This is a genomic window from Corynebacterium genitalium ATCC 33030 (assembly GCF_000143825.1).
Lineage (GTDB): Bacteria > Actinomycetota > Actinomycetes > Mycobacteriales > Mycobacteriaceae > Corynebacterium > Corynebacterium genitalium.
In genome coordinates this window covers 340,114-397,172 of record NZ_CM000961.1, presented here as the reverse complement: position 1 = coordinate 397,172, position 57,059 = coordinate 340,114, and the positions used below count along the sequence as shown (strand labels likewise).

53 protein-coding genes (2 of these 53 only partly in view) are annotated in these 57,059 nt (G+C 63.1%); 34 read left to right on the top strand and 19 right to left on the bottom strand.

Annotated features, from left to right (window positions below):
• A protein-coding gene (locus HMPREF0291_RS01890; protein WP_005287094.1) for a sugar nucleotide-binding protein crosses the window boundary here: on the bottom strand, positions 1-1,320 show its 5' portion. 30 nt of this gene lie to the left of the window's left edge; only the first 1,320 of its 1,350 coding nucleotides appear in the window; the start codon lies at positions 1,318-1,320; its stop codon lies beyond the left edge, outside the window.
• Between the two features lie 25 nt (positions 1,321-1,345).
• A complete protein-coding gene (locus tag HMPREF0291_RS11710; RefSeq protein ID WP_005287091.1) occupies positions 1,346-1,513 on the bottom strand; it encodes a hypothetical protein in 168 nt (55 codons plus the stop codon).
• A gap of 475 nt (positions 1,514-1,988) precedes the next feature.
• Between HMPREF0291_RS11710 and HMPREF0291_RS01885 the strand changes: the two genes are divergently transcribed.
• Both HMPREF0291_RS01885 and HMPREF0291_RS11460 read left to right on the top strand, forming a co-directional pair.
• Positions 1,989-3,275, top strand: a complete 1,287-nt coding sequence (locus HMPREF0291_RS01885) for an MFS transporter (RefSeq protein WP_040423988.1) — start codon at positions 1,989-1,991, stop codon at positions 3,273-3,275.
• A 576-nt stretch (positions 3,276-3,851) separates the two neighbouring features.
• On the top strand, positions 3,852-4,181 hold the full coding sequence (locus HMPREF0291_RS11460) for an ArsR/SmtB family transcription factor (RefSeq protein WP_083770227.1): 330 nt from the start codon (positions 3,852-3,854) through the stop codon (positions 4,179-4,181).
• 397 nt (positions 4,182-4,578) lie between these two features.
• Here HMPREF0291_RS11460 and rfbB read toward each other — a convergent pair whose 3' ends face one another.
• From rfbB to HMPREF0291_RS01850, 7 genes are all read right to left on the bottom strand, one after another.
• Positions 4,579-5,583, bottom strand: coding sequence for a dTDP-glucose 4,6-dehydratase (rfbB, locus tag HMPREF0291_RS01880; RefSeq protein ID WP_005287085.1), 1,005 nt, complete (start codon positions 5,581-5,583; stop codon positions 4,579-4,581).
• Complete coding sequence (locus tag HMPREF0291_RS01875) at positions 5,580-6,812, bottom strand: hypothetical protein (RefSeq protein WP_005287082.1); 1,233 nt, start codon at positions 6,810-6,812, stop codon at positions 5,580-5,582. Before HMPREF0291_RS01875 ends, rfbB begins: the two co-directional genes overlap by 4 nt.
• Positions 6,813-6,824: 12 nt before the next feature.
• Positions 6,825-8,099, bottom strand: coding sequence for a Dyp-type peroxidase (locus HMPREF0291_RS01870; protein ID WP_005287079.1), 1,275 nt, complete (start codon positions 8,097-8,099; stop codon positions 6,825-6,827).
• Positions 8,100-8,105: 6 nt separating this feature from the next.
• Entirely contained in the window at positions 8,106-8,732 is a 627-nt protein-coding gene (locus tag HMPREF0291_RS01865; RefSeq protein WP_040423985.1) for a copper chaperone PCu(A)C, read from the bottom strand.
• 23 nt (positions 8,733-8,755) lie between these two features.
• Positions 8,756-10,717 (bottom strand): prolyl oligopeptidase family serine peptidase, encoded by a 1,962-nt coding sequence (locus HMPREF0291_RS01860; RefSeq protein WP_005287072.1) that lies wholly within the window; start codon positions 10,715-10,717, stop codon positions 8,756-8,758.
• Between the two features lie 44 nt (positions 10,718-10,761).
• Positions 10,762-11,904: an alpha/beta hydrolase gene (locus tag HMPREF0291_RS01855; RefSeq protein ID WP_005287069.1), complete on the bottom strand. Its 1,143-nt coding sequence runs from the start codon at positions 11,902-11,904 to the stop codon at positions 10,762-10,764.
• Positions 11,905-12,505: 601 nt separating this feature from the next.
• Positions 12,506-13,975, bottom strand: a complete 1,470-nt coding sequence (locus HMPREF0291_RS01850; protein ID WP_005287061.1) for an alpha/beta hydrolase — start codon at positions 13,973-13,975, stop codon at positions 12,506-12,508.
• Positions 13,976-14,082: 107 nt separating this feature from the next.
• Here HMPREF0291_RS01850 and lpdA point away from each other — a divergent pair, with 107 nt between their 5' ends.
• Together lpdA and HMPREF0291_RS11190 are read left to right on the top strand one after the other, a co-directional pair.
• On the top strand, positions 14,083-15,495 hold the full coding sequence (lpdA, locus tag HMPREF0291_RS01845; protein ID WP_005287058.1) for a dihydrolipoyl dehydrogenase: 1,413 nt from the start codon (positions 14,083-14,085) through the stop codon (positions 15,493-15,495).
• Positions 15,496-15,730: 235 nt separating this feature from the next.
• A complete protein-coding gene (locus HMPREF0291_RS11190; protein WP_005287055.1) occupies positions 15,731-16,951 on the top strand; it encodes a DUF4352 domain-containing protein in 1,221 nt (406 codons plus the stop codon).
• A gap of 84 nt (positions 16,952-17,035) precedes the next feature.
• Here the strand turns inward: HMPREF0291_RS11190 and HMPREF0291_RS01835 are convergent, their stop codons facing one another.
• Positions 17,036-17,518 (bottom strand): SRPBCC family protein, encoded by a 483-nt coding sequence (locus tag HMPREF0291_RS01835; protein ID WP_005287052.1) that lies wholly within the window; start codon positions 17,516-17,518, stop codon positions 17,036-17,038.
• Between the two features lie 460 nt (positions 17,519-17,978).
• Here HMPREF0291_RS01835 and HMPREF0291_RS01830 point away from each other — a divergent pair, with 460 nt between their 5' ends.
• The 8 genes from HMPREF0291_RS01830 to HMPREF0291_RS11185 all read left to right on the top strand — a co-directional run bounded on the left by HMPREF0291_RS01830 (position 17,979) and on the right by HMPREF0291_RS11185 (position 25,154).
• The gene (locus HMPREF0291_RS01830) at positions 17,979-18,737 is read left to right on the top strand and encodes a succinate dehydrogenase cytochrome b subunit (RefSeq protein ID WP_005287047.1); all 759 of its coding nucleotides are present in this window, start codon (positions 17,979-17,981) and stop codon (positions 18,735-18,737) included.
• Positions 18,738-18,758: 21 nt separating this feature from the next.
• Entirely contained in the window at positions 18,759-20,933 is a 2,175-nt protein-coding gene (locus tag HMPREF0291_RS01825) for a fumarate reductase/succinate dehydrogenase flavoprotein subunit (protein ID WP_005287045.1), read from the top strand.
• The gene (locus tag HMPREF0291_RS01820; RefSeq protein ID WP_005287042.1) at positions 20,933-21,682 is read left to right on the top strand and encodes a succinate dehydrogenase/fumarate reductase iron-sulfur subunit; all 750 of its coding nucleotides are present in this window, start codon (positions 20,933-20,935) and stop codon (positions 21,680-21,682) included. Before HMPREF0291_RS01825 ends, HMPREF0291_RS01820 begins: the two co-directional genes overlap by 1 nt.
• 35 nt (positions 21,683-21,717) lie before the next feature.
• Complete coding sequence (locus tag HMPREF0291_RS01815) at positions 21,718-22,095, top strand: hypothetical protein (protein ID WP_005287039.1); 378 nt, start codon at positions 21,718-21,720, stop codon at positions 22,093-22,095.
• A 67-nt stretch (positions 22,096-22,162) separates the two neighbouring features.
• The gene (locus HMPREF0291_RS01810; RefSeq protein WP_005287036.1) at positions 22,163-23,476 is read left to right on the top strand and encodes a DUF445 domain-containing protein; all 1,314 of its coding nucleotides are present in this window, start codon (positions 22,163-22,165) and stop codon (positions 23,474-23,476) included.
• A gap of 84 nt (positions 23,477-23,560) precedes the next feature.
• A complete protein-coding gene (locus HMPREF0291_RS01805; RefSeq protein WP_005287033.1) occupies positions 23,561-24,205 on the top strand; it encodes a CGLAU_01105 family protein in 645 nt (214 codons plus the stop codon).
• 20 nt (positions 24,206-24,225) lie between these two features.
• Positions 24,226-24,549 carry a DUF2516 family protein gene (locus tag HMPREF0291_RS01800; protein ID WP_005287032.1) on the top strand — a complete coding sequence of 108 codons (324 nt, stop codon included), beginning with the start codon at positions 24,226-24,228 and terminating at the stop codon, positions 24,547-24,549.
• Complete coding sequence (locus HMPREF0291_RS11185; RefSeq protein WP_005287029.1) at positions 24,546-25,154, top strand: beta/alpha barrel domain-containing protein; 609 nt, start codon at positions 24,546-24,548, stop codon at positions 25,152-25,154. The genes HMPREF0291_RS01800 and HMPREF0291_RS11185 overlap by 4 nt, the downstream gene beginning before the upstream one ends.
• Before the next feature lie 16 nt (positions 25,155-25,170).
• On the opposite strand, the gene HMPREF0291_RS01790 is transcribed toward HMPREF0291_RS11185, so the two are convergent.
• The 3 genes from HMPREF0291_RS01790 to HMPREF0291_RS01780 all read right to left on the bottom strand — a co-directional run bounded on the left by HMPREF0291_RS01790 (position 25,171) and on the right by HMPREF0291_RS01780 (position 27,402).
• Positions 25,171-25,977, bottom strand: a complete 807-nt coding sequence (locus HMPREF0291_RS01790) for an LmeA family phospholipid-binding protein (protein ID WP_005287026.1) — start codon at positions 25,975-25,977, stop codon at positions 25,171-25,173.
• An 84-nt stretch (positions 25,978-26,061) separates the two neighbouring features.
• On the bottom strand, positions 26,062-26,877 hold the full coding sequence (locus HMPREF0291_RS01785) for a class I SAM-dependent methyltransferase (protein ID WP_005287023.1): 816 nt from the start codon (positions 26,875-26,877) through the stop codon (positions 26,062-26,064).
• A gap of 33 nt (positions 26,878-26,910) precedes the next feature.
• On the bottom strand, positions 26,911-27,402 hold the full coding sequence (locus HMPREF0291_RS01780; RefSeq protein WP_005287020.1) for a DUF2505 domain-containing protein: 492 nt from the start codon (positions 27,400-27,402) through the stop codon (positions 26,911-26,913).
• On the opposite strand from HMPREF0291_RS01780, the gene HMPREF0291_RS01775 reads away from it, so the two are divergent.
• Positions 27,391-28,503, top strand: a complete 1,113-nt coding sequence (locus HMPREF0291_RS01775) for a UDP-N-acetylmuramate dehydrogenase (RefSeq protein ID WP_005287018.1) — start codon at positions 27,391-27,393, stop codon at positions 28,501-28,503. The two genes, HMPREF0291_RS01780 and HMPREF0291_RS01775, sit on opposite strands and share 12 nt — an antisense overlap.
• Positions 28,504-28,737: 234 nt before the next feature.
• Here the strand turns inward: HMPREF0291_RS01775 and HMPREF0291_RS01770 are convergent, their stop codons facing one another.
• Entirely contained in the window at positions 28,738-30,696 is a 1,959-nt protein-coding gene (locus HMPREF0291_RS01770; RefSeq protein ID WP_005287015.1) for a long-chain-fatty-acid--CoA ligase, read from the bottom strand.
• Positions 30,697-30,953: 257 nt separating this feature from the next.
• Here HMPREF0291_RS01770 and HMPREF0291_RS01765 point away from each other — a divergent pair, with 257 nt between their 5' ends.
• Together HMPREF0291_RS01765 and mshA are read left to right on the top strand one after the other, a co-directional pair.
• The gene (locus tag HMPREF0291_RS01765) at positions 30,954-32,015 is read left to right on the top strand and encodes a MinD/ParA family ATP-binding protein (protein WP_005287012.1); all 1,062 of its coding nucleotides are present in this window, start codon (positions 30,954-30,956) and stop codon (positions 32,013-32,015) included.
• Between the two features lie 10 nt (positions 32,016-32,025).
• Positions 32,026-33,297 carry a D-inositol-3-phosphate glycosyltransferase gene (gene mshA, locus HMPREF0291_RS01760; protein ID WP_005287010.1) on the top strand — a complete coding sequence of 424 codons (1,272 nt, stop codon included), beginning with the start codon at positions 32,026-32,028 and terminating at the stop codon, positions 33,295-33,297.
• Between the two features lie 5 nt (positions 33,298-33,302).
• On the opposite strand, the gene HMPREF0291_RS01755 is transcribed toward mshA, so the two are convergent.
• Entirely contained in the window at positions 33,303-34,562 is a 1,260-nt protein-coding gene (locus HMPREF0291_RS01755; RefSeq protein ID WP_050748768.1) for a chymotrypsin family serine protease, read from the bottom strand.
• 96 nt (positions 34,563-34,658) lie between these two features.
• Between HMPREF0291_RS01755 and HMPREF0291_RS01750 the strand changes: the two genes are divergently transcribed.
• The 3 genes from HMPREF0291_RS01750 to HMPREF0291_RS01740 are packed head-to-tail and all read left to right on the top strand — an operon-like array spanning position 34,659 to position 37,337.
• The gene (locus HMPREF0291_RS01750; protein ID WP_040423965.1) at positions 34,659-35,405 is read left to right on the top strand and encodes a phosphoglyceromutase; all 747 of its coding nucleotides are present in this window, start codon (positions 34,659-34,661) and stop codon (positions 35,403-35,405) included.
• A 31-nt stretch (positions 35,406-35,436) separates the two neighbouring features.
• Positions 35,437-36,639, top strand: a complete 1,203-nt coding sequence (locus HMPREF0291_RS01745; RefSeq protein ID WP_005287002.1) for a sensor histidine kinase — start codon at positions 35,437-35,439, stop codon at positions 36,637-36,639.
• The gene (locus HMPREF0291_RS01740) at positions 36,636-37,337 is read left to right on the top strand and encodes a response regulator (RefSeq protein WP_005286999.1); all 702 of its coding nucleotides are present in this window, start codon (positions 36,636-36,638) and stop codon (positions 37,335-37,337) included. Before HMPREF0291_RS01745 ends, HMPREF0291_RS01740 begins: the two co-directional genes overlap by 4 nt.
• Positions 37,338-37,356: 19 nt before the next feature.
• Here HMPREF0291_RS01740 and HMPREF0291_RS01735 read toward each other — a convergent pair whose 3' ends face one another.
• Positions 37,357-38,229 (bottom strand): hypothetical protein, encoded by an 873-nt coding sequence (locus HMPREF0291_RS01735; RefSeq protein WP_040423430.1) that lies wholly within the window; start codon positions 38,227-38,229, stop codon positions 37,357-37,359.
• A 34-nt stretch (positions 38,230-38,263) separates the two neighbouring features.
• Between HMPREF0291_RS01735 and HMPREF0291_RS01730 the strand changes: the two genes are divergently transcribed.
• From HMPREF0291_RS01730 to HMPREF0291_RS11455, 5 genes are all read left to right on the top strand, one after another.
• Positions 38,264-39,205, top strand: coding sequence for a Ppx/GppA family phosphatase (locus HMPREF0291_RS01730; protein ID WP_083770225.1), 942 nt, complete (start codon positions 38,264-38,266; stop codon positions 39,203-39,205).
• Positions 39,206-40,432, top strand: a complete 1,227-nt coding sequence (locus tag HMPREF0291_RS11180; protein ID WP_005286992.1) for a hypothetical protein — start codon at positions 39,206-39,208, stop codon at positions 40,430-40,432.
• A 119-nt stretch (positions 40,433-40,551) separates the two neighbouring features.
• The gene (gene proC / locus HMPREF0291_RS01720; protein WP_005286988.1) at positions 40,552-41,364 is read left to right on the top strand and encodes a pyrroline-5-carboxylate reductase; all 813 of its coding nucleotides are present in this window, start codon (positions 40,552-40,554) and stop codon (positions 41,362-41,364) included.
• A gap of 178 nt (positions 41,365-41,542) precedes the next feature.
• A complete protein-coding gene (locus tag HMPREF0291_RS01715) occupies positions 41,543-41,746 on the top strand; it encodes a helix-turn-helix domain-containing protein (RefSeq protein ID WP_005286986.1) in 204 nt (67 codons plus the stop codon).
• Between the two features lie 162 nt (positions 41,747-41,908).
• The gene (locus HMPREF0291_RS11455; RefSeq protein WP_003855542.1) at positions 41,909-42,010 is read left to right on the top strand and encodes a 30S ribosomal protein bS22; all 102 of its coding nucleotides are present in this window, start codon (positions 41,909-41,911) and stop codon (positions 42,008-42,010) included.
• A gap of 83 nt (positions 42,011-42,093) precedes the next feature.
• On the opposite strand, the gene HMPREF0291_RS01710 is transcribed toward HMPREF0291_RS11455, so the two are convergent.
• Positions 42,094-43,014: an HAD family hydrolase gene (locus HMPREF0291_RS01710; RefSeq protein WP_232210313.1), complete on the bottom strand. Its 921-nt coding sequence runs from the start codon at positions 43,012-43,014 to the stop codon at positions 42,094-42,096.
• A gap of 53 nt (positions 43,015-43,067) precedes the next feature.
• On the opposite strand from HMPREF0291_RS01710, the gene HMPREF0291_RS01705 reads away from it, so the two are divergent.
• The 11 genes from HMPREF0291_RS01705 (at position 43,068) to HMPREF0291_RS01655 (ending at position 55,514) form a co-directional block, all read left to right on the top strand.
• On the top strand, positions 43,068-43,334 hold the full coding sequence (locus HMPREF0291_RS01705) for a glutaredoxin family protein (protein ID WP_005286979.1): 267 nt from the start codon (positions 43,068-43,070) through the stop codon (positions 43,332-43,334).
• Positions 43,335-43,422: 88 nt separating this feature from the next.
• Positions 43,423-44,796, top strand: a complete 1,374-nt coding sequence (locus HMPREF0291_RS01700) for a glutamyl-tRNA reductase (protein WP_005286977.1) — start codon at positions 43,423-43,425, stop codon at positions 44,794-44,796.
• Positions 44,793-45,680 carry a hydroxymethylbilane synthase gene (gene hemC / locus HMPREF0291_RS01695; protein ID WP_005286975.1) on the top strand — a complete coding sequence of 296 codons (888 nt, stop codon included), beginning with the start codon at positions 44,793-44,795 and terminating at the stop codon, positions 45,678-45,680. The genes HMPREF0291_RS01700 and hemC overlap by 4 nt, the downstream gene beginning before the upstream one ends.
• A 172-nt stretch (positions 45,681-45,852) precedes the next feature.
• Complete coding sequence (locus HMPREF0291_RS01690) at positions 45,853-47,553, top strand: bifunctional uroporphyrinogen-III C-methyltransferase/uroporphyrinogen-III synthase (RefSeq protein WP_005286973.1); 1,701 nt, start codon at positions 45,853-45,855, stop codon at positions 47,551-47,553.
• An 89-nt stretch (positions 47,554-47,642) separates the two neighbouring features.
• Complete coding sequence (gene hemB, locus HMPREF0291_RS01685) at positions 47,643-48,662, top strand: porphobilinogen synthase (protein WP_040423959.1); 1,020 nt, start codon at positions 47,643-47,645, stop codon at positions 48,660-48,662.
• Positions 48,659-49,255: a hypothetical protein gene (locus tag HMPREF0291_RS01680; protein WP_005286968.1), complete on the top strand. Its 597-nt coding sequence runs from the start codon at positions 48,659-48,661 to the stop codon at positions 49,253-49,255. The genes hemB and HMPREF0291_RS01680 overlap by 4 nt, the downstream gene beginning before the upstream one ends.
• A gap of 32 nt (positions 49,256-49,287) precedes the next feature.
• Positions 49,288-49,770, top strand: a complete 483-nt coding sequence (locus HMPREF0291_RS01675; RefSeq protein WP_005286965.1) for a hypothetical protein — start codon at positions 49,288-49,290, stop codon at positions 49,768-49,770.
• A gap of 13 nt (positions 49,771-49,783) precedes the next feature.
• Positions 49,784-52,267 (top strand): heavy metal translocating P-type ATPase, encoded by a 2,484-nt coding sequence (locus tag HMPREF0291_RS01670; protein ID WP_005286962.1) that lies wholly within the window; start codon positions 49,784-49,786, stop codon positions 52,265-52,267.
• Positions 52,268-52,277: 10 nt separating this feature from the next.
• Complete coding sequence (gene hemE, locus HMPREF0291_RS01665; RefSeq protein WP_005286959.1) at positions 52,278-53,327, top strand: uroporphyrinogen decarboxylase; 1,050 nt, start codon at positions 52,278-52,280, stop codon at positions 53,325-53,327.
• The gene (locus tag HMPREF0291_RS01660; RefSeq protein WP_005286950.1) at positions 53,328-54,776 is read left to right on the top strand and encodes a protoporphyrinogen oxidase; all 1,449 of its coding nucleotides are present in this window, start codon (positions 53,328-53,330) and stop codon (positions 54,774-54,776) included.
• A gap of 6 nt (positions 54,777-54,782) precedes the next feature.
• A complete protein-coding gene (locus HMPREF0291_RS01655) occupies positions 54,783-55,514 on the top strand; it encodes a DedA family protein (RefSeq protein ID WP_005286948.1) in 732 nt (243 codons plus the stop codon).
• Here the strand turns inward: HMPREF0291_RS01655 and HMPREF0291_RS11175 are convergent.
• Both HMPREF0291_RS11175 and galK read right to left on the bottom strand, forming a co-directional pair.
• Positions 55,511-56,323: a trimeric intracellular cation channel family protein gene (locus HMPREF0291_RS11175; protein ID WP_198002208.1), complete on the bottom strand. Its 813-nt coding sequence runs from the start codon at positions 56,321-56,323 to the stop codon at positions 55,511-55,513. The two genes, HMPREF0291_RS01655 and HMPREF0291_RS11175, sit on opposite strands and share 4 nt — an antisense overlap.
• 25 nt (positions 56,324-56,348) lie before the next feature.
• Positions 56,349-57,059: the 3' portion of a galactokinase gene (galK, locus tag HMPREF0291_RS01645; RefSeq protein WP_005286942.1), read on the bottom strand. The gene runs 492 nt beyond the window's last position; only the last 711 of its 1,203 coding nucleotides appear in the window; its start codon lies beyond the right edge, outside the window; it ends in the stop codon at positions 56,349-56,351.

The following is a 57,059-nucleotide window of genomic DNA, read 5'->3' as shown; positions in this document are numbered from 1 at the left end:
CCAGTTCGTCGGCTTGAATCCGGTCGCCTCAATCTTGTCCAGTGCCAGCGTGGACTCGGCCGGCCGGGGCGCCTCGGGCCCGAAGGCCTCTTGGTATTGCGCGGTCGTGACCGGCTGGACGGAGGAGGGGTCGCCGCCGCAGGCGATGAAGACGGCCATGGCGATCTCGTCACGGGAGGCGGTGTCGCCGCCGGAGGTGATGTTGTACACGCCGTACTCGGCGCCTGAATCAAGCAGGTGCACGATGCCTCGTGCCAAGTCTTCGGCCCACGTCGGTCGCCCGCGCTGATCACTGACCACCTGCGGGCTGGCGTCTTCGCGTGCGAGCCGCGCCATGGTCGTCATGAAGTTACCCCCGTCGCCGAACACCCAGGACGTCCGCACTAGGTAGTGCCGGGGGCAGGCGGCGGTAGCGGCCTCACCCGCGGCTTTGGAGGCGCCGTACACGGACAGCGGGCTGGGTGCCTCGTCCTCGGTATGCACCCCCACAGTCCCGTCGAAGACGTAGTCCGTGGACACGTTCACCAGTGTCAGGTCGTAGCGCCCCGCAATCTGCGCGAGCTTCGCTGGACCCAGCGCGTTGACGGCCCAGGCCCCGTTTCGGCCGTCACCTTCTGCGCCGTTGACGTCGTTGAACGCCGCTGCGTTGATGATCGCGGAGTATTGTGTCCAATCCCGAGCGGACATCAACGTCGAGACATCAGAAGTCAGATCGAACTCGTCGTGGCCCACGAAATCCCCGTGGGGCAGCAACGGGCGCAACGCGCGGCCCAACTGCCCGTTCGCTCCGGTCACTAACACTCGGCGAGGGGGGACGGGGGAGGCGTCGGCAAGCATCGGATGCTCGAGATCCTTCGCTGAAACTTCAGTGGGCTCGAGCGGCCACTCGCTCTCGCGGTAGGAGCAGAACGCGTATTGCGCGTGTGGGCTCCAGCGCGCGTTGCACAGGTAAATGTACGTTGTAGCGTCCTCGAGCGCCTGGAAGCCGTTGGCGATGCCGCGCGGCACGAACACCGCAGTGTCCGGACCGATTTCGCACCCGTACTTCGCGCCGAATGTCGGTGAACCTTCGCGCAGGTCAACCCACGCGCCGTAGACGCGTCCCGTTGCAACAGAGACGTATTTGTCCCACGGTTCCGCGTGCATGCCGCGTGTCGCCCCACGCTGCGCGTTGAAACTGACGTTGTTCTGCTCCACGCGCATCGCGGGGTCGCCGGCCCAATTTTCCTTGAACCATCCCCGGTTGTCGCCGTGAACAGTTAAGGTGCGGACTTCAAGTCCCTCGATGGGCACGCTTGTCAGCGTCTCAAGCTCAGCCATACGCTCATCCTACGGCCGCAGGAAGCTATTGCCCGCGCGACGCGTAGGCATCTTCGACGGCGTCTTTCGCCTCCCGCCACCACGCTTCGTTGCTGCGGTACCACTCGATCGTATTGGCAAGACCTTCGCGCATGTCGGTGTAGTGGGGCCGCCAGGAGAGCTCGTCGTCGGCTGCGTCATCGGCGCCTCCCACGTCGGCGTAGAGGCACTCTTGGTCGGTTGTTCCTCAGGCTTCGGTAGAGGCTTCGGATTTGCCGGGTTGCGACGGGTGTCGCCTCCGCGGGGCACCGGCGGGGGGGGGGCTGGAGACCGGCAACGTTCTTAAGTTCGGAACGTTTTCCAAGTAGGTGGGGGTCAGTTAATGGAATGTATCCACGGCGGATTGGGCGCGAGAGTGAACGTACATGAGTCATGTCAACTCTTGGACGGCGGTCTGCGCTCGGCCGAGGTTCGAAGAGCAGAATCTCTAACCCCTGTAATGACAGTTAAAGTGCCATGAGCATGCCTGAAGAGCCACCGTCGACAATCGCAACGTCGGATGAATCCTGCTCAAGTTCCACAAAAACTTTCCCTCCGCTTGCATATGTACTAAATACTTGGTAGCTACTATAGAAATAGTATATACCGAAGGGAACAGGATGACAAGAGTTACGCCAGAAGAGAAAGTCGTGGCGGACACCACCCCAAGTCGATGGACTTTGCCTATAGTCCTTGTGGCGCAATTCATTACGCCGATGTCAATTTCCGGAACGGGCATCGCTCTTCCGCAGATCTCCACTGACCTTGGGGCAAACACGACAGCACTTCAATGGGTCGTTAACGGTTTCAACGTTGCGTTTGCACTGGGAGTTCTTGGCTGGGGAGCTGTAAGTGACCGTATTGGCTTTCGTGTGACTTTTGTCGTCGGATCTGCCCTATTCTCGGTGTCCAGCCTGATAAGCGCTGCTAGCCCGTCGCTTCTTTTGCTTGATTTCATGCGACTTATTGCAGGTTGTGGGGCGGCAGCCGTCCTCACTGGAGCTAGCTCTATGCTCTCTAACGCCTATGAAGGCAGTGCGCGAGGCCGAGCATTCGCCCTGTTTGGAACTATCAATGGATTGGGCTTGACCTTAGGCCCAACTATCTCAGGAATTTTGGTTTCGAGCTTTGGGTGGCGAGGAGTTTTTGCTGTTCATGGTGTAATTCTTGCGTTGGTTACATTGAATGCAAGAATCCTTCCTACAGCCACCGACGCTGCGCAGGATATTAATGAGACAAAGACACCGCTGTTAGATCTTTCCATTCTTAAGAACAGAGAGTTCCTCGCCATGTGTCTGGTGCCGATTGCGGGTTCTATTGGATTCGTTACAGTGCTGACTTATCTACCCTCTGCCTTCAGTGGCATTAAAGGTATCGGTGCGGGACAAGCTGGCCTGATCATGCTTGCGATGACAATCCCAGTCGTTGTTGCGCCAATCCTAGTGGCCAAACTGATTGAGAAAGTCACGTGGATAACGGTTGGCGTTGTGGTGTACCTCAGTCTGATCTGTCTTATTGTCGGAGACCTTGGCCTGATGCTGCTCACGCCCGAGGGGTCAATCGGGCTCGTAATTATTCCGATGATCTTGCTTGGCTTGGGCTTCGGCCTACCCATTGGCCTTGTAGATGGACACGCACTGGGGGTTGTTCCTCCTGAAAGGACCGGCACAGCGGCTGGCGTGCTCAACTTTTTCCGTGTGGGTAGCGAGGCTTTGTTCGTTGCCGGGTATGCGTTCATGCTTTCCCTGCAAATTCAACAACAGCTTTCCGGCGAAGCTGCGACAAGTACTGCGGCTGGGCAACCGGGCCACCCAGATGTCTATGCTGACGCTTTCAGTACAAGCGCGCTCACGCTGACGGCCCTTGTTTCGTTGGTAACTGTGTCTGTCTTGCTCGTACGGCGCGGTTCCAGCGCTAAGTTAAATGAAAAGGAGTAAGAAACAATGAGCACAACTATTCGTTCCTCTGAAACTCGAGACGTTTCCAGTCTCTCGCCTGTTTCGATGACTACCCTCCACGACTGAAGAACTTCTCCGCCGTCTTTCTCCGGGAGGAACTCCTACCTTTCCGTGCATTGCATCGAGGCGGATTAAAATGGAAGAAGGGGAAACCTATCCAGGTGAAGTTGTGTACGTAGATGCTCATGCGGCAAACAGAGACCAAACGGTCTTCGCTTCGCTGTGGACGGTGAGTGTTCAGCGTAACTAGAAGAAACATCTACCGTTTGGATACGGTATGCATCTTGGATACGGCATGCATCATTGTATGTGGGCAGCAATAGCACGGGTGGTCATTCGCGAGTCGGTGGGAGCACTGACTGAATAGCTGCCGAGGTTATTCATGGCAGTGCCTCCTGAGAACATCAAGTGGATACGGGAGTTTTAGTGCATCGTCCCTTGTCGACTCCTGTGAGTAAATAGTTTCCTCGCGTGGTGTAGTTAACTGGAATGATATCGCACGATCTTGAACAGCTACGATTTTATTAGTTCCTTCATTCCTTGAAAGGAGATCGTATGCCTGATCAGGATGGCCACCCGAGTATCGACGAGTTTGACCTCTCTAAAATTTTGCACGCATTGTCAGACGCTAACCGACGTAAAGTGATTGTAAAACTGGCTGCACAGCCAGATGGGACTGAACAACTATGTTCAGAATTTGGTACCCCGTGGGCGCCTTCAACGCGAACACATCACTTCAAAGTTCTGCGTAATGCCGGTTTGGTCTGGCAGCGTGACGTGGGAAACGGACGCATGACGCGTCTGCGTCGAACTGATCTTGAGGAAGTGTTTCCGGGCTTGCTGGACCAGATAATTATCTCGAGTGGAAACGGCCAGCTGAAGTGACAGAAACTTCAAGATTGAATTTTAGACTGAGTATGACTTTGCTACTTCCTTCTTACTGGGAGATGTCATCTGACATTCGCCCGACTCACGGGATTCCTTATGTCTTCGCGCCCTCGGGGTAGAAAGCTGGGCCTCGGATTTGTGCCACCCATCAAAAAATGGCCTCTGCGATGTCGAACAGCACTTCTGGTTAGTCGGATTCCGGGCTCTGACTAGCGGGGTTCCCCGGGGTGGGTGAACGCGGAGTTTTTACCTGACCCCCCGTTTATTGGGGTCAGAGTGCGCGAGTGTTTGGTCGTCGCCATCCTCTTCGCCCACGTGCTAGGCCGCTGGTTGGAAGATGACATGTGTGCGCAGCGGGGCGAGACCGTGCGTTTCGAAGGTAGCTCAAGGTGGGCTACTGCCCGCGCTGTGCATACCCCTCTTCGACCGCGTCCTTCGCCTCCTGCCACCACGCTTCGTGGGTGCGGTACCACTCGATCGTGTTGGCTAGGCCTTCGCGCATGTCGGTGTAGTGGGGCTGCCAGGCGAGCTCGTCGTGAAGCTTGGTGGCGTCCATGGCGTAGCGCATGTCGTGGCCGGGCCGGTCGGCGACGTGCTCGAACTCGCCGCCCATCAGTTCGCAGATCATGGTGATGACCTCGAGGTTCGAGCGCTCGCCGCTTGCACCGATGTTGTACGTTTCACCGGCTTTGCCGCGCTCGAGAATGGCCAGGACGGCGTCATTGTGGTCGTCGACGTGGATCCAGTCGCGAACCTGCTCGCCCGTGCCGTACAGCTTCGCGGGCCGCCCGGAGAGCAGATTGGTGATCTGCCGCGGAATGAACTTCTCAATGTGCTGGTAGGGGCCGTAGTTGTTGGAGCAGTTCGAAATCGTCGCGTCGATGCCGAAGGACCGCACCCACGCGCGCACGAGGTGGTCCGAGCCGGCCTTGGTCGCGGAGTACGGCGAGGACGGGTTGTACGGTGTCGACTCAGTGAACTTCGCGGGATCGTCCAACGCGAGATCGCCGAACACTTCGTCGGTGGACACGTGGTGGAACCGCGTTCCGTACTTCCGCACGGCCTCGACCAGCGTGTATGTGCCCATAATGTTGGTCGCCACAAATGGCGACGGGTCCCGCAGCGAATTGTCGTTGTGCGACTCCGCAGCGAAATGCACCACGACATCCGCGTCGCGCGCGAGCGTATCGACGACCCCAGCATCCTCCACCCTGCCCTCAACCAGAGTCACAGCCGCCTCGTCCAACCCGGCGAGATTCTCTGCGTTGCCCGCGTAGGTCAGAGCGTCGAGCACGACGATCTTCGTCTCCGGTTGGCGCTGGGCCACCATGCGCACGAAGTTGGCGCCGATGAAGCCGGCGCCGCCAGTGACGAGCATCGTGTTCGCAGAAGATGTCATGCGTTCACTTTATCCCGGTTCCCTGACAAGCCGATGACGTGCACTAACGCGCCAGTCAGTGGGCCGAGTATCAATGCCGCGATCACCGTCGTGGCCACACCGGTGCCGCCTACGGCAGGAAGTGCGAAAAGCAGAGCGAAGGTAGCTACCGAGCCGGCCACCCAGCCGGCGACGTACCAGGTGTGCAGCTCTAGCGCGAGAACAGCCGTGCCGGTGATGATGAGCGCGCCCATGACTGCTGACGCGAACGTGAGTAGGCCCAGCGGCAAGCCTGGCACGAAGAGTTCTGGTGGGAAGAACGCCCGCAGGATCCACGGCCCGATCAGCCACGCGGCGGCAAACCCGACCACGCCTATCCCAAGGACGGCCGCGATCGGGCGGAGCAGCGAAGAGTAGATCCGTGCCCGGTTGGTGACAAAGCGCACCACAAGGGCCGACTGGAAGCGCTGTAGGGGAACCAACACCGGTGCGCGGGTGAGCAGCACTGCCTGGTTGATAGCGGCGACGGCGGCACCTGCGGCAGGGTCGAGGGAGGGGAAGGCGAATTTGACCAGCATCGGAAAGCCGGTGATCAGGGTTGCAGAGGCGCCAGTCGCCACGATCGCGGCGCCAACGCGGCGGGTGAACTCAGACCGGTCCACATCTAGGGTGACACGAATCTGGCTGCGGGCGTGCGACGACGCTGCGAGGATCAGCACCCACGTCAGAGCACCGATCACGGTGATGATCAGGAATGCCGGCAAGCCGAACCCTGCCGCCCAAGCAACACCTGCGAGCACGAGGCGGATCCCAGAATCGAAGGCGACGAGTGCCGCGTACTGGCTCCACAACTGAGTGCCGCTCAATATGCCGGACAGCACGGCCTGGAAAACGTAGCTGGACAGGCCGAATACCAACAAGCCAGTCGCCACAGACCTGTCCAAGGGCACGAGCTGACCCATCAACACAACCCCGAAGACAAGGGCGAGCACGGCGACAACAGCCGCAATGACGGCTCCTAGACGCCATGGGTTCGCTGTGCCCGCCATACCGCTGGTTCGAGCGGAGGACACGGCGCGGGTGGTTTCTTGGGTGATGCCGTCGATAAAGCCCGCCGAGGCGAAGAACAAGCTCCAATACGCCTGGAAATACAGCATCTGTGTGCCGGCGTCGAGCGACCAGGACGCGACCCAGAGGACCACGAACCCGGAGAGCGCCGCGAACACCGTCGCGAATGACAGAGCCTTCATCGTGGGCTGATTCTAGCCCTCGAGCAGATGTTGGCCCCAGTACTCGCCGTCGCGCGTCCCGCGTGGGATGGCGAACACGGCGGAGCCGATGTGGGTGATCCACTCGTTGAGGCGGTCGGCGTCGTCGAGACGCTTCTGGATCGGGTCGAACTGCTGCAAGGGGTTCTTCTGGAAGCAGATGAACATTTGCCCCGCGTTGGAGGAGCCGCGGGAGTCTGGCCCTGGCGGCATGTCGTAGTTGTAGGGGCGGCGGAAAATGCGCTCGGCGGGATCGTCGGAAAAAGCCCTGGCCATGTGGGAATTCGGGTCGATGACGGGCAAGCCGTATTCGTCGCGGGCGTCAAAGTCGGGTTCGTCGAATTCATCTTGCCCGGTCAACGGGGCACCGGTGTCTAACGTCCGTCCCACTGCGACTTCGCGGGAGGGGCGGTCGAGGATATCCCATTCGTCGAGAAGCATGGCAACGCGCCGCACCACCATCGCGGTGCCGCCGTTCAGCCACGCGGGGCCGTCGGAGATCCAGACGATGTCGTCGAAGTCATCGGTAGGCGGGTTGCCGGACCCGTCGAGCTGCCCGAAGAGGTTGCGCGGCGTTTCGCCCTGCTCGATCGAGCCGCGGGCGTGCAGGAACCCGTCCTGGATCCACGCGGTGTCGACGTAGTTGCGCGCCGTCTTCGTCATGAACCGCGCCGCGTGCGAGACGGTGAAGCGGTCGTCCGCGCAGATCTGCAGGCAAAGGTCGCCGCCGGACCATTCCTCACGGAGCTCGTCACGAGAATACGCGGGAAGATCCCCGAGCCACTCCGGCGCATCCAGCCCGAGCTTGTCCAGGAAGCTGCGGCCGAACCCGACCGTGATGGTCAGGTTCGCGGTGGAGACCATGTTCTCCGGCTCGAGGTCCGCAAGCCCGGCCAGGCCAGAGCACATGCGCCGGGCGTCATCAGTCCACAGCCGCATGAGGCGCCGCGCGTCCTCCACGGAGTCCTTGCCGTCCTGGAGATTGAACGCGATGAGCTTGTTGAAGGCCTGCTCGGGCGTGGCAACACCAGCCTGGTGCTCCCCGTCGAAATCAACGCGCGAGTCAGCGAGATACGCGTCCGCTTCTTCGCCCATGCCTTGCCCGGGCCACGCGTCCTTTGGCTTATCGACGCCTCCTTCCCCGCCCCCTTCATTCGCGCACGCCGAAGCCCCAGCAGCTACCATTCCAGCAGCCCCGGCAACTCCTGCGCCGTGCAGGAACTGGCGGCGGGTCGGTTGGTGCGCTCTGGGGCGGGGGTTGTCGGTCATGGTTCCTTACTCGTGATCGTCGTGGCCCTCGTGGCCACCGTAGTTCTCCTCGCCGGAGGGCTGTTCGCGCACCGGGATCTCGATGGAAAGGGTGGTGTCGGCGTCGGTGGTGATCTCGACCTCCAGCGTCTCACCGGCGGGGATGGCCTCGTCGTAGTTCATGATCATCAGGTGGTCGCCGCCGGGGACCAGCTCGTAGGTCTCACCCGGGGCGACGGTGAAGCCGCCTGGCTTTTCCTGCATGACGCCGTCCACGACTTCGTGGAGCTCGGTCGATGCGCCTTCGAGCGACGGGACAGCGAACGACTTGACGGAGATGTCCTGATCGGAGGTGTTTTTCAGAGTGCCGAAGCAGGCCGTCATGTCGGAGTGCTTCTTGTCCAAGTCAGTCGCGCTCTCCATGGCGGCGTCGTCGTCGGCGGCAGGCTTGGCGCGGCAGTAGCCGTCGACAAGCTCGATGGTTGCCTCAGAGGAAGCTTCGGACGCAACATCCGACGGAGCGCCCGACGCGGCATCCGGGGTGGCTTCCGATGTTGTTTCTGATGTGCCTGCAGTCTCCGTGTTGTCGCCGCACCCGGCCAGCCCGAGGGCGCCAGCGCACAGGACGGCGGCGAGAGTCAGTGGTTTCTTCATGATGCTGTCCTTTCCATTGAACATCAGTCGGAAGTTTGATCTGAAGAGTTCCCGATCTGATTCTCCAGCCAGGTATAGATGAGCGATTCAACCCGTGCGACCTGCTCGTTGTCGGCGGCACCGGCGTGACCGCCGGCGGTGTTCTCGAAGTAATCCACGGGCTGACCGGCCTTTGCCAAGGCGAGCGCGAAGGTTCGGGCGTGCGCGGGGTGCACACGGTCATCACGGGTGGAGGTGGTCACCAGCGCTGGGGGATAGGTAGGGGAGTCGGTCACGTTGTGCAGGGGCGACCAGCTCTCTAGCGCGGCGCGTTCCTCCGGTACGTCCGGGTCGCCGTACTCGGCCATCCAGGACGCTCCTGCTGACAGAGTGTGGTAGCGCAGCATGTCGGTCAGTGGCACCTGGATCACGGCCGCGCCGAACAGGCCCGGGTACTGCACCAGCGCGCCGGATGTGAGCAGTCCGCCGTTGGAGCCGCCACGGATGGCCAGCTGCTCCGGCGTGGAATAACCGCGGGCGACTACGTCTTCGAGCACTGCCCGGTGGTCCTCCCACACCTTGTGCCGGTTGGTCTTGACCACCTGCGAGTGCCATTCGGGGCCGAACTCGCCGCCGCCACGCAAATTGGGTTGGACGAAGTAGTAGCCCTTCTCCATCCAGGAGATTCCGCGCACAGCGGAGTACCCCGGGGTGAGTGACACCTCGAAGCCGCCGTATCCGCCGACCAAGCACGGCCGCTGACCCTGCGAAAAGTCGCCGGTGATGAAGTATGGCACCTTCGTCCCGTCCGCTGAGGTGGCCCAGTGTTGGCGGGTTTCCAGGCCGGACGCGTCGAAAAGCGCGGGTGCTTGGCGCACCACCTCGCCGTCACGCAGCAGCGTGGAGGGAGTGGTGAAAGACGACACGTTGATCCAGGTTTCATCGCCGTCGAGCGGGCTCGTTCCCACCACCGACGCTGTCGCCGCTTCCGGGAGTTCGACTTCGGAGCGGTCCCAGGTGCCCAGCTCGAAGCGGAAGATGCGCGTGACCACGTTGTCCAGCACCGTCACCAGCAGGGTGGTGGCGGTGACGGAGAGGTCTTCGATGGGGAAGTCGTCGATAAGCACGCGCTTCTCGGTGAGATCCAACGATGCCACTGCGAGAGCACCCGCCGGGATGCCGTCGAACGCCGTGCGCGGCAGCAGGAACAGCCACTGTTTGTGCGGCACGACGATGCAGTCCTCGGGGACATCCACGAGCTCGCCGTCGATGTACGTGCGCGAGGTGTAGAAGTCCAGCGCGCGCTCGAAAATCACGCGCTCAAAGCCGGGGGTGTGGTCGACGTGCGCGCCTACTGCGACGTCGCTGCGCTCACCGCGGAAGACCACCGGCGCGTCCTCGATCGCGGTTCCGCGCTCCCACTTCCGCACCTCGACCGGGTATCCGGACTCCGTGACCGAGTCTTTGCCTATGTCAGTGCCCACGAGTAGCGTGTCGCGGTCGATCCAGCTGACGTCGGTCTTGGCTTCAGGGAGCTCGGAGCCGTCAATGAATGCTCGGTCGTCGACGTGGTATTCACGCACCGTCACCGCGTCCGCGCCGCCGCGCGAGAGCTTGATCAGTGCGCGGTCGTTCGCGATGGGCCTGACCACGGCACCTTTCCAGACCCAGTCTTCTCCTTCATCGCGCGCGAGCTTATCGACGTCTACCACCACTTCCCACTCACCAGTTCCCCGCAGGTAAGCGTCAGTGGTTGTGCGGCGCCAGATCCCGCGCGGGTGCTCACGGTCGCGCCAGAAGTTGTAGAGGTAATCTCCGCGCCGCGTGACGTACGGGATCTTCTCGTCAGTGTCCAAGGCGTCCCGGATGCGGCCCGCCAGCTCCTCGTCCTGGTTCTGCTGCTCCGTGTGGGCGGACCAAGCGGAGGCCCATGCGAGGGCTTTGTCGCCCGTGATCTCGTCGAGTTCAGCTGGGGCAATAGACAGATCGGGGGCGTTAGAGGTCATACAGACAACCCTAACGCCCCCGTGGGCACGCGCCGAATGGCGGGCTACATGCCGAATGCCGGCTTAATGGTCTTGTACCAGGAGTTCTCCAGGTCCTTGCGCCAGTCCGGCCAGGAGTGGGTGCCCACGTTGCGGAACTCGTAGTGGGCCGGAATGTTCAGGCTGTTCAGCTTCGCCTTCAGGTCGTGGTTGCAGGTGTTGATGGCAGCCTCGATCACGCCACCTTCAACCTGGAGCACCATCGCGTTCGCAGATGCCGCCGGAACCTGAGCACCCTTGCCGACAAGGGTAGACACCATATCGTTCTCGGATGCCAGGCCCGTAGCGGTGGAGACGTACAGGTTGGTGCCGCGCAGCTTGTCGGCGTTCACCAGTGCGTCGTTGGCGCGGTTGTACGGGCCGCCCATCGGGCCCCACATCTGCTCCGGGGTGACCGTCTGGTAGTTCGCAGCCGAGCCAGCACCGCGGTTGACGGTCAGGCGGGCGAAGTTGTACCCAGCCGGGCTGGAGGTGGCAGCACAACCGGAGAAGGATGCAGCGGCGTCGTAGAAACCGGGCACCTTCGTCGGCAGGACCAGCGCGGAGGTGCCAGACATGGAGAAGCCGACGACCGCGCGGCGGCTGTCAGCGCCCAGACGATTCTCGATCGGTCCCGGCAGCTCCTTCGTCAGGAACGTCTCCCACTTCTGCGGGCCACGGAAGTACTTGGCGTTCGGGGTGTTCAGCCAGTCGGTGTAGTAGGAGAACGCGCCCTCCATCGGGATGACCACGTTGACGCCCTTGTCGGCGTAGAACTTCTGGGTTTCGGCGTAGGTCAACCAGTCGTTGTTCTGCTCCGCACCGCCAGCACCGTTGAGCAGGTAGACCGTCGGGGCGTTCTTGACCGGCTGGCCCTGCGCGTTGCGCGCCGGGATGACAGCAACTGGGATGTCACGGCCCATGGACGGGGAGTGAACCCAGAAAGCCCAAACCTTGTTGTGGTCGACCTCGTGGACCCACTTTGCGGTCTCGCCGGTGTTGATCGCCTTCGGGGCCGGGTTGGCGTCCCAGTTCTTCACCACGCCTACCGGAGCTTGGCCGGCCGCTTGAGCTGCCGAAACCGGAGCTGCTTGGGCAATGGCCGGGGCGGCACCGAGCGCAATCGAGGTTGCGGCCGCAACTGCGAGGGCTGAGCGGAGGAACTTCATGGGTGTTTCCTTACTAATGGTCCGTTAGCTTCAACCTTGTTATTCGCTTGAAGCGTCATGGTTGTTACCGGGGGATACAATCAAACTGCACTTGACTCTAACCGTGGATAGGCAGTACCACAAGTGGGAAGATGTTACTATTGTGCCTCAAGTTAAGCATGTTAAAGTGCTTTTCGACGTAACAACCCCACCCCAACCCCCGACTATCTTCCTAGAGTCACCCGCAATAGCCCTAACTGAAAGGACGCGAACCATGAACGCACTCAACCCGATCGAACAGGCACAGCTGGCAATCAACCAGTTCCTCGGCGGCCTGATCCACGAGGCATCCTCCACCTCTTCCCAGATCGCTCTGAGCCTGGGCATGTTCTAACGGGGGTACCAGCCCAGCCCAGCTCGCGAATCGGCGAACGGCAACAATGCCCTGGTAACAATGCTCAAAAAGCGCGTGAAAACAGCGCCAAAACGAGCTAAGTTACCGGGGCATTGTCACCGTTCGGGCAAGAAGCGTCGTTAAGCAGATGCAAAAAGGGGAGATACCGACGTGGTATCTCCCCTTGTGTCGTGTGTGGCTCCGGTAGGAGCCGGCGGCGGGGCCGTTCTAGCTAGACCCGTTCGCGTTCCAGGAGTTCGATTCCTGCAGAGACTCGTCCGGCTTGAATCCTTCTCCGATCAGTGTCGGGCCGATGACGGTGTTCCAGGAGCGACGCATGTCATCCTCCCACACAGGCCAAGAGTGGGTGCCAGCATTCTTGAATTCGTAGTGGGCTTCGATTCCCAGTCCGTTCAGCTTCGCCCGAAGGTCGTGGGTGCACGCGTTGGTGGCTCCTTCGATCACGCCACCCTCAACGACTGTGGTTGCGGAACCGGAAAGCGCGTCAGCAGACTTCTGGCCGCGGACCTCGGTGCGGTAGCCGAACATGTCTTCGTTCGCTCCAAGACCGGACGCGTTGGAGATGTATAGCTTGGAGCCTTCGAGCTTGTCGGCATTGACAAGCGCGTCGTTGTAGCGGTTGTAGGGGCTGCCCATCGGACCCCACGCGTGCGCCGGGGTAATGCGGCCCCCGTTCGACGCCGCACGGTTCACAGTCAAGCCAGCGAACGCCCAAGGAATTGGAGTTGAGGTCGCCGCACAACCGGAGAAGGATCCCACAGCGTCGAACTCGCCTGGGTAGTGCTCCGCGAGCAAGAGGGAAGAGGTGGCTGACATGGACATGCCCACCACAGCGCGCTTGCCGTTAGCCTCCAAGTGGTCCTCCACGGCAGGGCGCAATTCGCGGCCCAGGAACGTCGTCCACTTCTGCGGGCCCTTGAAGTACGGGGAGTTCTGCTTCAGGTATTCATCGTCTTCAAGCCAGTCGACGTAGTAGGAGAAGGCGCCCTCCATCGGGATGACCACGTTCACCCCCTTGTTCTCAAAGAAGATGTCAGCGTCGCCAGAGGTAATCCAGTCGGCATTCTGCTCCGCGCCGCCGGCTCCGTTCAGCATGTAGAGCGTCGGGGCACCCGTGATGGGGTTACCGTTCTCGTCTCGGGCCGGGATGATGGCCACAGGGATATCGCGCCCCATCGAATCGGAGTAAACGTTCCAGGCCTCGACGATCGGTTTCGCGCCCTTGACCCATTCCTTCTCGTTGCGCTTTTGCTTGGTGGTCTTGAACCACCACTGATCATCCTTGCCTCCGCCGGACACCTTCTTCGGGGCCTCCGTCAGCTCAGTCATCTTTGCCAAGACGGGTGTCTGGTCGGCGTGGTTAGGGGTCGTCTCGGACTCCCGTTTCACGTCATCGTCAACCTGGTCAGCACCGGCTCCGGGCTTGGGAAGCTCAGCTGCCGGGTCCAGCTCTGTCCCGTCCTCAGCGGCGTCTTCCTTTGCTGCAGGTTTCTCGGCTTCTGCACCGGAGTCGGCCGCTGCCTGCGGGTCGGGTTCGGGGGCGGGGTGCTCGGTGCCGTCGTCAAGCGGCGTGACAGCGAGCGGCTCGTCGGCGGGTGTCGAGTGGACCAAAGACAGCGAGCTAGCGGCGATAACGAGCGCGGCAGCCGAAGCGAGGGCGGGGCGGGAAAGCTTCATGAATGTTAATCATGCCAAACTGGCAGGGAACTTTGAAGTGGGAAGCGAAATAGGCCCGTCAAAGCACGTGCAAGCAGGATCTGGAGAACGAACGTATCCTAGGAGACGTGGCTAAAGAACAATATGACGTTGTAGTAATCGGCGCGGGCCCTGGCGGCTACGTCGCCGCTATCCGTGCGGCTCAGCTTGGACAGAAAGTTGCAGTCGTAGAGAAGCAGTACTGGGGCGGTGTCTGCCTGAACGTGGGCTGCATCCCGTCGAAGTCTCTGATCAAGAACGCTGAAGTGGCGCACATCTTCAACCACGAGGCGAAGACCTTCGGCATCAAGGGTGACGTTTCCTTCGAGTACGGCGATGCACACCAGCGCTCCCGCAAGGTCTCCGAGAAGATCGTCGGCGGTGTCCACTACCTGATGAAGAAGAACAAGATCACCGAGATCAACGGTGTCGGTTCTTTCAAGGACGCCAAAACCATTGAGATCACCGAGGGCGATGACCAGGGCAAGGAAATCTCCTTCGATAACTGCATCATCGCTACCGGTTCCATTGTGAAGACGCTGCCGGGCATCGAGCTGTCTGACAATGTCGTCTCCTACGAGGAGCAGATCCTCAACCCGGAGGCTCCCAAGAAGATGGTCATCGTCGGCGCTGGCGCGATCGGCATGGAGTTCGCCTACGTGCTGTCCAACTACGGCGTGGACGTCACCGTCGTCGAGTTCATGGACCGCGTTTTGCCGAACGAGGACAAGGACGTGTCCAAGGAGATCGCCAAGGCGTACAAGAAGCTTGGCGTGAAGCTGCTGACCGGCCACGCCACCACCGAGGTGCGCGACAACGGCGATTCGGTCGAGGTGGACATCAAGAAGAAGGACTCCGACGATGTGGAGACCCTCACCGTCGACCGCGTCATGGTGGCCGTCGGCTTCCAGCCGCGTGTCGAGGGCTTCGGCCTGGACAATACCGGTGTCAAGCTCACTGAGCGTGGCGCCATCGAGGTCGACGAGCGTATGCGCACCAACGTCGAGGGCATCTACGCCATCGGCGACGTGACCGCGAAGCTGCAGCTCGCCCACGTTGCTGAGGCTCAGGGTATCGTGGCCGCAGAGACGATCGCCGGTGCTGAGACCATGGAGCTCGGCGACTACCAGATGATGCCACGCGCAACCTTCTGCAACCCGCAGGTCGCGTCCATGGGCTACACCGAGGAGCAGGCGAAGGAGAAGTTCTCCGACAAGGACATCAAGGTAGCTACCTTCCCGTTCTCCGCGAACGGCAAGGCTCTCGGCCTGGCTGAGTCCCAGGGCTTCGGCAAGCTCGTCGTCGACGGCGAGTACGGCGAGATCATCGGCTGCCACCTGGTGGGCGCCAACGTGTCCGAGCTGCTGCCGGAGATCAACCTGGCTCAGCGCTTCGACCTCACCGCCGGTGAGATCGCGCGCAACGTCCACATTCACCCGACGCTGTCCGAGGTGCTCAAGGAGATCGCTCACGGTGTCGAGGGCCACATGATCAACCTCTAAATCATGTCGCTTCAAGCGCCCCGGTTCTTCGCCGGGGCGCTTTTCGACGTTTAAACCCACCCCACCCCTTCCCCTCATCCCTTGAGGGCTACCGCAGCAGGCTCGATTGGGGAAGCGCAGATGCGCGGACCGTAGTATTCGTCTGTACAGTAACTGTGACAACACGCTTCGACGAGCGAAAGTGACATCGTTCTCGAGATTAAACGGTGCCTGCTGAAAGGCTAAGGAGGCAGTCATGTCCAATAGCTACAATCCGAACAACCCATACGGTTCACAGCAACCGGATTGGACATCGGGTGGTGCGGACAGTTCCGGTGGATCGACCCGCTACACCGGTGGTTACGGCGCGGGCCAATATGGCGCTGGTGCTGGTCAGGAGTACGGCGCGGGACAGTACGGCGCCGGGCAGTACGGTGCCGGGCAGTACGGTGCCGGGCAGTACGGTGCCGGGCAGTACGGTGCAGGTGCCGGGCAATATGGAACCGGCCAGTACGGTGCGGGCCAGTACGGTACGGGCGCCGGGCAGCAGTACGGTGTGGACCAGTCCGGTGCTGGGGCTGCGGCACCGTATGAGCAGAACCAAACCCAGTCCCTTTTTCAGAACCAGGGGCAGGGCCAGTACGGCTTTGATCAGCCCCAGTACGGCCCGCCGCAGCAGCCCGGGGGATCGAAGCTGAACATTCTGGGCATTATTTCGATTGCTCTCGCGGTCCTGGGCACGATCATGTCTTTCTTCCCGGCGACACTGGTGTTCGGGTGGCTTCTGCTTCCCATCGCGCTCGTGGTCGGCATCATTGGCTTGGTCATGAAAGACATGTCGAAGGGTCCGGCCATCGCCGGTGTGATTACTGCGGTTGTCGGCGGGCTCATCGCGCTGACCGTGTTCTTTGTGGCTGCGAGCTCCACGAGCGACAGCGCTGCCGAGGATGCCGGCGACGCTGCGCCAGCTGACGGCGCCTCCGCAGGAGGGGCAGCCGATAACGGTAAAGACAAGGGCAAGAGTAAGGCCAAGGGTTCTGATGCAGGCAAGAGCCGCGAGAACCCGCTGCCGCTGGGTAGCACCATCACTCAGGGGGACTGGGAAGTCACGATCAACTCGGTCAACTTGGACGCGACCGATGAGATCATGGAGGAGAACCCGTTCAGCGACGAGCCGAAAGACGGGATGGTGCACATCTTGGTCAACATGACGGCGAAGTACATTGGTGACGATCCCCAGGGTGAGAGCCCGCTTATCTTTGTGTCGTACGTGTCGCCGGAGGGTAAGACTTATGAGTCTCACGAGGTCACGCTCGTGGAGCCGGACATGTTCGATCTTTCCACCACCCTCTACAACGGGGCGGACACGTCGGGCAACATCGGTGTGTCCATTCCGATTGAGGGGAAGGAAGAGGGCACGATCGTCGTCGAGGCTGACTTGTACTCCGGCGAGAAGGTCTTCTACGCGGTGAAGTAAGTGCGCATAAGAAAAGTGCCCGGGTAATGCTCTACCTGGGCACTTTTGCTGCCGGTGCTAAATAGCGGTGGAGCTGGCTAGGTCCTAGGAAGACTTCTGAGTCGGGTTATCGGTGCCATCGACTGCAGCTGCAAGGGCAGAGAGGGACTCCTCCATGACCTCGTCGGTGAAGTTCTCCTCGGACATCTTGCGGACGTTGTCCAGCTCGATTTCGGAGCGATCGTAGGTGAGGGTAACGCGGGTGGAGTCAGAGCCCTCGGACTCGAGCTCGTACAGCCACTTGGCGCCCACCTTGACCTCGGCGGTGGTGTTTTCCACGTTCTGCCAGCCGATGACCTTGTTCTCCTGGAAGGCGAAGACCTCGTTACGGGTCTGGTAGTCGCCGTCCTCCTTGGTCATGTTCATGGTGAAGGTGTCGCCCACAGCCTGGATACGGTCGCCCTGGTCGAGGGAGACCACCATGCCGGAGTTATCGGTCTCTGGGTGGCGTGCGGGATTGGAGAGGATGTCGAAGATGTCTTTAGCGGAAGCGTCAATAACGCGTGTTGCGGAATTCGTCTCAGTCATGGCACCCACGGTACCGAAAACATTCGGGGGTGGGGTTGTGCTGGGATTGAGGCCCCGGCGGGGCCGGGTGACCGTGGGCTATCGCGGAATCTGCCAGCAAGGGAACAATTAGGGTCAAGCAACCAACGAAAGGATGACACCCTTCGGGGTGGACCCAGTGGGGGTAATCGCTTATCCCTGCCTTGAGTGTCACACGTCACAACTTAAGGGTGGATTGGAACGTTGGTAAAGAGGCGCATGTAACGGTTGCGTGCCCGGGATGGCGAAACCACTGTGTATCGCGGTGACGTGGTGGGGTCGCCGGGCGGGGAGGGGGAGACGTCGATAAGCGAATGTGCTCAGGCCCACATGCAGCGACCGCGACTGCGATCGCGGGCGGGGGTGACTGAAGATCTAAGAAACCACTAAGTAGTGAGAAGGCTGCAGGGAACCGTAAAGTTAAATCGACACTGGAGGTGCCATGACTGTTCAAAATGCAGACCGCGACGCAATTCGTCACGGCAAAATTACCGAAGAGCCGCTGCGTGAGCGGCCAGGAGTGCCTACCTGGGCGCTCAAGCTCATCATGGCCGTGACCGGCCTGATTTTCTTCTTGTTCGTCATCGGCCACATGGTCGGTAACCTCAAGATCTTCATGCCAGATCACGGCGATGTGCCGGCTATCGATGAATACGGCCACTTCTTGCGCACAATCGGAAACCCGCTGTTCCCGGGCGAGTCCTTCCTCTGGATGGTTCGCATTGTGCTGCTGGCCTGCCTGTTCCTGCACATTTGGGGCGCGTTCGCGCTGAACGCCCGCTCGCGCCAGTCCCGCGGTAAGTTCCGCCGCACCAACCTGATGGGCGGAATCCAGTCCACCGCTGCGCGCTGGATGCTGATCACCGGTGTGATCCTGCTGCTGTTCATCATCTTCCACCTGCTCGACCTGACCATTGGTGAGGTCGTCGCGTCCAACGCCTTCGAGGCTGGCGCAGTGAAGAACAACATGCTGGCCACCTTCGCACCCGCACGCTGGCCGGTCACCCTGTTCTACGTCGTGGCTATGCTCGCGCTGTTCATGCACCTCACCCACGGTGTGTACCTGGCTGTGTCTGACCTGGGCTGGCTGGGTAAGCGCGGCCACGCGATCATGATCGTGTTGGCTTACTGGATCCCGGCGATTGTGGTGCTTGCCAACATCGCTATGCCGCTGTCCATTGCATTTGGAATCGTGCACTAGGAAACGCTGGAGGAATCTGAAATGACTACTGCACACAACGCGGCGGGCGCCGACAAGCCCAAAGACCCGCAAGCGGAGACCCACAGCACGGGTAAGGGCCTTGGCGAACAGGGCGAGAAGATCGTCAAGCCCGCCAGCGAGCAGGCAACCGTTGATCGCCCGGCTGAGGCCGAGGGCGCTGACACCACCCCGGCTGCGGAGAAGGACGAGAACAAGGACTTCACCAACCCGCAGTCCAAGGCTGCTGGCGTGACCCCGGGCAACATTCTGGAGAGCAACGAGCCCAAGGGCGTGCCGATGCGCGACATGTGGGCTTACCAGAAGGACCACATGGAGATGGTCTCCCCGCTCAACCGTCGCAAGTTCACCGTCATCGTGGTGGGTACCGGCCTGTCCGGCGGTGCAGCTGCAGCTGCACTGGGTGAGCTGGGCTACAACGTGAAGAACTTCACGTACCACGACGCACCGCGTCGCGCGCACTCCATCGCTGCACAGGGCGGCGTGAACTCCGCCCGCGGTAAGAAGATGGATAATGACGGCGCGTACCGCCACACCAAGGACACCGTCAAGGGCGGCGACTACCGCTGCCGCGAGTCCGACTGCTGGCGCCTGGCGATTGAGTCCGTCCGCGTCATTGACCACATGAACGCCATCGGTGCTCCGTTCGCCCGCGAGTACGGCGGCGCCCTGGCGACTCGTTCCTTCGGTGGTGTCCAGGTGTCCCGCACCTACTACACCCGTGGCCAAACAGGTCAGCAGCTCCAGCTGTCCACGGCATCTGCCCTGCAGCGTCAGATCCACCTGGGCAACGTGGAAATCTTCACCCACAACGACCTGCTCGACTACATCATCACGGAGAAGGACGGGAAGAAGCGCTGCGAAGGCATTGTGACCCGCAACCTGATCACGGGTGAAATTGTGCCGTTCACCGGCCACGCCGTCATTCTGGCTACCGGTGGTTACGGCAACGTGTACCACAAGACCACGCTGGCGAAGAACTCCAACGCTTCCGCCATCATGCGTGCCTACGAGCACGGTGCTTACATGGCATCGCCGGCGTTCGTGCAGTTCCACCCGACGGGCCTTCCGGTCAACGCGAAGTGGCAGGCGAAGACGACTCTGATGTCCGAGTCGCTGCGTAACGACGGCCGCATCTGGGTCCCGAAGGAAGAGGGCGACGACCGCGACCCGAAGGACATCCCGGAGGAGGAGCGCGACTACTTCCTGGAGCGCCGCTACCCGGCCTTCGGTAACCTTGTGCCCCGCGACGTCGCATCGCGTGCCATCTCCCAGGAAATCAACGCTGGCCGCGGTGTCGGTGCGCTGAACAACGCTGCGTACCTTGACTTCACGGACGCCATCGAGCGCCTGGGTAAGGACACCATCAAGGAGCGTTACTCGAACCTGTTCGAGATGTACTACGACTCCGTCGGTGACGACCCGTACGAGTCCCCGATGCTCATCGCCCCGACCGTTCACTTCACCATGGGTGGCCTGTGGACCGACTTCAACGAAATGACCTCCATCGACGGTCTCTTCGCTGCCGGCGAGTGCTCCTGGACCTACCACGGTGCTAACCGCCTGGGTGCGAACTCGCTTCTGTCCGCATCCGTGGACGGCTGGTTCACCCTCCCGTTCTGCATCCCGAACTTCCTGGCCGGCCACCTCAACGAGCCGGTTCTGGAACTCGAGGCTGAGGAGGTCACCGCAGCTGTGACCCGCGCCCAGGACCTGGTCAACCGTCTGATGACCGTCGAGGGTGAGGAGCCGCACGGCCCGGACTTCTACCACGAGCAGCTCGGCGCTATTCTCTACGAGTCTTGCGGTGTTGCCCGCAACGTGGAGAACATGGAGAAGGGCCTGGAGCGCGTGCGCGAGCTGCGTCGCGAGTTCTGGGCGAACGTGAACATCCCGGGTGACGCGATGGACATGAACCAGACGCTGGAGAACGCCATCCGTGTGGCGGACTACATCAACCTGGGTGAGCTGATGATCATCGACGCTCTCGACCGCGACGAGTCCTGTGGTGCCCACTACCGCGAGGACCACCTCTCCGAGGACGGCGAGGCAGAGCGCGACGATGAGAACTGGTGCTTCGTCTCCGCCTGGGAGCCCGCCGGCGATGAGCAGTTCATCCGCCACGCAGAACCCCTGTACTTCGACTCGATCCCGCTGATGACAAGGAACTACAAGTAATGAAACTGACACTTGAGATCTGGCGTCAGGCCGGACCCGACACCGAGGGAAACTTCGAGACCGTCCAGGTCGACGACGCTGTGGAGCAGATGTCCATCCTGGAGCTGCTGGACCACGTCAACAACGCCCGCGTCGAGGCCGGTGAAGAACCCTTCACCTTCGCCTCCGATTGCCGCGAGGGCATTTGCGGCACCTGTGGCCTGTCGGTCAATGGCCGCCCCCACGGTGCCGGCCAGAACACCACGGCTTGCCTGCAGCGCCTGTGGAACTACAAGGACGGCGACACCCTGAAGATCGAGCCGTTCCGCTCGGCTGCTTTCCCGGTGATCAAGGACCTCACCGTGGACCGCTCCGCGCTGGACCGCGTGATGGAGCAGGGCGGCTACGTGTCCATCCAGGCCGGTACTGCACCGGACGCTGACACGTTGCACGTCAACCACCAGACCGCAGAGAAGGCTCTGGACTTTGCTGCCTGCATCGGCTGCGGTGCGTGTGTGGCTGCGTGCCCGAACGGCGCTGCGCACCTGTTCACCGGCGCGAAGCTGAACCACCTCAAGCTCCTGCCGCTGGGCAAGGAAGAGCGTGGCAAGCGCGCCCGCCAGATGGTGGACGAGCTGGAGACCAACTTCGGCCACTGCACCCTCTTCGGCGAGTGCGCGGACGTCTGCCCGGCAGGCATCCCGCTCGAGGCTGTCGGCGCCATCAACAAGGAGCGCGCACGCGCCGCCTTCCGTGGCAAGGACGACTAAAATAGAAGTCACCTTCTAGAAAGAGAGACGAAACGATGAGCGGACACGCAGGTCCCGCACCCGTTGCGGACATCGCCTCCGAGAGTTTCCCGGAGTACGGCCAATCCCTTCATTCGGGCTACCTGGACGGGTATGACCCGGTTTCCCTCGGTGCGCCGCACTCCTCCCTAATGAAGACCCGCACCTGGGTGGGCATGGGGCTGATGCTGGCTTCTCTGGCTGGCATTGGCACCCTGATCTACGGTGCTGGAACGCACCTGTGGGGCCACGGTGCAAGCCCGGACATCACCAACACGCTTTTCATCGTGGGTGGGGTGTTCACGGCTGTCACGCTGATCGGTGCGATCATCGCGATCGTTTCCGGCCGCAGCGACTACAAGGCCTACCGGAAGGAGACGGGCCGTCTTAACTAGGCGGTGATCGTCGTTAAGCAAGTGCCTCCCGCTTCGCGCGGGAGGTTTTTTGCGCTTTAATCAACTCATGACAAACCACGAACTTGCGCACACCCGCGCGCCGCTGGAGGTCCCGGGCCCGTCGCCGGAAGTTGAGGCGGAGCGTCGCCGCTCGTTGCGGATGCACAAGACGTGGGTGACGGGCCTGCTGGTCCTGGCCGCAGTGATCTTCCTGGCGTGCACGTGGTGGATTGAGCACGACGTGCATCACGCGCCCGCCTGGGTGGGGTACGTTCGCGCGGCCGCGGAGGCCGGCATGGTCGGCGGTTTGGCGGACTGGTTCGCTGTCACGGCGCTGTTCCGCTACCCGATGGGCATTCCGATTCCGCACACGGCGCTGGTTCCCAAGAAAAAGGACCAGATCGGCGGGGCCCTGAGTGAATTCGTCGGTGAGAACTTTCTCAACGCGCAGCTGATCACGGAGAAAGTCTCCGAAGCCAACATTCCGGAGAAGGTCGGTGCATGGCTTGCGCAGCCGGAGAATGCCGAGAAGGCATCGGAGCAGGTCGGCCGCTTCACGGCGAGCGCGGTCGCGGCAATCGATCCGGAAGACGCGGAAGCGCTGATCAACCACCAATTCATTGACCGGGTGGCGGAGCCTGCCTGGGGGCCGCCGCTGGGCCGCGCACTCGATGGGCTGATCGCAGACGGCAAGGTCGAGCCGATTGTGGAGGAGATCATCTCCTGGGGCCGCAACAAGGTGAACACCATGGAGGAATCCGTGGTCACCATGATTGACGAGCGCATGCCGCGCTGGGCCCCGAAATTCGCCAGAGACCTCGTCGGTGAGCGCGTGTACCGCGAGCTGCAGGACTTCATGTGGGAGATTGACACCAACCCCCAGCACGAGGCGCGCCGCGCTGTCCGCCGCACGATTTCGCAGTTCGCGCAGGATCTGCAGTCCGACCCGAAGATGATCACGCGGGTCGAGGACATCAAAGCCGACATCATGGGGTCCAACGCCGTGCAGTCAGCGGCGAGCGGAATCTGGGCTTCAGCGTCGCAATCGCTTATCGACGCTTCCACCGACCCCTCCTCCCTCCTACGGCGGCGCATCACCGAACTGGCGCGGGAATGGGGCACTCGCATCACCACCGACCCGCAGCTGCGTGCAGACTTGGACACACGGATCGAGGGTGCGTCCCGGTTCATCGCGGACAATTACGCCGGCGACATTACGGCGATCATCTCCGACACCATTGAGCGCTGGGACGGCCGTGAGGCTGCCGACAAGATCGAGCTGATGGTGGGCAAAGACCTGCAGTTCATCCGCGTCAACGGCACGATCGTCGGTGCTTTGGCTGGCCTGGTCATCTACACGGTGTCGCAGTTGCTGTTCTAGCCCCCGGTTGTTTTGCCGCCGGGCTGTCTAGACTGAGAGGCGCACACCTGCCGATCACGTTCTACGATTCTGGAGACCTCTGCCATGACCAACGCAACCCCGAACGGCCCTGCTAACGACGACACCTTCATGAACGCTCTGCGCGGCGTGGGCGATGCTTCGCTCAACGCGTGGTCCCGCTTGGGGGACCTTGCGGGCGAGTTCAGCCGCAACTTCCGCGCGGACCGCGATGCTGACGTGGACACTGGTGCCCACCACGGCGTGGATGAGGAGCTCACCCATGCCCACTCGGGTCTTACGGAGCAGCTCAAGGCGGCTATCGCCAACGCCCGCGAGGCTTACCAGGGCGCAGCCAACGACCGTGACTTCCGCGCCGCGACCACCTCGTTCGCCTCGGATGCAGAGTCCATTTTCCGCGACTTCGCCGGCAGCGTTACCCGCGCCGTGGACACTGCCCGCGAGTCCGATGAGGCGAATCAGACCAAGGCCGCTTTCGGCTCCGCTCTCGATGAGATCCGCGAGACCTTCAACACCGCTGTCGGGCAGGTCCGCAGCCGCGCTGAAGAGTCGGACGTAGATGTCGAAGGCACTGTGGCCGATCTGCGCAGCCGCCTGGAGGAAGTGATCGGCCGAGTGAGCAACACGTTCAACGGCGGCGACAACGCCTCCGATATTGTGGAGCACGACCCGACCGACGGTAACAACCCCGACGAAACTGACAACCGCTAGAAAGGTTCGGCCTGAACGCTATGACGCTTCTCAACCTCCAGAACATGCCGCTTGAGGGATGGATCATGCTGTCGCCAGCTTTGCTCCGCAGCGTCCTCATGCTGATTGTGGGTCTGGCGGGCATTGCGGGGGCAGTCATGGCGGGCCTGACCCGTTCGGACGCATTCCCGGCAGGCGACCGCATGCCGAAGGTCGCGTGGGTAGGCATCTTGCTGGTCAGCTCGCTTGCATGCTTGAGCGGTAGGGCATTCATCGGCCTGATTGGCTGCGTGTTCATCGGTTTGTACTTCTTCGATGTCCGTCCGCACCTGAAGAACATCATCGGCGGGAATTACAGCTGGTGACCGACGATCTCACCTGGCTCGCCCCGCGCGTCGGCCGCAACCGCGTTCTCAGCGGTAGGGTCAGCGATGAAGAGTTCGCGTCGCTTATCGACGTCGCACGCGCCGGCCACATCGTCGAACCCACCGGCGTCACCGCCCAAGCTGCGGCACCGAACACGGGCACGGGCGACGGTATGGGCAGCGTCATCGCTCTCATCGGGTGGCCGACGGGCCGCCACCACAGCCTGATCAAAGCCGCCGAGGCGCGCCTTGCCGTAGATGAAGGAGCGACCGAGGTCTGGTTGGCCATCGACGACACATTGGTCGGCACCACGGATGGCTTGAACGCCGTGCTCGCAGACATCATTGCTGTGCGCCAAGTCGTGGATTCCCGCGCGCGGCTTGGGGTGACGTGCCCCGCCGCAGTGGGGGTGGATGCCATCACCCAGCTGGACGCCGTGGCCCAGCGTGGGGGAGTCGATCTCCTCGCGGTGGAGCTCAGGGAATCAAGCGAGCCGCCTGCGCTGAATGGGCTCGCGTGCGAAACAGCCTTTTACGGCACCATCCCCACGTTGGACGCTGCGCTGGACCTGCTGCTGGCAGGCGCCGCGCGCGTATACGTGTAGCTGCGGTGCGCGCAGGCTACACGGCTAGTTCGTTGAGGTGCACGTTGTGGCCGTAGACAACGATCTTGAACCCGTTGTCGATGACGGAGAACTCGCGGAATTCCAGCGGCCCGGCTACCTGGTCGTTGATGCCGCTTTCGAGTGCGGCACTGACTGCCTCGGAGAAGAAGTCCGGTAGGTTCCGGCCGAGAATCTGGGTGGACACGGCCGTGAAGGAGAGTTGGTTATCGACGATCTCCGGGCGGAGCTCGACCCCGAACGCGCCGTTGGAGAACGTGATGTTGAAGGTTCCGTCGGCGGGGTTGGTGTCCACGTCGGAGACGGTGAGGATCTCGTTGTACTCGGCGAACCGGCCTTCGTTGGATTCCTCCAGCGCATTACCCAGCTCTTTTTGCAGCATGTCGCGGACGAGGGCTTTGGGTACTTCGGTGGACAGGGTGAGTTCGTCCGCACTCGGATCCTCGGAGTCGAGGACGAAGCCGGTGGCGTTGATGGTCGCCGGCGGGTTGCCCACAATGGCGTTGCTATCCGGTGTGAGCGTGGACGGCACATCGATATTGATCTGGTGGAGTTTGCCCTGCACCAGCCCGAAGACAACGGGCATGGCGCCGAAGTGGACCTCGGCGTCCTGTTGGGCGGCGACGCTTTCGGGCGCACTTTCCCGCAGACTGGTCTCTATCTGATCGGTGATGAACCAGCGCAGCGCTAGTTCAGCGATGAAGAACAGCACCAAGATGACGGCAATGATGCCGAAGGCGATTTTCCAGCCTTTCCCGGTGGAGCCTCTGGAGCCAGCCGGGCCCGCAGGGTAATTGCGTGTCATGGAAAGCCATTCTGGTTGAGTTCTATGCCGTTTGCCAACATGCCACCGGAGGAATCCGCTGTGAAGTGGCTGTACACCCCAAGATTACTGGTTACTTGGCGCGACGATGTCCCACCCCACCGTGAGAGTGTTGTCGCGGATGCGGCGGCGGATGGGGTCGAGGGGCCAGCCGTCGGCAAGCAAAAGCGCGCGTGCCTCCCGCCAGCGGACTCGCGGGCCGTGCGGCGCCCACCCGGAGGAGCGCTCCCAGGCAGCGTCTGCGGCCGAGAGCAGCGCATGAATGGGTTCACCGGGGACATTGCGGTGGATGAGCACCTTCGGCAGGCGTTCGGCGACGTCGCTCGGCTTATCGACGTCCTCCGGGTCCCACGCCAACGTCAACGACTCCGGTCCAGTCGCGCTGAGCAGCACCCACGCTGCACGGCGACCCAACTCGTCGCACGTGCCCTCGATGAACAGCCCGCCCGGGGCAAGCCGCCCGCAGACGGATGCCCAGGCCGCCTCCACATCCGCGACGTCGTACTGGCGCAGCACGTTGAACGCCCGGACTAAGTGGGGTTGGTAACCGGCCAGTTCAAACCCGCCGAGTTCGAAGGTCACGCCGTCGCGGGGCGGAAGCACCCGATCCGGGTCGATCTCGAGCCCGATGACGCGGGCAGAAGGGTTGATCTGGCGCATCCAGCGGGCCCATTCGACGGTGGTGGTGTGGGAGGCGCCGTAGCCGACGTCGATAAGCACAGGCGCAGGCTCCGCGCGCAACAGTGACTGGACCTGCGGGTGGTAGCGCGTCCACCTGTCGGAGCGGCGCAGGCGGTTATACCCGGTGGTGCCGCGGGTGATCACGCCAAAAGGCCGACCATGCCCAGTCTGCGCGCGCAGATTATGGGCGTGGTCGGCCATTTCTAGGGGTGTCTCGTTCGCGAGCGTGCGAAACTACAGGTTCTCAGAAATCCACTTGTCGGTGAGCTCGCCTTCCTGGTTGAACAGGTCGCCGAGCGCCTCGCCGACCTTCGGCTCAATAGCCGGGCCCATGAACGGGATGTTCACGGAGACTTCGTTGTCGTAGCTCAGGGTGGTGGTGTCACCAGAGCCGGCGAGCTTAATGGAGCCGCCGAAGTCAACCGGGGTGCCCTTGACGTCCGCGGTGTAGGAGACATCTGCGTTCTCGCCCTCAAGCGCGCCGATGTTGACCACACGCTTGACCTTCAGGGCCTGGGAAACCATGGACTGCACGGCCTCCGGCAGGACGGTGGTGGGCAGAACCTCGTACAGGGTGACCGAGTTGTCGGTGAATTCGGCGACCTCACCCGGCTCGGGGGAGAGGTGCTGCGCAATGTAATCCCAGTACTCGCGCGTTGACAGTGCCTTGTGCACCTTGTCAGCCGGCTGGTTAATGGTCACAGTGTTTTCGCTATGAGTTGCCATGGGATACAGACTACCTTTGATTACGTGTCTGAATCATTAGCGCCCCTAAGCTTCAAGGATCTCACCACGCTGCGCGTCGGCGGCGTGCCACGTGCGGTGCACCGCGCGGAAACAGCAGATGAGCTCGCACGCACCGTCTCGCTTCTCGACGCTTCCACCACCCCCCTCATCATCGTCGGCGGTGGCTCGAACCTCGTGGTGGCCGAGGGCGATCTGGATCTCGACGTAGTCCTTGCGGCGAATGACGACGTGACGGTCAACGCAGACGGTGTGCCGGGCGCGGTCCGCGCCGGGGCCGGGGCAGTGTGGGACGACGTGGTCGCGCAAACTGTCGCGGCCGGGCTGTCCGGCATTGAGACGCTGTCGGGAATCCCCGGGTCCGCCGGTGCGACCCCGGTGCAGAATGTCGGCGCGTACGGTGCCGAGGTCTCCGACGTGCTCACCGGTGTGCGCCTGTACAACCGCGAAACCGGTGAAGACGAGTGGGTCCCCGCCAGCGAGCTCGACCTGGCGTACCGCTACTCCAACCTGAAATTCACCGGCCGTGCCGTTGTCCTGGAGATCGAGATGCAGCTCGAGCCGTCCGAACTCTCCATCCCGCTGCGCCACCTGGGTGGTGAGCGCCTCCCGCTTGCCGACGCCCGCGCAGAGATCCTCCGCGTCCGCGCCTCCAAAGGCATGGTCCTCGACCCCGCAGACCACGACACCTGGTCCGCCGGGTCCTTCTTTACCAACCCGATTGTGACCCCGGCTGTTGCGGACCGGGTTGCCGCGCTGGTCAATGACGTCGCGCCGGGTGAGGGCGACACCATGCCCCGCTACCCGGTGCCCGCGTCTGGGGAACACCCTGATGGGGCCGTGAAGCTCTCCGCCGCCTGGACTATCGAGCGCGCCGGCTTCCCCCGTGGCTTCCCCGGCGACGCCGATCCCAACGCTCCCGCCCGGCTGTCCACCAAGCACACTCTCGCGCTGACCAACCGCGGCACCGCTACCGCCGACGACATTGTCGCCCTGGCCCGCACCATCCGCGCGGGTGTGCAGGACAAGTTCGGCGTGACACTCGAGCCGGAGCCGGTCTGGATCGGCGTGTCCATCGATTAGCGCGCTAGCTCGCTCGTGGTCCGAGCTGCGCAGAAGTTGACATGTCGATTGTATTGGTAGAGCGATAGAAAACCCCTACCAGGCGCTTTGAAACCATAAACTAAAGCGCATGTAAAGTTTTGCGCAACCGCGCGGATGCTCGCGCCAATACCCGTGCGGCCCCACGTGCGCATGCGAAAACCCGGCCAAGTGCCGAACCGAGATGGTTCGACCTAGCCGGGTTTCTGTGAGCGATTAGTTCTCGGGCTCGTTGAGGCGGTGACGTCCGGCGTTGTCGTCGGCTTCCCCACCCTGGTCGCCCTGTTCGGCCTGGCCAGCTTGCTCGGCCTGGCCACCCTGCTCGGCCTGGCCACCCTGCTCGGCCTGAACCTCGTTGCCTTCGGGGGCCTGCTCGACGGACCAGTTGTTTTCCTTCTCGCCCTTCTGGATCTCTTCCTCGGTGGGCTGCTCCGGCTTGCCGTCGGAGTTCTCGCCGTCGGCGGCGGTGCCGGCGTTGAGGCGGTCGAGTAGTGACTGCTGGACCTCGCGGCGGCGGATCTTGCCGGTCATATCGCGGTTGAGTTCCTCGAAGTGGTAGAAGGTGCGCGGCACCTTGTACGGGGTGAGGCGCTCGCGGGCGTAGTCCTGGAGGCCCTGCGGGTCGAGAGCGGCACCTTCTGCAAGGGTGACGCAGGCGACGACGTCCTCGGAGCCGTCCTCGCGCGGGCGACCGACGACGGCGATGTCTTCGATGTCGCGGTGTTCACGCATGACGTTTTCGACCTCGTCCGGGTAGACGTTGAAGCCGCCGGTGATGATCATCTCCTTGATGCGGGAGACCAGGCGGATCCAGCCGTCTTCCTCCATGACACCCATGTCGCCAGTGCGGAAGTAGCCGTCGGCGAAGGCTTTCTCGGTGGCTTCGGGCTTGTTCAGGTAGCCCTTCATGACCTGCGGGCCCTTGACCACGAGCTCGCCGGCTTCACCGTCGGGCATGACTTCGGTCGGGTTGTCCGGGTTGACGATGCGCACGATGGTGTTCGGGAACGGCACGCCGACGTAGCCCGGGCGGCGGGAGCCGTCCATTGGGTTAGCGGTGACGATCGGGGAGGTCTCAGTCAGGCCGTAACCCTCAACCAGGTTGCCGCCGGTGACCTTCTCCCAGGTCTCCACGGTGGAGACCGGCAGGGTGGAGGCACCGGAGAAGGAGTTGCGGATCGAGGTCAGCTTCTTGCCGTTGTCCAGGGCGGACTGGCCGATGCGCTGGTACAGAGTCGGAACACCCGGCATCCAGGTCGGCGGGTTCTTCTTCAACGCGTCCTGGATCAGGTCCGGCTCCGGAGCGGGCAGCAGGATGATCTCTCCGCCGACCATGATGCCCAGTCCGAGGTTGAGGGCGAGGCCGTAGACGTGGAAGAGCGGCAGGACCGCCAGGATCTTCTCGTCTTCCTTGCCCAGGTCCTGCACCCAGGCCTTACCGGCCTTCATCTGGTGGTTGAAGTTGCCGTGGGTGATCTGCGCACCCTTGGGCTCGCCAGTGGTGCCGGAGGTGTAGAGGATGACCGCGGTGGTGTCCTGGTCGATGTCCGGGTTTTGCAGGTCGTGGCCTTCGCCACCGATCGCTGAGGACAACAGGGTCTCGAACGGAATGGTGTCGGGGGCCGGGCCGGAGAGCTTCTTGCGGGATTCGCGCAGCTTCTTCAGCGGCACGTATTTCAGAGCCAGCTCCATGTACTTCGGCATGGACTTGGTCATGTCGACGGATACGATGGTCTCCAGTGGAGTGTCCTTGCGCAGGCCGCCCAGGTTGCCGGCGGCCTTGTCCCACATGATGGCCACGCGTGCGCCGTGGTCGTTGAACTGGACGCGCAGCTCGTGCTCGGTGTAGAGCGGGTTGTGTGCGACCACAGATGCGCCGAGTTTCAAAACAGCGATAAAGGAAATGGCGAACTCGGGGCAGTTAGGCATGACCAAAGCGACGCGGTCGCCCGGACGGACACCGAAGGCCTTCAGGCCGGCGGCCGCGCTGCGGACCTGCTTGTCCAGCTCTGCGTAAGTCGTGGTCTTGCCGAAGAACCACAGCGCGTTCTTGTAGGACTTCTTTGCCAGCGTGGCGTCGTAGATGTCCAAGATGGTGTCGTTGCCCAGCTCCACCTCGTGCGGGGTCCACTCCGCGTAGCTGGATAACCAGGCTTTTTCTTCGTATGCCGACATGGCTGTCTGCCCTCCAAACGTGATCAGCGATTGATTTACTTTGCCTAAGTGTAGTTGTGATTCGACAGTTTCGACGGAATATTTATGATCTTTGTCACCTTGCTGCCAGTTGTCTGAATGTCGCTGCCCGCCAGGTGCAGTCTTGCCGGCGGCAGGGTAACCGGGCGAAACATGCCCGTCGGCGGTACACTCGCGATGAATCGGGAAACCTTTCGGGCGTTTCCGCACTTTCAGGGAATCATCGGGGGGGAATTGAGATGACCGATCTGTACCAGAAGTACGCCAACACCGGGCTGGGGGAGTGGGTGCCGGATGGGCCCGTCCCGCAGCCGGAGGTGCGAGCTGAGGCGGGGCAGGGGTCCGTCGATAAGCATGCTGAAAGCCACAAGCGAGCGCCGCAGAGCCTCGACCAGGCAAACGTCGTGCGCGGCGTCAAAGCACCCCCGGCGAAAGGGTGGCGCAAGCTCGTCCATGGTGCCTCGGGTGGACGGATCAATCCCGGTGCCTCTCGCAAAGAATTGGCGGCCGCGACGTTAGAGGAAGCCATGCGCACTCCGCTGCGGGGCGATTACCGGATCGCGGTAATGTCGCTCAAGGGCGGGGTGGGCAAGACGACAACGACGGTCGCGTTGGGGTCGGTATTGGCGGAATCGCGCGGTGACAGGGTGATCGCCATTGACGCGAACCCGGACTTCGGCACCTTGGCCCAACGTGTCGCCGCGCCGGGCCCAGCGACGATCCGCGATCTACTCGCGGCCTCAGACACGTCGCGGTACGCGCACGTCCGCGGGTTTACCACGCAAGGGGCTTCCCGCCTCGAAGTCATTGGCTCCGAACGCGACCCGGCCGTGTCGGAGGCGTTCAGCGAGTACGACTACCGCCGTGCCGTCGACATCCTGCAGCACCACTACAACCTCATCCTCACTGACTGCGGGACAGGGCTGATGCACTCTGCCATGGCGGGCGTGTTGGATTTGGCCAACACGTTGATCCTGGTCAGCTCGCCGGCTCTCGACGGCGCACAGTCCGCCTCGGCGACTTTGGACTGGCTCAACCTGCACGGTTATGACAGGCTCGCGGCCAACGCGGTCGTTGTGGTGTCGTCGGCCACGCCGAAGTCGCCGGTGAACATGGACAGTGTGGTCGCGCACTTCGGCGCGCGGACCCGGGCCGTGCACGTGATTCCTTATGACCCGCACCTTGCTGAAGGTGCCGTGGTCGACATTGCGCGCCTGCACCCGCGGACAATGCAGGCATACCGCGAGCTCGCGGCTACTGTCGCCAGCGACTTCGGGCAGTGGCATAAGCACGCGCGATAGACTTCGGGTCATGCGCGTGGCCATGATCTCTATGCACACCTCCCCGCTGGAGCAGCCGGGGTCCGGCGATGCTGGCGGGATGAACGTTTACATTCTCAACATCGCCCGCGAGCTCGCAGCAAGCGGCACCGAGGTGGACGTGTTCACCCGTGCGACGAGGCCCAGCCAGGGCGAGGTGGTGCGCGTCAGCGAGAATTTGCGGGTGGTCAATGTCGTCGCCGGCCCTTACGAGGGTCTGGCCAAAGAAGAGCTGCCCACCCAGCTCGCCGCCTTCGCCGGTGGTGTGATGCAGTTTGTCCGGCAGGAAGGCCGTCCCTACGACCTGATCCATTCCCACTATTGGCTCTCCGGCCAGGTGGGGTGGCTGTTGCGTGACCTTGCCGGGGTGCCGCTGATCCACACTGGTCACACGTGGGCGGCGGTGAAGAACGCGGCGCGCGAAGCTGCGGCGGACTCGGATTCCCCAGAGACGGAGGCCCGCCGCATTGGCGAGCAGCAGCTCGTGGACAACGCCGATTGCATCGTGGTCAACACTGCTGACGAGACCCAACAGCTAGTCCGCTATTACGATGCCGAGCCTGAGCGGATCAGCGTGGTCACCCCCGGCGCTGACACGCGCCTGTTCACGCCGGGCACGAACCGCAACACGGAGCTTGCCCGCCGCCACCTGGGCATCCCGTTGGACAGCAAAGTGATCGCGTTCGTGGGCCGCATGCAGGAGTTCAAGGGGCCGCAGGTGCTTATCCGGGCGGCTGCGGAATTGTTCGACCGCGACCCGGACCGCAACGTGCGCATCATCATGTGCGGTGGCGCGTCGGGTGCGGATTCATCGGTCGACTTCTACCGTGCGATGGCCCATAAGCTGGGCATTGGCCGCAAGGTTCGCTTCTTGGGGCCGCGCCCGCCAGAAGAGCTCGTCCAGATCTACCAGGCCGCAGATATTGTCGCGGTGCCCAGCTACAACGAGTCATTCGGTCTTGTCGCCATCGAGGCGCAGGCCGCGGGCACGCCAGTCGTCGCGGCGCGGGTGGGCGGTCTGCCTCTGGCCGTCGCGGACGGGGAAACGGGAGTGCTTGTCGACGGTCACGCTCCCGACGCGTGGGCGGACGCGCTCGAGCAGTTGCTTATCGACGACTCCACCCGCCTCACCATGGCCACCGCCGCCGTGAAACGGGCTGCCACGTTCAGTTGGGCGGCGTCAGCCGAAGCACTCTCGCAGGTGTACGACGAGGTGCTAGAGGGGTTCACCCCCATGGATCACAGGGACGCCACGGGGGAGTAGCCCTTTTACTCGTAACCGAGTTCCTCCAGCGCCCACTGGAAGCCGACATTGGACAGGGCATTGCCGTAGGCCGTGGCGGCCGTTCCCACCTCGGTGGCGAACTCATTGGCGGCGGAGGCAACCTCCGGAACCGTTGCCTGTCCAGTGGCGACAGCCACGGCCGAGCCAGCGGCGAGCGTCTGCGCCTCTGCGCCGATGACAGCGGCATCCTGCTGAGCGGACTCAACCACCATGCCGAAGACCTCTTGGTTGGTGGGCGGAACCAGATCCTCCGGGGCCACATCCGGGTTGTTCTCCAGGATGTAGGAGTCGACAGCGTTGTCTTCTTCGTCCATGGAGACGAACTCTGCACGCGGCTGGTTCGGAGCAGCGGGGGTGAAGTAGTCGTTGACCTGGCCGTCCGGAACGTCGTAGGCGAGCTCGATGGCGCGGTCAGCGCGCTGCGCAGTGCCCAGCGGACCCACGCCGAGGGAGGACACGCCAATGATCTGACCGGTGGAGGGGTCAAAGTTCACCCCGCCCGAGTCGCCGTGCTTGTAATCCAGCGAGACGTGCCAGACGTTGTCCGCCGTGTAGAGCAGCTGGTAACCGCACTTGCGAGCGCCGATCATTCCGTCCTTGCAGATCGGCTGGCCGAAGTTGTCGAAGGAGACCTCGCCCGGGCGCAGCGTGCGGTAGTCGCGCACACCGGTCAGCGTCACGGGGGTGGAGCCGTTGCGGTTCGCCTTGTCCTTGGAGGAGGCGGAACCGTCGACGGCAGTGTCGTCGTCAAGCACCACGATGCCCCAGTCAACCGTGGTCATCGCCGTTTCCGGGATCGCGAGGGGATTCACCGGCGCCCCGCCTTGGAAATGCACCATGCCGGTTGCGCCGATGCGTTCGTAGCCGTCGCGCGTGGGTGCGTAGACATCGCTGCCCAGCAGCAGGCCGGTCTCGGTGTCACCGACGACGCAGTGGCCAGCGGTCACCATGATGCGCTGGGTCGTGCCATCAGGCAGAAGCACATCACCAATGGGGCCTTGGCTGCAGGCGAGAGTGAATGCCTCCGGCGGCATATCCATGCCCGTGGCTTCTTCGACGCTGACATCGGGGCCAAACGGGAATTCGGGGTCATACGGCAGCACGCGCATGGGCGCGCCGGGAGCAGCTGCAGCGCCCGTGTCAGCATGGGCCTGCGGTGCTGCCTCAGTGGCGGTGGCGAGGGTGAGAGTGCTGAACGCGAAAGCCAGCACGACGGCGGGAGAGAAAATACGACGAGTAATCACATGAAGAACATAAGCCACATCTTTCTGAAATTCTACTTAACTTCCTGTGAGAAAAATGACCAGCGAAAATAGCCAGAAAATGGCATGCTGGGGGTTATGAGCAACGGAAAGCTAATCCTTGTACGCCACGGACAGAGCACCTGGAACGAGTCCAACCAATTCACAGGCTGGGTCGATGTTGACCTGACTGAAAAGGGCGAGACTGAAGCAGTCAACGCCGGCAAGCTGATGAAGGAAAAAGGCATTCTGCCGGACATCGTGTTCACCTCCCTGCTGCGTCGCGCGATTCGCACCGCGAACATTTCCCTGAATGCAGCCGACCGTCACTGGATCCCGGTGACCCGCAACTGGCGCCTCAACGAGCGCCACTACGGCAAGCTCCAGGGTCTGAACAAGGCAGAGATCCGTGAGGAGTTCGGCGAGGAGCAGTTCATGGAATGGCGCCGCTCTTACGACACTCCGCCTCCGGAGATCGACACGGACAACGAGTACGCGCAAACTGACGACCCGCGCTACGCGTTCCTGCCGGAGGTTCCCCGCACCGAGTGCCTCAAGGACGTCGTCGAGCGCTTCCTGCCGTACTACATTGACTCCATCCTGCCGCAGGTCCTGGACGGAAAGAACGTCATGGTTGCAGCGCACGGTAACTCCCTGCGTGCGCTGGTGAAGTACCTGGACAACATTTCCGACGAGGACATTGCCGGACTGAACATTCCCACCGGTATGCCGCTGGTGTACGAGTTCGATGACAACGGCCAAGTAACCAACCCGGGCGGTACCTACCTGGACCCGGAGGCCGCTGAGGCTGGCGCGGCCGCCGTGGCCAACCAGGGCAACAAGTAGCCTGCATGACGCAGTAGGCGATAATTAACACGTGAATTACGTTCTCGCCTTCCTTGCGGGAGGCATTGTCGTCGCCCTCGCGATCGGCGGAACCACGTGGCTCCGCCGCTGGCGGGGGCGTACCCGTACCAGCGACAACCCCGCAGACAACCAAGTCCGCACAGTCAGCCAGATCCTGCACTTGGTCATCCAGGGGTCGCCGACCGGTGTCACTGTCGTGGGCAGAAAAGGCGACGTCATCCTGTCCAACGGCCGCGCCCACGAGATGTCGATTGTGCATGACAGGACGCTGAACCCGGAGGTGTGGGGCGTCGGCAAGCAAGTGTTTGAGGACGCAGAGACCCGCGTCTTGGAATTGAACCTCAAGCACCGCTCGACCGGCTCCCGCGTGAACAACGTGCGCGCGGTGGTGCAGCCGCTGACTTTGTCGGAGAACAGCTACATCATCGTGTACTCGGTGGACGAGTCTGAAAATGTGCGCATGGAATCCGCCCGCCGCGACTTCGTGGCGAACGTCTCGCATGAGCTGAAAACCCCCGTCGGCGGCATGTCGTTGCTGGCCGAGGCTCTGCTGGAGGACCCGAACGACCCGGAGATGGTCACCTACTTCGGTGAGAAACTGGTCGGGGAAGCTCAACGCATGGGCGCAATGATCACCGACCTGATCAATCTGTCCAAGCTGCAGGGTGCTGAAGCGCTCCCGGAAATGGCCGCCGTGACCGTCGACGAGATCATCGACGAAGCGATGGAACGCAACCTTCTCACTGCCGAAAACCAAGAGATCGAGCTCAACCGCGGCGAACGCACCGACACAATGATCATGGCAGACAAGTCTCTGTTGGTCACGGCTCTGTCGAACCTGATCACAAACGCGATCAATTACTCGCCGAAAGGTCAGCCAGTCAGCGTTAGCCAAAAAGTCGTCCGCGATTCGGTGGTGCTCATCCGCGTCACTGACCGCGGCATTGGTATCGCGCCGGAAGACCAGAAGCGTGTGTTCGAGCGTTTCTTCCGCGTGGACAAGGCGCGGTCGAGACAGACGGGCGGGACGGGGCTCGGTTTGGCCATCGTCAAGCACGTCGTGGCAAACCATGGCGGTAATATCAAGCTGTGGTCGCGTTTGGGAACGGGATCAACGTTCACGATCGAGTTGCCGGTGCACAAACCGGACCCGTCGAGTGCAACGGTCGTTCCCACAGAGATCGCCGAGTTGGACAATAAGGAGCAGCAATGACACCGACCATCCTGATCGTCGAGGATGAGGAATCGCTGGCAGACCCGCTTGCCTACCTTCTGCGCAAGGAAGGCTTTGAGGCGGTTGTCGCGCCGGACGGCCAGGCCGCGCTGACGCAGTTCGAGGCCAATAATGTCGACTTGGTTCTGCTCGACCTGATGCTGCCGGGCATGTCGGGGACCGACGTGTGCAAGAAGCTGCGTGCCACCTCCGATGTGCCGATCATCATGGTCACCGCGCGCGATACGGAAATCGACAAAGTCGTCGGCCTCGAGCTCGGTGCGGATGACTATGTGACCAAGCCGTACTCCACCCGCGAACTGATCGCCCGCATCCGGGCCGTGCTGCGACGCCGTTCCGATGTTGCGGACCCGCCGGGGGAGGAAGAGTCCAGCGAGAACATCCTCGAGGGCGGCCGCGTGCGTCTCGACGTCGAGCGTCACACCGTCTACGTCGACGACCAGCCTGTTCCGATGCCATTGAAGGAATTCGACCTGCTCGAGTACCTTATGCGCAACGCTGGCCGTGTGCTCACCCGCGGTCAGCTCATCGACCGTATCTGGGGTTCGGACTACGTCGGCGACACCAAGACCCTCGACGTGCACGTCAAGCGCCTGCGCACGAAGATCGAACAAGAGCCCTCCCGTCCGGAGCAGCTCATCACTGTCCGCGGGTTGGGCTACAAGTTCGAAGCGTGATGTCGCCGGCGTCGCGGCGTCACGATTGTGCGGCGCGGGTCGCCGGGTGCACGGCCTTCGCTTCTGCGGGTAGTGCGGCGCGGGCTTCGCAATGCTTTGCGACGATCCCGTATGCCTCCGCACCGATCAACTGCGTCAACTCGTCTTTCATCGACTTCCACACAGGAACCGCAGTGCTCGAGCCAGAGTGGCAGGCAGGGTCGTTGGTGCACCACCAGTCGAAGTCTTCGCCCCCGTCGCCCCACTGACGGCGGTCGTACTCGCCGATGGTGGTGCGCAGGATTTCTTGGCCGTCGCCGCGCTCCTCCCACGAGTCTTCGCGGGAAAATGGCACCTGCCAGCACACTTCCGGTTTTGAACCGATGATGTTGCGGCCTTCATCCATTGCCCACTGGTGCAGTGCGCACCCGGGGCCGGTGGGGTGGCCGTGGCGGTTGGCGAAGATGCACGCTCCGTCGACAAGCTTTGTTTTGATGGAGGGTTCCTCATCGTCCTCGTCCCACTCGAGCCACGGCTCCAACTCGGTCGGGTCGGCTGCCTCTATATAGCTGTCGACGTCGTCGGGGCGCAGCTGCCAGAACCGTGCGGGCATGTCGGCGACAGCGTTGTAAAGGTCGTCGCGGTCGTGCTCGTCCGACAGGTAGGCACCGTGGATGCAGCACCCAACGACTGGGAGTTCTTGTGAAATGCCGCGGCACTGCGGTGTGCCGAAGCGGCACGACCATGTCGATTCCAGCCACGTGAGGTCGAGGGAGAAGTAGTGCAATGGATCGTCGGGGTGGACGAATTCGAACCATTCGTGCGGGAAATCAGGTGGCAATTCATGGCCTGCACGGATTGATTTTCCAGCGGGGGAGTCAGATGGAAAGCCCAAAAACACAGGTTGGTTCACAGTGAATCACGGTAGACGGTCTAGTGTTGAGCCTGTGCGACTAGGTGTATTGGACGTGGGCAGTAACACTGTCCACCTCGTGGCAGTAGATGCAAAAAGCGGCGGCCGCCCGACGCCAATGAGCGACTGGAAGCAGTCGCTGCGGCTCGTGGAAATGCTCGATTCTGAGGGCAACATCGACGACAAGGGCGTGAAAAAGCTCACCGAAGCGGTGCAAGAAGCCGCTGATCTGGCGGATAACCTCAAGTGCGAAGAATTCCTCGCCTTCGCCACCTCTGCGGTGCGGTCTGCCACCAACTCCCAAGAAGTGCTGGCTCACCTGGAAAAGAAGACCGGCGTGAAGCTCAAGGTGCTTTCCGGTCAGGACGAAGCACGGCTGACATTTCTGGCAGTGCGCCGCTGGTACGGCTGGTCCGCTGGGCGCATTACCAACTTGGACATCGGCGGCGGCTCGCTGGAGATGAGCACGGGTAATGACGAAGTCCCGGATATCGCCGTTTCCCTCGACTTGGGTGCTGGCCGCCTGACCCATGAATGGTTTGACTCTGACCCGCCGGAAAAGAAGACGGTGAACGCTCTTCGTGATTTCATTGACGCGGAACTGTCTTCCGCCGCTGAAGAGTTCCTCGTCCGCGGTGAAGCAGGTCTGGCCGTAGGTACCTCGAAGACGTTCCGGACCTTGGCGCGTTTGACCGGTTCCGCTCCGTCGTCCGCTGGCCCCTACGTCCAGCGCACGCTGACGGCTCCGGGTTTGCGCCAGCTCATCGCCTTCATTACCCGCATGACGGCGTCCGATCGGGCGGAACTTGAAGGCGTGTCCTCCGACCGCTCCCACCAAATTGTGGCCGGCGCGCTGGTGGCGGAAGCAGCCATGAGGGCACTGAAACTTGATAAGTTAGATATCTGCCCGTGGGCATTGCGCGAAGGCGTGATCCTGCGTCAGATAGACATGGGACAGTCTGAAGGAGACGAGTAGATGGCCGAAAAGCAACTCACTGTTGCCGAGCTGATGGCCCGGGCGCAGCAGGAGAATCCCGAAACCGACGCTGAGGGCCAGCCCCGCCGCCGTCGTCGCCGCAGCATTGAAGAAGGCGGTGTGACCGTCGCCGAACTGACTGGCTCCTTCAAGAAGGTCAACGCCCGCCCGGCCCAGGTCAAGCACTCTTCTGTGCCGCTTGACGACGACACTGCCGAAAGCTCCGAGTCAGCCGAAGCGGTCAAGCCCGACGAGGCAGTTAAGTCTGACGCGGGTGTGAAGTCCGCCGAGTCGGAGGCGCCTGCGGACGAGCAGAAGGTCGAGCAGAAGTCCGAGGAAAAGACTGCGCAGAAGTCCGCGTCCAAGGATGCGGCCGAGGCGTCTGCCACCGAGGGGCGTTCTGACGAGTCCCCGGTCGCACTGACCAAGTTCCGTCCTGTTCAGTCCACGCCGTCCCAAGCTGAGTCGTCCCAGTCTGAGGCGGATCAGACAGCTCAGCCAGCACAGGCAGCGCAGCCAGCCAAGCCCGAGCCGACGCAGCTCACGTCGGAGCAGCCTGACAACGCAGATGGCGTGACCCTGCGCAAGGTTTCCCGCGCGGATGCTGTCCAGGAGCGCGACACTGCTGAGGCCGCGGAAACGGAGCCGGCTACGCAGGTTCAGCCTGCCGTGCGTCCGGAACCTGCTGAGAAGCCCGCGCCGATGACATCTGTCCAGCACGAGACCCCGGTGAAGCGCGATTCGAGCGAAACCAACGTCATCCCTGTTGTCGACGATGAGCAGAGCACCGAGCCGAAGACGGCTGCTTTTGCCGCTCCCGTTCGCGAAGGGGCCCGCAAGGACGTGCGGGACCGCAAGGTCGAGCCGCGTCAGGAGCGGGCAGAGGATCGCCTTGATGAAGCCCGCGCCGATGGCGCTGTGGAGCCGACCTACGAGGATGTGGCCAAGTACGACGATGAGGTAGAGGACACTAGTGTCAACCCGATCATGCTGGTGCTGCTCGTCTTCGCTGGCTTGATCCTGGGTGTGCTGGTCTTCCTTGGTTTCCAGTACCTTTGGGCCACCATGAATGCGATTGTGGTCGCAGTGTTGGCTGTGGCCGCAACGGGCCTCATTGTGCTGCTCGTTCGCGCGATGAAGACCGGCCGCGACGGCCTGACTCTCACGCTCGCCGGTGTTGCCGGCGCGGTGATGACGTTCGGCCCGGCGCTGATCTCAGCCGTCTAGTCTCAACACTGACCCCGCCCGCCCCGCACGCTCAGCGTGCGGGGTTTGCGCTTACAGGAGAAGAATCCCCGTGGTTGTTCTCGTTGAGAATTTCGGCGGGTGTGGCACGCTAGTGAGCCATGAGCAACATTGCAGTCATCGGCGCAGGCAATATCGGTGAGGCCCTGATCTCAGGGCTGGTCAACTCTGGCGTCGACCCGGAAACGATCACAGCGACAAACCGCACTCCGCAGCGCAGCGAGGAGCTGAACCGCCGGTACGGCGTGAACACGACAGACGACAACGAGGCGGCTACGACGAACGCTGACGTGTGCTTTTTGTGCGTGAAGCCGTACGCGGTCACGGATTTGATCGAGGAGCTGTCGGAGACGATCGCGAGCAACGAGACTGCAACTGTCGTCGTCTCCATGGCAGCCGGCGTCACGCTCGGTGCGATGACGGAGGCGGCGCAGAGCGCGGGCACACCCATCGTCCGCGTCATGCCGAACACCCCGATGCAGGTGGGCAAGGGCATCAGCGTCGTTGCATTTGGCAAGTATGTCGATGAGGACCAGCAAGAGCTCGTCACGGAGCTGCTGGGTGCGTGCGGCAAGGTCGCCGTCGTGCCTGAGTCGCTTATCGACGCTGCCGCAGCCCTTTCCGGTTCCGGCCCCGCCTACTACTTCCTCCTCACGGAGGCGTTGGTGGATGCCGGTGTGCAGATGGGGTTGCCGCGTGAGACTGCCATGCTGCTGGCCACGGGTACGGCAGAAGGTGCCGGGGCCATGTTGGCGCGCTCGGGTAAGCCGCCCGCAGATCTACGTGCAGACGTGTGTTCTCCGGCAGGAACGACTGTCCAAGCCGTCCGGGAACTCGAGGAATCCGGGATGCGTGGGGCCTTCTATCGGGCCGTAGAGGCTGCCACCAATCGGGCGGCTGAGCTGGGAGAATAACCAGATTGACGATAGTGACCCCGGGGTCCGCTGTGAAAAAAGTGAAAGTTTTCTTGCTTTTGAGTCGCATGTGACACTGTTTTCACGCTAGGCTGGTCCCGGCACGTGCGTGTCCAACTGTGGGAGGGGAAGCCTACAGCGCGCACCGGCTCTCTAGTGCTGGAGGTTTAACTAGAACATGGCAACTGAAGATAAAGGCAAGTTCCTGACCGTCGCTGAGGTCGCTGAGATCATGCGCGTTTCCAAGATGACGGTCTACCGTCTGGTCCACTCCGGCGAGCTGCCGGCAGTGCGCGTGGGCCGTTCGTTCCGCGTGAATGAGAACGCCGTCAACGAGTACCTGGATTCCTCGGTCTACGACGTCGACTCCGACGTGAGTTAGCCCCCCTCTTTTTGGATTCGCCCGGTCACGGCGCTAGACTTTGTACCCATTCATGTTGCGTGAGCGCCGCCTCGAGAGTGCACCTCGCGGCGTTGCCCCGGACCTGCCCTGGAACCGGAACGCGGCACGGAACTGTACGTACAAAGAGAAGCGAGGAAACCTATGGGCTCTGTGATCAAGAAGCGCCGTAAGCGCATGTCCAAGAAGAAGCACCGCAAGATGCTGCGCCGTACGCGCGTTCAGCGTCGCAAACTGGGCAAGTAAAACTGCCCCGCTTCACGCCCGTCCCCGCCGTTTGGCCGGAGCGGGCGTTTTTCGGCTTTGGTTGACCCCGGCGAGCGTTCGGCCTAGCGCTTCCGGCGGCGGCGCCACGCCAGCGCGCCACCAATGCCGGCTACGGCGCCTAAGGGGACAAGCACGCTGAGGAACACCCGGCGCACCGGGCGGTAGTCCCGGATGAGCCAGCCGTGTTTCGCGGCGTGCTTTCTCAATGTGCTGTCGGGGTTGATGGCCACGGGGGTGCCCACCATGGACAGCATGGGAATGTCATTGGCGGAGTCGGAGTAGGCGGTGCACTCCTCCAAGTTGAGCCCCTGTGCCTTTGCCAGAGCAGCCACGGCGTGCGCCTTACCCGGGCCGTGGAGGATATCGCCGACGAGACGGCCGGTGAACTGTCCGTCCTCTTCCTCTGCAACGGTGCCCAGGGCGCCGGTGAAACCGAGGCGCTCAGCCAGAATTTGCCCGACCTGCACGGGTGTTGCGGACACGAGCCACACTTGCTCACCGGCGTTGATGTGCATCGAGGCGAGTTCGCGGGTGCCGGTGTAGGTGCGGGCGATCAAGTGAGCGTCGACAAGCTCTGCGCACAGGTCGCGCAGTTCGCTCACGCTCCACCCCGTGATGAAGCTCAGCGCTTTCTCACGGCCCTGCGCGATCGCGTCTGGCAGCTCCGCGCCGAACAAACGGTACCGGCCTTGAGCCACGAGATACGGGAAGATCTCGCTCAGCGTCAAAAATCCGCGCTTGAACAGCTGGTATCCCAGTGCGATGAGCGAATTTCCCTGGATCAGGGTGTTGTCTACATCGAAGAATGCAGCGGCGGTCGCGTGCTGCGGGATGTCCGGGTCGGGCTCGGTGACGCGCTCAGCGCTCTGGCCTACGGTCGAGGATGCGGCGGAGGCGGCGGCTTCGCCTGCGGTGCGCTGGTGGGCGTCGTCGATAGGCGGAAGCGCAGTCTCCTCAAGGTAGCGCCGCAGATTGCCGCTCAAGCCTTCTCTCCCTTCGTGTGTAGTGTGATCCATCGTATGTTAGGAGGTTCCCAATGGGTGCAGTAGCTGAGGTTGAACTAATGGTCCGCTCCACATGCGGCTCGTGCGAGCGCGTGGCGGCGCAGATCGCGCCCGTGGTGGCGGAAGCGGGAGCGCGTCTTTCGCTTGTCGACGTCGACGCCCACCCTGGCCTAGCCATCGAATTCGGTGACCGAGTTCCCGTCGTGGTCATCGACGGTGAAGAGTTCGCCTGCTGGGAAGTCGATAACGCGGAACTGGCTGCGGAACTCGCCCGTGGCGGGCAGGTAGACTCGCGCTAGATTCGCACGCGACGATCAGGGGATTGTCTGGGAACTGGGCAGCGGGGGTATCCTTTGGGATGATCGCGAACTGGCTTGGAGGGAAAACGTGAGTGTTCTCGTGGTGGGCATGTCCCACCGCTCGGCGCCCGTCGCGCTGCTGGAGCGGCTCAGCATGGACAACGCCGTGCAGGAGCAGACTGCACGCGCTCTTCTTGAGCAACCCAGCATCAGCGAAGCCATGACCATCTCCACCTGCAACAGGATGGAGGTCTACGCCGTCACCAACGCGTTCCACACCGGTGTCAACGACGTGCTGGGTGTGCTCAGCGAATTCTCGGGCGTGGAGTTGGCACAGCTGCGGGGATACCTCTATGTCCGCTATGCCGACGCCGCGGCGAAGCACCTCATGCGCGTCGCCGCCGGTTTGGACTCCATGGTGGTGGGGGAGCAGCAGATCATCGGCCAGGTCCGCTCCGCCTACCAGGACGCCGCAGACCGTGGCACGATCGGCCCGGCGCTGCACGCGCTAGTCCAGTCTGCTTTGCACGCCGGTAAACGCGTCCACACCGAGACAGATATCGATGACGCTGGTTCCTCCATGGTCACCGCTGCCCTCGACGAAGCAATGCGGCTGAAGGGACTGACCCCCGACGCGTCTCTGGAAGGGCACTCGGCACTGGTTCTTGGAGCCGGCGCAATGAGCTCTTTGGCCGCCACGGACCTGGGTAAACGCGGGGTGAGCAAGCTGATCATTGCGAACCGCACCCGCTCGCGCGCCGAACGGCTTGCCGAGCACGCCCGCGCAGCCGGTGTGACCGCCGAGGTGGTGGATTTTTCTGCCCGCGCCGGAGCACTGTCACGGGTGGACATTGCGGTCTCCGCGACCGCGAGCGACGGCTTCACCATCACCCCGGAGGACATTCCCGGGCCCGCGCTGCTGGTCGATCTGTCCCTGCCGCGCGACATCGACGACGCGGTCGCCGAGCTGCCCGGTGTCAGCCTCATCAACATCGAGGCCTTGCACGAGGCTCTCAAGCACTCCGCCGATTCTCCGATGTGCCCGGAGCTCGATGCCCGCGGGCAGGCCGAGGACATCGTCGCCACGGAGCTGGCCGCCTATGCAACCGAGCAGCGTGTGCGCGATGTCGCCCCTATGGTCACCGAACTGCGCGTCACCGCCGCTGAGACCGCCCAGACTGAGCTGGACAAATTGCGCTCCCGCCTGCCCGGATTGGATGACGGGGAGTTCGGGGAAGTGGAACGGGCGGTGCGCAGGATCGTCGATAAGCTCTTGCATAATCCGACCGTGAAGATCAAAGAGCTAGCGGGCACGCAGTCGAAGGTGAGTTACGAAATCGCCATCGAGGAGCTGTTCGGCCTCACCGGCGGCAAAGATACGCGCACCGGGCTCGCAGGCGACGACGGCACTCATTATGAGAAGAGCTCGCTTGCCGGGTTTTGTGAAAGGGAAAGCCAGTGACAGAGACGTTGAGAGTAGCCACGCGCGGGTCCAAGCTCGCTACGACCCAGGCCGGACACATTCGCGATGCGTTGATCAGCGCAGGACACAGCGCTGAGTTGACCATCGTCACCACCGCGGGCGACATGTCGCAAGCCCCTGTGGAGCGCATCGGGGTCGGCGTGTTCACCACCGCTATCCGCCAGGCGCTTTTCGACGGTGAAGCTGACGTCGCCGTCCACTCCTTCAAAGACCTTCCCACCGCTCACGAACCGCGCACGCACCTGATCATTCCTGTGCGGGAGGACCGCCGTGAAGCACTGATTGCCCGCGACGGCCTGAAACTGGCCGACTTGCCCAGCGGCGCCCGCGTGGGCACCTCCGCACCCCGGCGCATCGCTCAGCTGCGTGCGAAACGCCCTGATCTGGACATTCACCCGTTGAGGGGGAACATCGAGTCGCGCATGGGGCGCGTGACCAGCGGTGAGCTCGACGCTGTGGTGCTCGCCTACGCAGGCATGTCCCGCGTCGGCCTCGGCGAGCGCGCCACCGAAGTCTTCGCACCGGAGGACTTCATGCCCGCACCTGCCCAAGGTGCGCTTGCCGTGGAGTGCCGGGCGGAGGATGCGCAGGCGGTCGCAGCGATCGACACGCTTGTCGACGACTTTGCCACCCGCTGCGCCCTGACCGAACGCTTCGTTCTTGCGACCTTGGAAGCTGGCTGCACCGCGCCCGTCGCGGCGTCTGCGGTCCTCGACGGAGATGAGATCACGGTGCGCGGCGGCGTGTTCGCTCTCGACGGCTCCGCCCAACTCGTGCGCGAAGCTAGCGGCACAGATCCGCGCGAGGTGGGCCAAGCGTGCGCCCAGCAACTTTTCGACGCAGGAGCAGCCCAATTCCTCTAAGCACGGTTTTTCAAAACAGCCGTCTTACTTTAAGGTGTAACTACCATACGCCGTCTGCGCCGCTGTGCATCTGGTCCCCGTTAATGGGAGCTCCGGGCACGTCCCTTGGTGCGTAAGGCGGTTTTCTAGTGATTGACGCTTTCAAACGATCCGTTTAGAAGAGATTTCTTTGATGAATGCTGCCTCCTCCACAGCGCCCGAGAACGTTGGCAAGGTCATTTTCGTCGGCGCCGGGCCAGGCAACCCCGACCTGTTGACGATCCGCGCTCGCGAGGTGCTGGAGCGTAACTCGATCGCCGTTGTCGATCCGGACGTCTCTGGCGGTGTGCGCGGTGTCGTCGGATCCGCTCTCCCCGTGCCGGCTGACAAGCTGAAAGCGGCTGCGGAAGAGTACGAGGCCATGTGTGCCAAAGCCAAGGAGGCTGGAGCCCGCCGCAAGCCCGCGAAACCGGCAGACCCGACTGCGGCAGAGCTGAGCGAACAGGCACCCGCCGGAGATGAGATCGTCGAGCCGTTGCGTGAAGCCCTCGCCGAAGCGCAGGCGGCGATCGACCGCGGTGAAGCAGGCGATGGCGACGTCATCCGTCTGGTTGCGGGCAACCCGCTGACCCGCAACGCCATCATGGAGGAGATCTCCGCTGTCGCCGCCGCCGGCCTGGAGTTCCAGGTGGTGCCCGGCATGTCGTTGCCGTCGACGGTGCCCTCGTTCGCCGGCATCGCGCTCGGTTCCACCTACACCGAAGCTGACCTGGCCAACGAGCCGATCGACTGGGACGGCCTCGCCGCCGCCCCGCAGCCGCTCGTCCTCCAGGGCGAGGCCCGCCACTTGCCGGTCATTGCCACCGAGCTGCAGGCCCGCGGGTTCTCCGCGTCGACGCCGCTGACTGTGACCATCAACGGTACGACCCGTCTGCAGCGGACGTTTGATGCGACGCTGGGGACCGTCGGCAAGCTCGATGCGGACTTGGATGGCACGCTCGTGGTCACCATCGGCACTGCTGTCGACGACCGTTCGAAGTACTCCTGGTGGGAGAACCGTCCGCTCTACGGCTGGCGTGTACTCGTGCCGCGCGCGAAGGAGCAGGCCGGTGTGATGAACGCCCGGCTGAACTCCTATGGCGCAATTCCGCAGTCCGTGCCCACCATTTCCATGGAGGCGCCGCGCAACCCGGCGCAGATGGACCGCGCGATCAAAGGCATCGTTGAGGGACGCTACCAGTGGATCGTGTTCACCTCGGTCAACGGTGTTGACGCTGTGTGGGACAAGTTCGAGGAGCTCGGCCTGGATGCCCGCTCCTTTGCCGGGGTCCACCTGGCCGCAGTGGGGGAGAAGACCGCTGACGCGATTCGCTCCCGCGGCATGATCCCGGAGCTCATCCCGCACCGCACGAAGCAGAACGCGCACGGCCTCGTGGACATCTTCCCTGAGTATGTCGAGGAGATCGACCCGGTCGGCCGCGTGCTGCTGCCGCGCGCGGACATCGGCAGCGACGTGCTTGTTGACGGCCTTGTCGAGCGCGGCTGGGAAGTCGACGACGTCGTCGCCTACCGCACTGTCCGCGCCGCCCCGCCGGCACCGGAAGTGCGCGACATGATCAAGACCGGCGGGTTCGACGCTGTTTGCTTCACCTCCGCCTCGACTGTGAAGAACCTCGTCGGCATTGCCGGCAAGCCGCACCCGCGCACCATCATCGCGTGCATCGGTCCCATGGCGGCTGCGGAAGCGAAGGAGCAAGGCTTGCGGGTCGATGTCGTGCCCGAGGTCGCCGACGTACCGTCGCTTGTCGACGCATTGGCCGAGCATGTCGCCGGTCTCCGCGCTGCCGGCCAGCTGCCGCCGCCGCGGAAAAAGCGTCGCGCCCGACGCTCGTAGCTACGGCCGTGGACGCCATTCGTAGAATGGTCTGTGTGCCTACACCGTCGGAACCCACAGATTCGTTCAACCACTCGCCTGCACCGAGCCTGACTGGCCCGGTGCGGCGGCCGCGGAGGCTGCGCCAGAACGCCGCGATGCGCCGCATGACGGCGGAGGTCCGCCTGGATCCGGCGGACCTGATTTTGCCGCTGTTCGTTGCCGACGATCTCGGTGAATCGGGCAAACCCCGCATCATCGCCTCCATGCCGGGTGTGTACCAGCACAGCATGGACTCTCTCGTGGAGATCTGCCGGGAGGCTGTTTCTTTGGGGATTCCGTGCGTTGACTTGTTCGGTGTGCCTCGCAGCGAGGACAAGGATGCGTCCGGCTCCCAGGCCTGGGACCCGGACGGCGTGCTCAACCGTGCCATTGCGCGGCTGCGCGACGAGTTCGGCGACAAGCTGCTCATCATGACCGACACCTGCCTCGATGAGTTCACCGATCACGGCCACTGCGGCGTCTTGGTCACCGACCGGGAGGGCAATGTGGCGGTGGACAATGACGCCACCTTGGAGCTGTACGCGAAGATGGCGGTGTCGCAGGCTGAGGCCGGCGCGCATATTGTCAGCCCGTCCGGAATGATGGACGGCCAGGTGGAAGTGATCCGCCACGCGCTCGATCAAGCGGGCTACACGGATGTCGCGATCATGGCGTATTCGGCGAAGTATGCGTCTGCGTTCTTCGGCCCCTTCCGTGACGCTGTCGGTTCCTCCCTGTGGGGCGACCGCAAGACCTACCAGCAGGATCCGGCAAATATCCGCGAGTCCCTCATGGAGGTCGAACTCGACGTGGCTGAGGGCGCGGACATGGTCATGGTCAAGCCGGCCATGCCGTACCTCGACGTGCTGGCGAAGGTCGCTGAAGTCTCGCCCGTCCCCGTCGCCGCCTACCACGTCTCCGGCGAGTACGCGATGATCCAGGCCGCCGGCCGCAATGGCTGGATTGACCTAGACCGCACAATGATGGAAGCGTTGCTCTCCATCAAACGCGCCGGCGCCGACCAGATTCTCACGTACTTCGCGCTCGACGCAGCTCGCATGCTTATCGACGAAAGACCCCGCCCATGACCCACCCAACCCCGCCCGCACCGCAACAACCCGCCCAGCCCGCGCCGCCCGCGCAGGACGCTCGGCCTGACCAGCGGCCGGAAGCCGTGCGCTACCTGTTGGTCACGTGGGTGGTCATGATCGGTGCGGAGTTGTTGCACCAGCTTTTCTCCATTGCGATGCCGCTGTTGGATCCTTCCGCGCTGTTCGAGAGTGCGCGTGAGGCCAGCAAGGGCATGCCGCAAGAGGTGTCCGAGGGGCAGGTGAAGTTGGTGGCGTATACGTCGATAAGCATCATGGCACTGCTGTCGCTGCTGATTGTCGCGCTGCTTGCGCTCGCACTGCGGGCCGTGGCGGCGCAGAAGAAGTGGGCGAACAGCGCGCGTACTTTGCTGATGGTGTTCTCTGTGTTCTTTGCGCTGCGCATGCTCACAGTGTTTCTGATCAACCCTGCCGGCATGGATGTGCCCACCGCGGTCATCGGTGCCGACGGCGTGCTGCAGATCGCTGCGGGAGTGGCGGCGATCTGTGCCCTCATCTTCGCTAACCAGGACGATGTGAAGAAGTGGACGGCCAAAGACGCCACAGACCATAATGACGTAAGCACTCACTAAAAACCCAGAACACAGAAACGCAGGTGCACGTCATGGCCGGGATGTTCCCCACGATCGTGAGCGACCCGAACGACCCGAACCGCCGCTACCGCGGTGCAGTTGGGGACACGTGGCCGCGCAATCTGCAGATCGCGTTCTACCTCATCTGCGGCGCTGCGGTGCTCATGCTGGTGACTGCGATGATGCTGCTATCCCAGGGCTTCCCGGGAGATCCGGCGAATGAGTCGCTGCGTGCTTCCTACATGACCAACTTGCGTGCGGTGTCCATCGGCAACATTGTGCTGGCGCTGCTGTTGGTCTCGGCGGCGAGCTACTTCCGCCACGGCAACCGCATCGCCCGCCGATGTGCGGCTGGGTTCGTGGCGCTGAGCTGCTTTCTCAACGTTGCGGCGTTCATGGTGCAGCTGACGTCGTGGGCGTCCATGGTCATTGTGATTCTGCTGGCGTTTTCCATGCTGTTCGCGTTCCGTCCGGACGCGAACGCGTTCGTGGACAAGATGAGCCCCCGCTTTTAGTGAGCACGTAGAGATGACCGCATACATCGAGGAAGAGACTCAAGACCGGCCGCATGTCTCCTATTCCTTCACTCTCGAGGGGCTGCCGGGTGCGCCCGATATCGATGAGGTCGAAGCCACCCTGGAGACGATCGAAGGTGTCGAGTGCAAGATCGTGCACCCGAGCAACTCCGCCTGGATCACGGCGACAGCTGCAACGGGGCCGGAGCAGATCATCGAGGTCTTCGCTGAACTGGGCATCACGGCGCGGCTGACCGACGCCTCGCAGCTGCGCCACGCAGCCCCCGCCGACATGACAACGGGCCGGCGCCGCTCCCAACGCCCCGTGCCCACGCGGATGCGCCGCCGGCGTCGGAGCGCGGACCGGTCGCTCGACCGCGCACGGCGCGCCGGGTACACCCCGCAGCGCAAAACGGAGCCCACGCAGGACGATGTCCTCTACACCGCCCGCGACTTGGTCACCCCCGCCCGCATGTGGGTGGCACTGGTGTTCACGCTGCCGGTCCTCGTGCTCGCCTACTTCCGCCCTACGCAGTTCGACGGTTGGCAGTGGGTCGAACTCGCCTTGGCCACGCCGGTGGTCACGTGGTGCGCGTTACCGTTCCACCGCGCATTGCTCGGCGGAGTCCGGCGCGGCAGCACAGCACTTGACGGTGCGAGCGCCGTCGCCATCATCATCGCGTACCTGTGGTCCGCCGCCGTCATTTTTGCCGCGCCGACCGGCCACCGCGGCTGGCATTCGGGCTTCACGTGGTTCGCCACCACCCGCGGCACAGCGAACGGTCCAGAGCTATTTCTCGATGTCGCGTGCGGCATCACGCTGCTTCTGCTGATCGGGCGGCGGTATTCCATCCGTGCGCGCACATTGCTTCTCGACGAAATGACCGCCCGCACCCTCGACCCCGACACCGAATACATCCGCTTCTGCAAGAAACGCGGCCAGGCCGAGGCTGCTGAGGAACGCATTCCCGTCTCGGAGATCAACCGCGGCGACGACATTGTTGTGCACGTCGGTGAGATCGTTCCCGTCGATGGTGTGATCATGGGCGGGCGCGCACGGTTGCGCCCCGGGCTGATCGACGCCCACGAACCCATTGACGTCAAAGTCGGTTCCATCATTTACGCTGGTTCCGTCATCGCCGAGGGCGAAGTCAAGGTGCGCGCGCAGCGCACCGGCCACGCGACGCGGTGGAGCGCCGTGGAGCACTGGTTGGCAGACGTCGAAGCGCGCCAGCGCTACGCCTCTGTGCAGCATGCGCAGGCAGCGGCGGCGTTGCTGCCGGTGGCGATGGCGGTGGCGCTGACAAGCTTTGTGCTGTGGGGGCTGATCACGGGCGACTATAACGCGGCGTTGCGCACCGCATTGGCCGTGCTCTCCGGCGTGGCCCCAGTCGCGTTGGCGCTCTCGCCGGCGCTGGCGATGCGCCTGGGCATTGAATCCGCCGCACGCAACGGTGTGCTTGTCCGCGACGGTGAAACCCTGCGGACCTTAGAGACCGTGGACACGATCGTGTTCAACCGCGTGGGCACGCTCGCGCAGGACGAGATGTTCGTCGAGTCCGTCACGGCCGCCGAGGGCGACAGCAAAGAAATGGTGATGCGCATTGCCGGCGCTCTGTCGATGAACTCCCAGTTCGCCGTTCCGCGTGCGCTCGTGGCAGGTGCCCGCGATGCCCGCGCCGGGGCCGACGATGACCGTGAGCTGCCTGCGCGCTACGAGCTGGTCAGCGTCGACTATGCGCGCACCGGCGATGTCACCGGCCGCCTGGCGCTGGTGTACGTCGACGAAGACGGCCACGAGAGCACGACGCACATCGACGCTATGCTGTGGCGCCCCTCCAACCTGTCCCATTTAAAGGGCAACCTGGCGGTGGCAGCGACCTCTGGCGGCACGCCCGTTGTGGTGCATTGGAAGGGCAAAGACCGCGGCGTGATCACATTGCATGACCCGTTCAAGGATGACGCCGACGACGCCATTGCGTTGCTGGAGGGTCAAGGCCTAGAAACGGTCATGTGTACCCGGGACACGTACGCCGTCGCCCGTCGCTTCGCCGATTACCTAGGCATCTCCACCGTGCTGGCAGGCATCACCGCCGACAAGAAGCCCGGCGCCATCCGCACCTTGCGTGCCAACGGTGCAGAGGTAGCCATGGTCGGCGACCGCACTGTGATTGATGCGCTGCGCGCCGCCGATGTGAGCATCATGTACGCCACCGCAGATGACATTGAAACGGGACGCAAGCGTAACCGCCGCGTGTCGGTGATGCTGCTGCGTCAGGATGTCACCGCCGTCCCCCAGCTCATCGCTCACGCCCGCAATGTCTGCGGCATCAAAGACCGCAATCTTTCCCTGGCGTGGATGTACAACATCGCCATGCTCTTCTTCGCCGCCATTGGTGTGATCCCGCCGATCATCGCCACGGTACTCATGCTCGGGTCGTCGCTGCTCATCGAGTCATTGTCGATGCGGGCGCGGCGTTTCCCGCGGAGCCTGTAACAATGGAGCCATGAGCAGACGCACGCTTGACCACGCCCCCTTGATCGCCGCCGCTACCGGCCGCACCCCGTCGCGCACCCCGGTGTGGTTCATGCGCCAAGCGGGCCGCTCCCTTCCCGAGTACCGCGCTACACGGGAAGGTATCGCCATGCTGGACTCCTGCTTCATGCCGGAGCTGCTCGCGGAGATCACCATGCAGCCGGTGCGCCGCCACGACATGGACGCGGCGATCCTATTCTCCGACATCGTCGTGCCGCTCAAGGCAGCCGGCGTGGATGTAGAGATTGTGCCCGGGCGCGGACCCGTCATGGGGTCGCCGGTGCGTTCCCGCGCCGACGTCGACGCCCTGCCTGTCCTGGAAGGCGATGTCGCCGACGTCGCGGAAGGCATTTCGATCATCCTGTCCGAGCTCACCGACACCCAAGCCCTCATCGGCTTCGTCGGTGCCCCGTTCACCCTGGCCAGCTACCTCATCGAGGGTGGCCCGTCCAAGAACCACGAGAAAACCAAAGCCATGATGCACGGCGACCCGGACACCTGGCACGCCCTGATGTCCAAGCTCGTGCCCACCATCACCGCTTTCCTGCGCATCCAGGTCGAAGCAGGCATCGACGCGATGCAGTTGTTCGACTCCTGGGCCGGTTTCCTCACTGAGGCCGACTACCGCCGCTACGTCCTGCCGTACTCCACCGAGATCCTGGCCACCGTCGCCGGGGAGATCCCGCGCATCCACTTCGGCGTGGCCACCGGTGAGTTGCTCGGGGCGATGTCGGAGGCGGGCTCGGAAGTGATGGGCGTCGATTGGCGCGTCCCGCTCGACCGCGCCGCTGAACGCTTCACCGCTCCGAAGGTGCTGCAGGGCAATCTCGACCCGGCGCTGCTCTTCGCCGGCACCGACGTCGTGCGCGAGGAAATCGCCCGCATCAAGGGCGAAGCCGAGTACGCCGTGCGTGCCGGCACAGCAACGGGCCACATCTTCAACCTCGGCCACGGGGTACTCCCGGAGACCGACCCGGACGCCATCACCGAGGCAGTCCGCATTATTCACGAGGAGGCGTAAATGAACATCGCCATCATCGGTGCCGGCCTGGCTGGCCTCACCGCCGCCTACGAGCTGCGTCACGGCCGCCACGACGGCCGCGACGACAAGGTCGACGTGTACGAGGCCACTGACCGCATCGGCGGCAAGCTCTACACAGTGGCCTTCGAAGCTGGCCCCACAGACATGGGAGCGGAGGCGTTCATGGCGCGCCGCCGCGACGCCGTCGAGTTTTTCGAGTCCCTCGGCTTAGGCGACTCCCTCGTCGAGCCTTCCGGCCTGCGCTCGCTCCTCTGGTCCGGCGGTGCCGTCCGCGAGCTGCCCACCGGCGGCGTCATGGGCATCCCCGGGCGCTCCGATACTGTCGCCCACCTCGTGTCCGCCGACACCGCCGCGCTTATCGACGCTGAATCCGACCGCCCCGGCTTCTTCTGGCCCACCCCTGATTCCGACCCTGGCGACCTCAACGTCGGCACGCTGGTGCGTGAACGCTACGGTGACGAGGTCGCCGACATCATCGTCTCCCCGCTGCTCGGGGGAGTGTACTCCTGCACGGCTGATGACCTCGGCGTGCGTGCCACGATCCCGCAGCTCGCCGCCGAATTCGATCGATTGACCGCCGAGCACCCCGACCGCCTGGTCCACCTGTCCACGGCTGTGCGCAACTTGGAGGCGCAGCGCGCTGAGCTGCCCACAGGCCACGGCGCGGTGTTCAACGCCTTCCGCGACGGCTACCAGGAGCTCTACGAAACCTTGGCCGAGCAATCCGGCGCCGACATTTACATCGACGCCTTCATTTCCGACATTGAGCGCGCCGACTCATCCAGCGACGCCGCCGCGCCCCAGTACAAGCTGACCGGCGGCGAAGACACACTCTACGACCACGTCATCCTCGCCGTGCCCGCGCCGACTGCGGCACTGCTGCTGAAGCGCGTTGCCCCCGACGTGGCCGCTGCGCTGTCGAAAGTAAAGTTGGCGAACTCCGCTGTGGTAGGCATGCGCTTTGCCGACGGCTCGGGCCTGCCGGAGAACTCCGGCATCCTCATCGCCGACACTGCTGACACCGCTAAACCGGATGTGCGCGCGAAGGCGTTCACACTGTCGTCGAAGAAGTGGCCGCACCTCGCCGAGCGCGGCGGGGCACTCGTGCGCGCTAGCTTCGGCCGCTACGGCGACAACCCGGACCTGGCTATCACGGCCTCCGAAGACGACCTCGTCGACTGGGCACTCGATGACCTGCAGACCATCACAGGGTTCGACGGCAGGGAAGCAGGCCTCGAAGAAATCTACGTCCAACGCTGGTTCGGCGGTCTTCCGCGTTACGACGAGGGTCATGTGGGGGTGGTGCGTGACGTCGATAAGCAATTGGCGCAAGTGCCCGGCATCTCCGCGACAGGCGCATGGGCGGGCGGCGTCGGCGTGCCCGCCGTCATCGCACACGCGCGCGACACAGCGCGTGCTGTAGGTTAATTGTCCATGCACGACGAGCAGGACCGGGTGGACGACCGCCCCGCTTCCGAAGAACCCGAATGGTGGGAAGAACCAGGGCTGCCCTGGAACTCCAAACCCACCAAAGCCGACTACTGGTGCCTCGCGTGGTTCGGTTTTGTCGGCCTGTTCGGCATGGCGATGATTCCGCTGCGCGCGTGGCTGCTGGGTCTCGACCCGCCGGTGATGCTGGCGCTGACCGGTTCGCGCATCGGTGCGGCCTCAACCGGTGCGCTGGCCGCCGTCGGTGAAGCGCCGGGCTGGATCTGGTACCTGCTCATCGGCTCGGTCGTGGCCATCAAATTTGACTGGGTCTATTGGTGGGCCGGCAAACTTTGGGGCCGCGGCATCCTTGATGTGCAGGCGCAGAACTCCAAACGCATGGGGCGCAACATCGAACGGGTCGAAGGCTGGTTCCACCGCGTCGGATGGGTTGGCATTTTCCTGGCGTACGTGCCGATTCCGCTGCCCATCGCGTTCGTCGTCTTCGTCATGTGCGGCGCGACCGGCATGGACGTTAAGAAGTTCATGCTGCTCGACTTCATCGCGAAAACCGCGTGGTCGTTCCTCTACTTCGGGCTCGGCTGGGCGATCGGCGAGCCGGTCGTCTTCGTCCTCGAGCAGTACGCGAAGGTGGCCAACTGGGTGGCCATCGGTCTGCTCGTGGTCATCTTCTTCGGGGTGTTTCGCGGGCAGCAGAAGAACGCGGGCACAGCCTAACCGCGTGGCTCTGCCGCAGCGGGGGAGGAGCCGGCGCGCTCCAACACTTGGTCGCGCAGGTAGATCCGGACGATGTTTATCACGTCCTCGTCCGGCGCCTTTTCGATAGCGCCAGCAATGTCCACCACCGGATCATCCTCCGACATGTTCAGCTCGGCGGCGAGGCGCTTCTCCAAAGATCTCTCGGTGTACCGGGTGCGCGGGGCGCGACGCGTGCTCACCCAGTACACGGCCATGGACAGCACTGATGCGGCGATCGACGCGATGAGCATGCCCTTCCACGGAGTGACCTGAAAGTGGGAAAATGCGAGTGTCAGGCCGGCGGCGAGCAGAGCTGGAAAGACCAACATCTTCTGGGACGTGAACAGGCTGGGAATATTGCGCAGCACGACGTCGCGCACCAACGATCCGCCGGTCGCTGTGATGACGGCGAGCAGCAGTACGGAGATCCACGGCAGATCGTTGACGAGTGCTTTAGACGCGCCCACTACCGACCACACTCCGACAGTGACCACGTCCATGTAGAAGCGCACGCGGTCCCACAGCCGTCCTTCGACGTGGAGGAAGAATGCGATGGCGCCGCCGAGTACCGCGATGATGAGATACCAGGGAGTCTGCAGCGCGGCGACGGGGCCGTTGTTGAGCAGGCAGTCGCGCAGCATGCCGCCGGCGAGCGACGAAATTAACGCGATGAAGCCGAATCCGACCACGTCGAAGTTCATGCGTTTGGCCACTTGCCCGCCGATGATCGCGGCGAGCAGCACACCGGTGTATTCGAGGATGAAGTAGAGAGGGCCGAAGTCATTCACGCCGGCGATTCTAGCTACACCCGGCTTATACCCGGCGGGCTCCATCCTGTGCGCTTGTGGCGTAGATCGTAGGCACGGGGTAGCCGGCGGAACCGGTTGCGTCCTCGATGGCTGCGGCAACGGCGTCGGCCTCGTCGGCGCGGCACAGCGCAATGATGGAGCCGCCGAATCCGCCGCCGGTGATCCGCGCGCCTACTGCACCCTCTTCCAGCGCCGCTTGCACGGCGGTTTCGAGCTCAACGGGCACGATTTCGTAGTCGTCGCGCAGGGAGGCGTGGCCGTCGTTCATCAGCGCGCCGAACTGTTCGATGTCGCCAGCCTTGAGCGCGTCGACGGCTGCGATGGTGCGGGCTGTCTCCGTGGCGACGTGGCGCACGCGGCGGTGCACGGTCTCCGGGTCATAATCCGACGTCTCGGCCCACGCCACAGCACGCGTGACGACGTCCCCTTCCCTGAACGTGCACCCCAACGCGTCGGCCACAGCGTCGATAAGCCCCCGGCGCGAACCGTAACCGCCTGTAGCATGCGAGTGTTCGACGTGGCTGTCGGCGACGAGCAACAGGTAATCGTCCCAGTTGCAGGGCACCTGCTCGTGCGTGCCGGCGAGGAAGTCCAGAGCGAGGGCGTGGCCGGCCCTACCGCGCACGACAGCATTCTGGTCCAGCCCGCCGGTGTTCGCGCCGACGTAGTGGTTCTCGGCGCGCATGGTGGCCGTGATGATGTCCTCGTCGGTGGC

Bases quoted from the DNA above. Each gene is read 5' to 3' on its own strand.
- HMPREF0291_RS11460 (WP_083770227.1), top strand. From the start codon at position 3,852: ATGCCTGATCAGGATGGCCACCCGAGTATCGACGAGTTTGACCTCTCT.
- rfbB (WP_005287085.1), bottom strand. From the start codon at position 5,583: ATGACATCTTCTGCGAACACGATGCTCGTCACTGGCGGCGCCGGCTTC.
- HMPREF0291_RS01875 (WP_005287082.1), bottom strand. From the start codon at position 6,812: ATGAAGGCTCTGTCATTCGCGACGGTGTTCGCGGCGCTCTCCGGGTTC.
- HMPREF0291_RS01870 (WP_005287079.1), bottom strand. From the start codon at position 8,099: ATGACCGACAACCCCCGCCCCAGAGCGCACCAACCGACCCGCCGCCAG.
- HMPREF0291_RS01865 (WP_040423985.1), bottom strand. From the start codon at position 8,732: ATGAAGAAACCACTGACTCTCGCCGCCGTCCTGTGCGCTGGCGCCCTC.
- HMPREF0291_RS01860 (WP_005287072.1), bottom strand. From the start codon at position 10,717: ATGACCTCTAACGCCCCCGATCTGTCTATTGCCCCAGCTGAACTCGAC.
- HMPREF0291_RS01855 (WP_005287069.1), bottom strand. From the start codon at position 11,904: ATGAAGTTCCTCCGCTCAGCCCTCGCAGTTGCGGCCGCAACCTCGATT.
- HMPREF0291_RS01850 (WP_005287061.1), bottom strand. From the start codon at position 13,975: ATGAAGCTTTCCCGCCCCGCCCTCGCTTCGGCTGCCGCGCTCGTTATC.
- HMPREF0291_RS11190 (WP_005287055.1), top strand. From the start codon at position 15,731: ATGTCCAATAGCTACAATCCGAACAACCCATACGGTTCACAGCAACCG.
- HMPREF0291_RS01835 (WP_005287052.1), bottom strand. From the start codon at position 17,518: ATGACTGAGACGAATTCCGCAACACGCGTTATTGACGCTTCCGCTAAA.
- HMPREF0291_RS01830 (WP_005287047.1), top strand. From the start codon at position 17,979: ATGACTGTTCAAAATGCAGACCGCGACGCAATTCGTCACGGCAAAATT.
- HMPREF0291_RS01825 (WP_005287045.1), top strand. From the start codon at position 18,759: ATGACTACTGCACACAACGCGGCGGGCGCCGACAAGCCCAAAGACCCG.
- HMPREF0291_RS01820 (WP_005287042.1), top strand. From the start codon at position 20,933: ATGAAACTGACACTTGAGATCTGGCGTCAGGCCGGACCCGACACCGAG.
- HMPREF0291_RS01815 (WP_005287039.1), top strand. From the start codon at position 21,718: ATGAGCGGACACGCAGGTCCCGCACCCGTTGCGGACATCGCCTCCGAG.
- HMPREF0291_RS01810 (WP_005287036.1), top strand. From the start codon at position 22,163: ATGACAAACCACGAACTTGCGCACACCCGCGCGCCGCTGGAGGTCCCG.
- HMPREF0291_RS01805 (WP_005287033.1), top strand. From the start codon at position 23,561: ATGACCAACGCAACCCCGAACGGCCCTGCTAACGACGACACCTTCATG.
- HMPREF0291_RS01800 (WP_005287032.1), top strand. From the start codon at position 24,226: ATGACGCTTCTCAACCTCCAGAACATGCCGCTTGAGGGATGGATCATG.
- HMPREF0291_RS01790 (WP_005287026.1), bottom strand. From the start codon at position 25,977: ATGACACGCAATTACCCTGCGGGCCCGGCTGGCTCCAGAGGCTCCACC.
- HMPREF0291_RS01785 (WP_005287023.1), bottom strand. From the start codon at position 26,877: ATGGCCGACCACGCCCATAATCTGCGCGCGCAGACTGGGCATGGTCGG.
- HMPREF0291_RS01775 (WP_005287018.1), top strand. From the start codon at position 27,391: ATGAGTTGCCATGGGATACAGACTACCTTTGATTACGTGTCTGAATCA.
- HMPREF0291_RS01780 (WP_005287020.1), bottom strand. From the start codon at position 27,402: ATGGCAACTCATAGCGAAAACACTGTGACCATTAACCAGCCGGCTGAC.
- HMPREF0291_RS01770 (WP_005287015.1), bottom strand. From the start codon at position 30,696: ATGTCGGCATACGAAGAAAAAGCCTGGTTATCCAGCTACGCGGAGTGG.
- HMPREF0291_RS01765 (WP_005287012.1), top strand. From the start codon at position 30,954: ATGACCGATCTGTACCAGAAGTACGCCAACACCGGGCTGGGGGAGTGG.
- mshA (WP_005287010.1), top strand. From the start codon at position 32,026: ATGCGCGTGGCCATGATCTCTATGCACACCTCCCCGCTGGAGCAGCCG.
- HMPREF0291_RS01750 (WP_040423965.1), top strand. From the start codon at position 34,659: ATGAGCAACGGAAAGCTAATCCTTGTACGCCACGGACAGAGCACCTGG.
- HMPREF0291_RS01740 (WP_005286999.1), top strand. From the start codon at position 36,636: ATGACACCGACCATCCTGATCGTCGAGGATGAGGAATCGCTGGCAGAC.
- HMPREF0291_RS11180 (WP_005286992.1), top strand. From the start codon at position 39,206: ATGGCCGAAAAGCAACTCACTGTTGCCGAGCTGATGGCCCGGGCGCAG.
- proC (WP_005286988.1), top strand. From the start codon at position 40,552: ATGAGCAACATTGCAGTCATCGGCGCAGGCAATATCGGTGAGGCCCTG.
- HMPREF0291_RS01715 (WP_005286986.1), top strand. From the start codon at position 41,543: ATGGCAACTGAAGATAAAGGCAAGTTCCTGACCGTCGCTGAGGTCGCT.
- HMPREF0291_RS11455 (WP_003855542.1), top strand. From the start codon at position 41,909: ATGGGCTCTGTGATCAAGAAGCGCCGTAAGCGCATGTCCAAGAAGAAG.
- HMPREF0291_RS01705 (WP_005286979.1), top strand. From the start codon at position 43,068: ATGGGTGCAGTAGCTGAGGTTGAACTAATGGTCCGCTCCACATGCGGC.
- HMPREF0291_RS01690 (WP_005286973.1), top strand. From the start codon at position 45,853: ATGAATGCTGCCTCCTCCACAGCGCCCGAGAACGTTGGCAAGGTCATT.
- HMPREF0291_RS01680 (WP_005286968.1), top strand. From the start codon at position 48,659: ATGACCCACCCAACCCCGCCCGCACCGCAACAACCCGCCCAGCCCGCG.
- HMPREF0291_RS01675 (WP_005286965.1), top strand. From the start codon at position 49,288: ATGGCCGGGATGTTCCCCACGATCGTGAGCGACCCGAACGACCCGAAC.
- HMPREF0291_RS01670 (WP_005286962.1), top strand. From the start codon at position 49,784: ATGACCGCATACATCGAGGAAGAGACTCAAGACCGGCCGCATGTCTCC.
- hemE (WP_005286959.1), top strand. From the start codon at position 52,278: ATGAGCAGACGCACGCTTGACCACGCCCCCTTGATCGCCGCCGCTACC.
- HMPREF0291_RS01660 (WP_005286950.1), top strand. From the start codon at position 53,328: ATGAACATCGCCATCATCGGTGCCGGCCTGGCTGGCCTCACCGCCGCC.
- HMPREF0291_RS01655 (WP_005286948.1), top strand. From the start codon at position 54,783: ATGCACGACGAGCAGGACCGGGTGGACGACCGCCCCGCTTCCGAAGAA.